The 57,373-nt window shown below is 59.0% G+C and carries 53 protein-coding genes and 1 pseudogene (1 of these 54 cut by a window edge); 23 read left to right on the top strand and 31 right to left on the bottom strand.

What is annotated here, in order from left to right:
- The 12 genes from atpD to mnmG all read right to left on the bottom strand — a co-directional run.
- On the bottom strand, window positions 1-934 hold the 5' portion of the coding sequence (atpD, locus tag SNL23_RS22845; RefSeq protein WP_076013259.1) for a F0F1 ATP synthase subunit beta. Its footprint begins 446 nt before the window's first position; the window shows 934 of its 1,380 coding nt (coding positions 1-934); the start codon lies at window positions 932-934; its stop codon lies beyond the left edge, outside the window.
- 27 nt (window positions 935-961) lie between these two features.
- On the bottom strand, window positions 962-1,822 hold the full coding sequence (gene atpG / locus SNL23_RS22840) for a F0F1 ATP synthase subunit gamma (protein ID WP_076013260.1): 861 nt from the start codon (window positions 1,820-1,822) through the stop codon (window positions 962-964).
- A gap of 50 nt (window positions 1,823-1,872) precedes the next feature.
- Complete coding sequence (atpA, locus tag SNL23_RS22835) at window positions 1,873-3,417, bottom strand: F0F1 ATP synthase subunit alpha (protein WP_076013261.1); 1,545 nt, start codon at window positions 3,415-3,417, stop codon at window positions 1,873-1,875.
- 21 nt (window positions 3,418-3,438) lie between these two features.
- A complete protein-coding gene (locus SNL23_RS22830; protein WP_003213551.1) occupies window positions 3,439-3,975 on the bottom strand; it encodes a F0F1 ATP synthase subunit delta in 537 nt (178 codons plus the stop codon).
- A 12-nt stretch (window positions 3,976-3,987) separates the two neighbouring features.
- Window positions 3,988-4,458 carry a F0F1 ATP synthase subunit B gene (locus tag SNL23_RS22825; protein WP_008439543.1) on the bottom strand — a complete coding sequence of 157 codons (471 nt, stop codon included), beginning with the start codon at window positions 4,456-4,458 and terminating at the stop codon, window positions 3,988-3,990.
- Between the two features lie 56 nt (window positions 4,459-4,514).
- Window positions 4,515-4,772: a F0F1 ATP synthase subunit C gene (atpE, locus tag SNL23_RS22820; RefSeq protein ID WP_002555987.1), complete on the bottom strand. Its 258-nt coding sequence runs from the start codon at window positions 4,770-4,772 to the stop codon at window positions 4,515-4,517.
- Between the two features lie 133 nt (window positions 4,773-4,905).
- Complete coding sequence (gene atpB, locus SNL23_RS22815; protein ID WP_076013262.1) at window positions 4,906-5,775, bottom strand: F0F1 ATP synthase subunit A; 870 nt, start codon at window positions 5,773-5,775, stop codon at window positions 4,906-4,908.
- 16 nt (window positions 5,776-5,791) lie between these two features.
- Window positions 5,792-6,199: a F0F1 ATP synthase subunit I gene (locus SNL23_RS22810; protein ID WP_318303612.1), complete on the bottom strand. Its 408-nt coding sequence runs from the start codon at window positions 6,197-6,199 to the stop codon at window positions 5,792-5,794.
- A gap of 148 nt (window positions 6,200-6,347) precedes the next feature.
- Entirely contained in the window at window positions 6,348-7,220 is an 873-nt protein-coding gene (locus tag SNL23_RS22805; protein ID WP_003213558.1) for a ParB/RepB/Spo0J family partition protein, read from the bottom strand.
- A 9-nt stretch (window positions 7,221-7,229) separates the two neighbouring features.
- On the bottom strand, window positions 7,230-8,027 hold the full coding sequence (locus tag SNL23_RS22800) for a ParA family protein (protein WP_017477894.1): 798 nt from the start codon (window positions 8,025-8,027) through the stop codon (window positions 7,230-7,232).
- Window positions 8,028-8,045: 18 nt separating this feature from the next.
- Window positions 8,046-8,690 carry a 16S rRNA (guanine(527)-N(7))-methyltransferase RsmG gene (gene rsmG / locus SNL23_RS22795; protein ID WP_167664605.1) on the bottom strand — a complete coding sequence of 215 codons (645 nt, stop codon included), beginning with the start codon at window positions 8,688-8,690 and terminating at the stop codon, window positions 8,046-8,048.
- On the bottom strand, window positions 8,687-10,579 hold the full coding sequence (mnmG, locus tag SNL23_RS22790; protein ID WP_076013359.1) for a tRNA uridine-5-carboxymethylaminomethyl(34) synthesis enzyme MnmG: 1,893 nt from the start codon (window positions 10,577-10,579) through the stop codon (window positions 8,687-8,689). Before mnmG ends, rsmG begins: the two co-directional genes overlap by 4 nt.
- A gap of 586 nt (window positions 10,580-11,165) precedes the next feature.
- Between mnmG and SNL23_RS22785 the strand changes: the two genes are divergently transcribed.
- The 3 genes from SNL23_RS22785 to SNL23_RS22775 all read left to right on the top strand — a co-directional run bounded on the left by SNL23_RS22785 (window position 11,166) and on the right by SNL23_RS22775 (window position 15,151).
- Window positions 11,166-11,672: a sigma-70 family RNA polymerase sigma factor gene (locus tag SNL23_RS22785; protein ID WP_076013263.1), complete on the top strand. Its 507-nt coding sequence runs from the start codon at window positions 11,166-11,168 to the stop codon at window positions 11,670-11,672.
- Window positions 11,672-12,616 (top strand): FecR domain-containing protein, encoded by a 945-nt coding sequence (locus SNL23_RS22780; RefSeq protein WP_318303609.1) that lies wholly within the window; start codon window positions 11,672-11,674, stop codon window positions 12,614-12,616. The genes SNL23_RS22785 and SNL23_RS22780 overlap by 1 nt, the downstream gene beginning before the upstream one ends.
- Before the next feature lie 93 nt (window positions 12,617-12,709).
- Window positions 12,710-15,151, top strand: coding sequence for a TonB-dependent siderophore receptor (locus SNL23_RS22775; protein ID WP_318303608.1), 2,442 nt, complete (start codon window positions 12,710-12,712; stop codon window positions 15,149-15,151).
- 23 nt (window positions 15,152-15,174) lie between these two features.
- Here SNL23_RS22775 and mnmE read toward each other — a convergent pair whose 3' ends face one another.
- The 5 genes from mnmE to rpmH form a co-directional block, all read right to left on the bottom strand.
- Window positions 15,175-16,545 (bottom strand): tRNA uridine-5-carboxymethylaminomethyl(34) synthesis GTPase MnmE, encoded by a 1,371-nt coding sequence (gene mnmE, locus SNL23_RS22770; protein WP_318303607.1) that lies wholly within the window; start codon window positions 16,543-16,545, stop codon window positions 15,175-15,177.
- A gap of 80 nt (window positions 16,546-16,625) precedes the next feature.
- Window positions 16,626-18,308 carry a membrane protein insertase YidC gene (gene yidC / locus SNL23_RS22765; protein ID WP_318303605.1) on the bottom strand — a complete coding sequence of 561 codons (1,683 nt, stop codon included), beginning with the start codon at window positions 18,306-18,308 and terminating at the stop codon, window positions 16,626-16,628.
- Between the two features lie 2 nt (window positions 18,309-18,310).
- Entirely contained in the window at window positions 18,311-18,556 is a 246-nt protein-coding gene (gene yidD / locus SNL23_RS22760) for a membrane protein insertion efficiency factor YidD (RefSeq protein ID WP_003213574.1), read from the bottom strand.
- Entirely contained in the window at window positions 18,549-18,953 is a 405-nt protein-coding gene (rnpA, locus tag SNL23_RS22755) for a ribonuclease P protein component (RefSeq protein WP_010168490.1), read from the bottom strand. The genes yidD and rnpA overlap by 8 nt, the downstream gene beginning before the upstream one ends.
- 16 nt (window positions 18,954-18,969) lie before the next feature.
- Complete coding sequence (gene rpmH, locus SNL23_RS22750; RefSeq protein WP_003213577.1) at window positions 18,970-19,104, bottom strand: 50S ribosomal protein L34; 135 nt, start codon at window positions 19,102-19,104, stop codon at window positions 18,970-18,972.
- 585 nt (window positions 19,105-19,689) lie between these two features.
- On the opposite strand from rpmH, the gene dnaA reads away from it, so the two are divergent.
- The 4 genes from dnaA to gyrB are packed head-to-tail and all read left to right on the top strand — an operon-like array spanning window position 19,690 to window position 25,905.
- Entirely contained in the window at window positions 19,690-21,210 is a 1,521-nt protein-coding gene (gene dnaA, locus SNL23_RS22745; protein WP_076013268.1) for a chromosomal replication initiator protein DnaA, read from the top strand.
- A 39-nt stretch (window positions 21,211-21,249) separates the two neighbouring features.
- Window positions 21,250-22,353 (top strand): DNA polymerase III subunit beta, encoded by a 1,104-nt coding sequence (gene dnaN, locus SNL23_RS22740; protein ID WP_318303603.1) that lies wholly within the window; start codon window positions 21,250-21,252, stop codon window positions 22,351-22,353.
- Window positions 22,354-22,373: 20 nt separating this feature from the next.
- Entirely contained in the window at window positions 22,374-23,477 is a 1,104-nt protein-coding gene (gene recF / locus SNL23_RS22735) for a DNA replication/repair protein RecF (protein WP_318303602.1), read from the top strand.
- A gap of 4 nt (window positions 23,478-23,481) precedes the next feature.
- Entirely contained in the window at window positions 23,482-25,905 is a 2,424-nt protein-coding gene (gyrB, locus tag SNL23_RS22730) for a DNA topoisomerase (ATP-hydrolyzing) subunit B (RefSeq protein ID WP_076013269.1), read from the top strand.
- Between the two features lie 96 nt (window positions 25,906-26,001).
- Here gyrB and SNL23_RS22725 read toward each other — a convergent pair whose 3' ends face one another.
- Window positions 26,002-26,724: a response regulator transcription factor gene (locus SNL23_RS22725; RefSeq protein WP_318303600.1), complete on the bottom strand. Its 723-nt coding sequence runs from the start codon at window positions 26,722-26,724 to the stop codon at window positions 26,002-26,004.
- A 170-nt stretch (window positions 26,725-26,894) separates the two neighbouring features.
- Here SNL23_RS22725 and SNL23_RS22720 point away from each other — a divergent pair, with 170 nt between their 5' ends.
- The 3 genes from SNL23_RS22720 to SNL23_RS22710 all read left to right on the top strand — a co-directional run bounded on the left by SNL23_RS22720 (window position 26,895) and on the right by SNL23_RS22710 (window position 30,719).
- Complete coding sequence (locus tag SNL23_RS22720; RefSeq protein WP_318303598.1) at window positions 26,895-27,146, top strand: hypothetical protein; 252 nt, start codon at window positions 26,895-26,897, stop codon at window positions 27,144-27,146.
- 267 nt (window positions 27,147-27,413) lie between these two features.
- Window positions 27,414-28,409, top strand: coding sequence for a FecR family protein (locus SNL23_RS22715; protein WP_256670858.1), 996 nt, complete (start codon window positions 27,414-27,416; stop codon window positions 28,407-28,409).
- Between the two features lie 18 nt (window positions 28,410-28,427).
- Complete coding sequence (locus tag SNL23_RS22710) at window positions 28,428-30,719, top strand: CHASE2 domain-containing protein (RefSeq protein ID WP_318303597.1); 2,292 nt, start codon at window positions 28,428-28,430, stop codon at window positions 30,717-30,719.
- Between the two features lie 180 nt (window positions 30,720-30,899).
- On the opposite strand, the gene SNL23_RS22705 is transcribed toward SNL23_RS22710, so the two are convergent.
- The 4 genes from SNL23_RS22705 to glyQ all read right to left on the bottom strand — a co-directional run bounded on the left by SNL23_RS22705 (window position 30,900) and on the right by glyQ (window position 35,299).
- Window positions 30,900-31,670 (bottom strand): lysophospholipid acyltransferase family protein, encoded by a 771-nt coding sequence (locus SNL23_RS22705; protein ID WP_167664611.1) that lies wholly within the window; start codon window positions 31,668-31,670, stop codon window positions 30,900-30,902.
- 85 nt (window positions 31,671-31,755) lie between these two features.
- Window positions 31,756-32,295, bottom strand: a complete 540-nt coding sequence (gene gmhB / locus SNL23_RS22700; RefSeq protein ID WP_173860314.1) for a D-glycero-beta-D-manno-heptose 1,7-bisphosphate 7-phosphatase — start codon at window positions 32,293-32,295, stop codon at window positions 31,756-31,758.
- Complete coding sequence (glyS, locus tag SNL23_RS22695; protein ID WP_167664613.1) at window positions 32,295-34,349, bottom strand: glycine--tRNA ligase subunit beta; 2,055 nt, start codon at window positions 34,347-34,349, stop codon at window positions 32,295-32,297. The genes gmhB and glyS overlap by 1 nt, the downstream gene beginning before the upstream one ends.
- Window positions 34,346-35,299 carry a glycine--tRNA ligase subunit alpha gene (glyQ, locus tag SNL23_RS22690; protein ID WP_003213601.1) on the bottom strand — a complete coding sequence of 318 codons (954 nt, stop codon included), beginning with the start codon at window positions 35,297-35,299 and terminating at the stop codon, window positions 34,346-34,348. Before glyQ ends, glyS begins: the two co-directional genes overlap by 4 nt.
- Window positions 35,300-35,380: 81 nt before the next feature.
- Here glyQ and SNL23_RS22685 point away from each other — a divergent pair, with 81 nt between their 5' ends.
- Both SNL23_RS22685 and SNL23_RS22680 read left to right on the top strand, forming a co-directional pair.
- Complete coding sequence (locus tag SNL23_RS22685) at window positions 35,381-35,938, top strand: DNA-3-methyladenine glycosylase I (protein ID WP_318303594.1); 558 nt, start codon at window positions 35,381-35,383, stop codon at window positions 35,936-35,938.
- 40 nt (window positions 35,939-35,978) lie between these two features.
- Window positions 35,979-36,866: a lysophospholipid acyltransferase gene (locus SNL23_RS22680; protein ID WP_088421939.1), complete on the top strand. Its 888-nt coding sequence runs from the start codon at window positions 35,979-35,981 to the stop codon at window positions 36,864-36,866.
- Between the two features lie 104 nt (window positions 36,867-36,970).
- Here the strand turns inward: SNL23_RS22680 and SNL23_RS22675 are convergent, their stop codons facing one another.
- From SNL23_RS22675 to def, 5 genes are read right to left on the bottom strand one after another with little or no spacing between them, the layout of a single operon-like run.
- Complete coding sequence (locus SNL23_RS22675) at window positions 36,971-37,282, bottom strand: hypothetical protein (RefSeq protein ID WP_167664615.1); 312 nt, start codon at window positions 37,280-37,282, stop codon at window positions 36,971-36,973.
- Between the two features lie 17 nt (window positions 37,283-37,299).
- Window positions 37,300-38,673 (bottom strand): Trk system potassium transporter TrkA, encoded by a 1,374-nt coding sequence (gene trkA / locus SNL23_RS22670; RefSeq protein ID WP_003213611.1) that lies wholly within the window; start codon window positions 38,671-38,673, stop codon window positions 37,300-37,302.
- 22 nt (window positions 38,674-38,695) lie between these two features.
- On the bottom strand, window positions 38,696-40,006 hold the full coding sequence (gene rsmB, locus SNL23_RS22665; protein WP_318303592.1) for a 16S rRNA (cytosine(967)-C(5))-methyltransferase RsmB: 1,311 nt from the start codon (window positions 40,004-40,006) through the stop codon (window positions 38,696-38,698).
- The gene (gene fmt / locus SNL23_RS22660) at window positions 40,003-40,962 is read right to left on the bottom strand and encodes a methionyl-tRNA formyltransferase (RefSeq protein ID WP_318303590.1); all 960 of its coding nucleotides are present in this window, start codon (window positions 40,960-40,962) and stop codon (window positions 40,003-40,005) included. Before fmt ends, rsmB begins: the two co-directional genes overlap by 4 nt.
- Before the next feature lie 57 nt (window positions 40,963-41,019).
- Window positions 41,020-41,526, bottom strand: a complete 507-nt coding sequence (gene def, locus SNL23_RS22655) for a peptide deformylase (RefSeq protein WP_003213617.1) — start codon at window positions 41,524-41,526, stop codon at window positions 41,020-41,022.
- Window positions 41,527-41,676: 150 nt separating this feature from the next.
- On the opposite strand from def, the gene SNL23_RS22650 reads away from it, so the two are divergent.
- The 3 genes from SNL23_RS22650 to SNL23_RS22640 all read left to right on the top strand — a co-directional run bounded on the left by SNL23_RS22650 (window position 41,677) and on the right by SNL23_RS22640 (window position 44,235).
- The gene (locus SNL23_RS22650) at window positions 41,677-42,456 is read left to right on the top strand and encodes a peptidoglycan-binding protein (protein WP_318303589.1); all 780 of its coding nucleotides are present in this window, start codon (window positions 41,677-41,679) and stop codon (window positions 42,454-42,456) included.
- A 72-nt stretch (window positions 42,457-42,528) separates the two neighbouring features.
- Entirely contained in the window at window positions 42,529-43,623 is a 1,095-nt protein-coding gene (gene dprA, locus SNL23_RS22645; protein WP_076013282.1) for a DNA-processing protein DprA, read from the top strand.
- Window positions 43,624-43,677: 54 nt separating this feature from the next.
- Window positions 43,678-44,235 (top strand): L-threonylcarbamoyladenylate synthase, encoded by a 558-nt coding sequence (locus SNL23_RS22640; RefSeq protein ID WP_003213622.1) that lies wholly within the window; start codon window positions 43,678-43,680, stop codon window positions 44,233-44,235.
- 130 nt (window positions 44,236-44,365) lie between these two features.
- Here the strand turns inward: SNL23_RS22640 and SNL23_RS22635 are convergent, their stop codons facing one another.
- Window positions 44,366-45,343, bottom strand: coding sequence for an NADPH:quinone reductase (locus SNL23_RS22635; RefSeq protein WP_076013283.1), 978 nt, complete (start codon window positions 45,341-45,343; stop codon window positions 44,366-44,368).
- Between the two features lie 159 nt (window positions 45,344-45,502).
- On the opposite strand from SNL23_RS22635, the gene hemF reads away from it, so the two are divergent.
- Together hemF and aroE are read left to right on the top strand one after the other, a co-directional pair.
- A complete protein-coding gene (gene hemF, locus SNL23_RS22630) occupies window positions 45,503-46,432 on the top strand; it encodes an oxygen-dependent coproporphyrinogen oxidase (protein WP_076013284.1) in 930 nt (309 codons plus the stop codon).
- The gene (aroE, locus tag SNL23_RS22625) at window positions 46,432-47,250 is read left to right on the top strand and encodes a shikimate dehydrogenase (RefSeq protein ID WP_318303585.1); all 819 of its coding nucleotides are present in this window, start codon (window positions 46,432-46,434) and stop codon (window positions 47,248-47,250) included. The genes hemF and aroE overlap by 1 nt, the downstream gene beginning before the upstream one ends.
- Window positions 47,251-47,380: 130 nt before the next feature.
- Here the strand turns inward: aroE and SNL23_RS22620 are convergent, their stop codons facing one another.
- From SNL23_RS22620 to betC, 3 genes are all read right to left on the bottom strand, one after another.
- Window positions 47,381-48,949: a SulP family inorganic anion transporter gene (locus SNL23_RS22620; protein ID WP_318303583.1), complete on the bottom strand. Its 1,569-nt coding sequence runs from the start codon at window positions 48,947-48,949 to the stop codon at window positions 47,381-47,383.
- 165 nt (window positions 48,950-49,114) lie between these two features.
- Window positions 49,115-50,035 carry a choline ABC transporter substrate-binding protein gene (gene choX, locus SNL23_RS22615; RefSeq protein WP_167664622.1) on the bottom strand — a complete coding sequence of 307 codons (921 nt, stop codon included), beginning with the start codon at window positions 50,033-50,035 and terminating at the stop codon, window positions 49,115-49,117.
- A gap of 16 nt (window positions 50,036-50,051) precedes the next feature.
- On the bottom strand, window positions 50,052-51,566 hold the full coding sequence (betC, locus tag SNL23_RS22610) for a choline-sulfatase (RefSeq protein WP_318303580.1): 1,515 nt from the start codon (window positions 51,564-51,566) through the stop codon (window positions 50,052-50,054).
- Between the two features lie 103 nt (window positions 51,567-51,669).
- Between betC and SNL23_RS22605 the strand changes: the two genes are divergently transcribed.
- The 6 genes and pseudogenes from SNL23_RS22605 (at window position 51,670) to SNL23_RS22580 (ending at window position 57,350) form a co-directional block, all read left to right on the top strand.
- Window positions 51,670-52,620, top strand: a complete 951-nt coding sequence (locus tag SNL23_RS22605) for a choline sulfate utilization transcriptional regulator (RefSeq protein ID WP_318303578.1) — start codon at window positions 51,670-51,672, stop codon at window positions 52,618-52,620.
- A 31-nt stretch (window positions 52,621-52,651) separates the two neighbouring features.
- Complete coding sequence (locus SNL23_RS22600) at window positions 52,652-52,978, top strand: DOPA 4,5-dioxygenase family protein (RefSeq protein ID WP_318303576.1); 327 nt, start codon at window positions 52,652-52,654, stop codon at window positions 52,976-52,978.
- Window positions 52,979-53,080: 102 nt separating this feature from the next.
- Window positions 53,081-54,049: a 2-dehydro-3-deoxygalactonokinase gene (locus SNL23_RS22595; RefSeq protein WP_318303574.1), complete on the top strand. Its 969-nt coding sequence runs from the start codon at window positions 53,081-53,083 to the stop codon at window positions 54,047-54,049.
- 13 nt (window positions 54,050-54,062) lie between these two features.
- A complete protein-coding gene (locus SNL23_RS22590) occupies window positions 54,063-54,683 on the top strand; it encodes a 2-dehydro-3-deoxy-6-phosphogalactonate aldolase (RefSeq protein ID WP_003213643.1) in 621 nt (206 codons plus the stop codon).
- Window positions 54,684-54,716: 33 nt separating this feature from the next.
- Complete coding sequence (gene dgoD, locus SNL23_RS22585) at window positions 54,717-55,865, top strand: galactonate dehydratase (RefSeq protein ID WP_003213645.1); 1,149 nt, start codon at window positions 54,717-54,719, stop codon at window positions 55,863-55,865.
- 180 nt (window positions 55,866-56,045) lie between these two features.
- Window positions 56,046-57,350: pseudogene (locus SNL23_RS22580) on the top strand (MFS transporter).
- Window positions 57,351-57,373: the final 23 nt, after the last annotated feature.

Genomic DNA, 57,373 nt, shown 5'->3' with positions numbered 1-57,373 from the left:
ACGTGGTCGCTGGCGACGGGTCAGTCAAGTCATCCGCAGGTACGTATACCGCTTGGATCGAGGTGATCGAACCGTTTTTGGTCGAAGTGATACGCTCTTGCAGAGTACCCATCTCTTCGGCCAGGGTCGGCTGGTAACCTACTGCGGAAGGCATACGGCCCAGCAGTGCGGATACTTCAGTACCGGCCAGGGTGTAACGATAGATGTTGTCGACGAACAGCAGAACGTCGTTACCTTCGTCACGGAACTTCTCGGCCATGGTCAGGCCGGTCAGTGCTACGCGCAGACGGTTACCCGGCGGCTCGTTCATCTGACCGTAAACCAGTGCCACTTTGTCCAGAACGTTGGAATCCTTCATCTCGTGGTAGAAGTCGTTACCCTCACGAGTACGCTCACCCACACCGGCGAACACGGAATAACCGCTGTGCTCGATGGCGATGTTACGGATCAGTTCCATCATGTTTACGGTTTTGCCTACACCGGCACCACCGAACAGACCGACTTTACCGCCCTTGGCGAACGGGCAAACCAGGTCGATAACCTTGATGCCGGTTTCCAGCAGGTCGTTGCCGCCCGCCTGTTCCGCGAAGGAAGGCGCAGGACGGTGAATGCCCCAGCGCTCTTCGGTTTCGATTGGACCGGCTTCGTCGATCGGGTTACCGAGGACGTCCATGATCCGGCCCAGGGTCGCTTTACCGACGGGTACGGAGATGGCTGCGCCAGAGTCAGTGACTTCCAGACCGCGCTTCAAGCCTTCGGTGGAACCCATTGCAATGGTACGAACCACGCCGTCGCCCAGCTGCTGCTGAACTTCCAGGGTGGTGCCTGCATCGCTTTTGACTTTCAAAGCGTTGTAGATGCTCGGTACGCTGTCGCGTGGGAATTCCACGTCGATAACGGCGCCGATGATTTGAACGATACGTCCGCTACTCATAGCTGGATCCTCTGAATATTTGAACCGTTAAACCGCGGCAGCGCCGCCGACGATTTCCGAGATCTCTTGGGTGATCGCAGCCTGGCGCGCCTTGTTGTAGATCAGCTGCAAATCGCTGATCAAATCACCGGCGTTGTCGGTAGCGTTCTTCATCGCGATCATCCGCGCAGCTTGTTCAGCCGCGTTGTTCTCGACCACCGCCTGGTACACCTGCGACTCCACGTAGCGCACCATCAAGCCGTCAAGCAGCTCTTTGGCGTCTGGTTCGTAGAGGTAGTCCCAGTGGTGCTTGAGTTCTTGTTCCGGGGTCGCCACCAATGGAATCAACTGCTCCACGGTAGGCTGCTGCGTCATGGTGTTGATGAACTTGTTGGATACCACGGACAGGCGGTCAATCCGGCCTTCCAGGTATGCATCCAGCATCACTTTGACGCTGCCGATCAAATCATTGATCGACGGTTCTTCACCCAGGTGGCTGATAGCTGCAACGACGTTACCGCCGAAGTTGCGGAAAAAGGCCGCACCCTTGCTACCGACCACACACAGATCGATCTCGACGCCGTTTTCGCGGTTTACCGCCATGTCCTTGACCAGGGCCTTGAACAGGTTGGTATTCAAACCACCGCACAAACCACGGTCACTGCTCACCACGACATAACCGACGCGCTTAACTTCACGGTCGAGCATGAACGGGTGGCGATATTCCGGGTTGGCGTTGGCCAGATGACCAATAACCTGGCGGATACGCTCCGCGTAGGGACGGCTAGCAGCCATGCGCATTTGTGCCTTGCGCATTTTGCTGACCGCCACTTTTTCCATGGCGCTGGTGATCTTTTGCGTGCTTTTGATGCTCGCAATCTTACTGCGAATCTCTTTTGCGCCTGCCATGTAACACCTATCAGGTTAGCAAGCGGGAGCCTCGCGGCCCCCGCTGCGGCTTACCAGGTTTGGGTGGCCTTGAACTTCTCGATACCGGCTTTGATGCCAGCGTCGATGTCGTCATTGAAGTCACCCTTCACGTTGATCTTCGCCATCAATTCGGCGTGATCGCGGTTGAAGTAAGCAATCAGCGCTTGTTCGAAGCTGCCGACCTTGGTGATTTCAACGTCGGTCAGGAACCCACGCTCAGCGGCATACAGCGACAGCGCCATGTCAGCGATCGACATTGGTGCGTATTGCTTCTGCTTCATCAGCTCGGTAACGCGCTGACCATGCTCAAGTTGCTTACGGGTCGCTTCGTCCAGGTCAGAAGCGAACTGGGCGAATGCCGCCAGTTCACGGTACTGAGCCAGAGCGGTACGGATACCACCGGAGAGCTTCTTGATGATCTTGGTCTGAGCGGCACCACCCACACGGGATACCGAAACACCGGCGTTCACTGCAGGACGGATCCCGGAGTTGAACATGGCCGATTCCAGGAAGATCTGACCGTCGGTGATGGAAATCACGTTGGTCGGAACGAACGCGGAAACGTCGCCAGCCTGGGTTTCGATGATCGGCAGTGCGGTCAGGGAACCGGTTTTGCCGGTCACTGCGCCGTTGGTGAACTTCTCTACGTATTCTTCCGAAACGCGGGATGCGCGCTCCAGCAGACGGGAGTGGAGATAGAACACGTCGCCTGGGTAAGCTTCACGGCCTGGTGGACGGCGCAGCAGCAGGGAAATCTGGCGGTAAGCCACTGCTTGCTTGGACAGATCGTCATAAACGATCAGCGCGTCTTCACCGCGGTCGCGGAAGTATTCGCCCATGGTGCAACCGGAGTACGGTGCCAGGAACTGAAGTGCAGCGGATTCGGAAGCACTGGCGGCCACGACGATGGTGTTAGCCAAGGCGCCGTTTTCTTCCAGCTTGCGAACCACGTTGGCGATGGTCGATTGTTTCTGACCGATTGCTACGTAGACGCAGAAAATCCCGCTGTCTTTCTGGTTGATGATCGCGTCGATCGCCAGAGCGGTTTTACCGATCTGACGGTCACCGATGATCAGCTCACGCTGGCCACGGCCGACAGGTATCATGGCATCGACAGCCTTGTAGCCAGTCTGTACAGGCTGGTCTACCGACTTACGCCAGATCACGCCTGGAGCAACTTTCTCGACCGCATCGGTCTCGGTGTTGTTCAGCGGACCTTTGCCGTCAACTGGGTTACCCAGTGCGTCGACAACGCGACCCAGCAGTTCCTTACCAACCGGAACCTCCAGGATGCGGCCTGTGCACTTGGCGCTCATGCCTTCAGCCAGAGTCTGGTAGGAGCCCAATACAACGGCACCTACAGAGTCCTGCTCCAGGTTGAGAGCCATACCGAAGACGCCGCCCGGAAACTCGATCATCTCGCCGTACATTACGTCGGCCAGACCGTGAATCCGCACGATGCCGTCAGATACGCTGACGACAGTGCCTTCGTTACGGGCTTGGGAGGTCACATCGAGCTTGTCGATGCGGCCCTTGATAATTTCACTTATTTCGGAAGGATTGAGTTGCTGCATTGCTCTGCTGCCCCTTCAAACTCAAGATTTCAATGCTTCGGCAAGATTCGCGAGTTTGCCGCGAATCGAGCCATCGATAACCAGGTCGCCGGCGCGAATGATGACACCACCAATCAGGGTGGCATCCTCCGCAACTTGCAGGCGCACTTCCCGGTCGAGTCGTGCACTGAGAACCTTGGCGAGTTTGTCTTGCTGTTCTTGGTTCAATGCAAAAGCACTGGTCACTTCAACGTCTACCGATTTCTCTTGTTCGGCCTTGTACAGGTCAAACAGAGCGGCGATCTCCGGCAGAAGCGGGAGACGGTCGTTTTCGGCAACGACGTGGATGAAGTTCTGCACTTTTACATCAAACTTGTCGCCGCACACGTCAATAAACGTGGCGGCCTTGTCTGCGCTCGTCAGTCGCGGGGCCTTGAGCACGCGCTGCATGGTGTCGTCTTGCGACACTGCTGCAGCCAGGCCGAGCATGGCTGACCAAGAGGCCAGCTGCTGGTGGGCCTGGGCGTGCTCGAAGGCTGCCTTAGCGTAAGGTCGGGCCAACGTGGTCAATTCTGCCATGATCGCCCTCGCTTAAATTTCAGCAGCCAGTTTGTTTACCAGCTCCGCGTGCGCGTTTTGATCGATTGTGGCACCCAGGATCTTCTCAGCACCGCCGACGGCCAGAGCACCCAGTTGGGCACGCAGCGCATCTTTGACACCGTTCAGTTCCTGCTCGATCTCGGCTTGAGCCTGAACCTTCACACGGTCAGCGTCGATACGGGCTTTTTCAACAGCCTCTTCAACGATCTGGTTACCGCGTTTCTTGGCTTGCTCAATGATTTCAGCTGCCTGAGCTTTCGCTTCGCGCAGTTGTTGACCCGCTTTATCTTGGGCCAACTCCAGGTCGCGAGCTGCTCGTGCGGCAGCGTCCAGTCCGTCTGCGATCTTCTTCTGACGTTCGTGCAAAGCCGCGATGACCGGAGGCCATACGAACTTCATGCAGAAAACTACAAAAATCAAGAACGCTAAGGACTGACCAATAATGGTTGCATTAATGTTCACGCCAATACCTCGCTCGTTCGTTGCACAACACACCAATCACTCGAAAAAACGAGTGATTAACCGGCGAGTTGACCAACGAAGGGGTTCGCGAAGGTGAAGAACAGAGCGATACCAACACCGATCATGGTCACGGCGTCGAGCAGGCCGGCGACGATGAACATTTTAACTTGCAGCATTGGAACCATTTCTGGCTGACGCGCTGCGCCTTCCAGGAACTTGCCGCCCAGCAGGCCGAAACCAATGGCAGTACCCAGGGCGCCCAGGCCGATCAACAGTGCAACAGCGATAGCGGTTAGACCAACTACAGTTTCCATCTTTCCTCCCGACTTTTACGTCGTATGGTTTAGGTTTTTTAGATTTTAAAGCGGTAAAACAAATCGTTTCATAGCCCTTCAGGGCTACCCTCCCGTTTGACCGGGAGGGACATCAGACTAGTCGAGACTGGTCTTAATGGTTCTCTTCGTGCGCCATCGAAAGGTAGACGATGGTCAGCATCATGAAGATAAACGCCTGCAGGGTGATGATCAGGATGTGGAACACAGCCCACGCCCACTGCAGAACAATGCCCAGGCCGCTAAGCCAGAGCAGACCACTGCCGAACATCACAGCGATCAGAATGAACACCAGCTCGCCGGCATACATGTTGCCGAACAGTCGCAGAGCCAGGGAAATCGGCTTGGCGATCAGGGTCACGAATTCCAGCAGGAAGTTCACCGGGATCAGCAGGGCTTGAAGGAAAATATTCTTGCTGCCGAACGGGTGCAGGGTCAGTTCGCCGATGAAGCCGCCGATGCCCTTGATCTTGATGCTGTAGAAAATGATCAACACGAACACCGACAGGGCCATGCCCAGGGTAGCGTTCGGGTCAGTGGTCGATACGGCACGGAATGGAATGTGCGGATCGCCGGAGATCGCCATGGCCAACTGAGGAATCCAGTCGACCGGAATCAGGTCGACGGCGTTCATCAGGAACACCCAGACGAAAATAGTCAGTGCCAACGGTGCAATCACCGCGCTACGACCATGGAAGCTGTCTTTCACGCTGCCATCGACGAATTCGACCAATACTTCAACGAAGTTCTGCAAAGCACCCGGCTGACCGGAAGTCGCCTTCTTTGCCGCCATGCGGAAAATCAGGACGAAGATCAGACCCAATGCGACAGACCAGCCCAGAGTATCCAGGTGGAATGCCCAGAAGCCCATTTCTTTGGCTTCTGCTGCGGTGTGGGCAAAGCCCCAGCCGCCGTTGGGAAGCTGACCGAAGGTCAGGTTCTGCAAGTGGTGCTGGATATAGCCCGAAGCGGTTGTTTCTGCCATGGTTGCCTCAAACGCCCTAAGGTTTCGAAAGTCTTGTTTTCATTAGCAGGGGAGCGAACCAGCTGACCAGTTGGGTCAACACGAACACGCCGAATACAGCCAGCGGCGCCAATGGCTTCACACCTGCAAAGGTCAGTGCAAACAGCACTGCCGTCAAAATCAATTTCCCCGCCTCGCCGGCATAAAAAGACCGGACGATGGCTTGGGCTGCTCGGGCGCCGGAAAACCGAAAGGCCCTGTGAGCAAAATACATATTGGGCAGCAAGGCTATCAGGCCTCCGCAGAGTCCCGAGTATCCGGCTACGACTCCATGCCAATACCAAAGCGCCAAAGCGGCGATCAGCAGGATGAAAAATTGAGCCAATAAAACCGGGAAAACGGCCAAGCGATGGAACGGCAACGTGTTTGGCGTGCGGGTTTCCATCACTCTTGCTCCTCAATGGTCGGCTGCCGGAAATCAATAACTTGGCATAATTTGTGCCGACAAAATGCGCGCAGAGTATAGGGGCGGTTCTGCCCCTATTCAACTGCCGGGTAGTGATTTCCGACTGCGCGCTACATAAGCAATTGTTTCAACGGATGTGGGCAAGGACGCCCTGAAGCTCATCCAATGAGTTATATCCGATGACCAATTGCCCTTTACCTTTCTTGCCGTGGCGAATTTGCACCGCAGAGCCTAGGCGCTCGGCCAGGCGCTGCTCCAGGCGTGCAATATCCGGATCAGGTTTGGCGGTTTCGACCGGTGCAGGTTTGCCACTGAGCCACTGGCGAACCAGGGCTTCGGTCTGACGAACGGTGAGGCCTCGTGCGACAACGTGTCGCGCCCCTTCAACCTGTTGATTTTCCGGCAAACCGAGCAAGGCACGGGCATGACCCATTTCCAGGTCGCCGTGGGAAAGCATGGTTTTGATTACTTCTGGCAGCGCGATCAGCCGCAGCAGATTGGACACGGTCACGCGGGACTTACCCACTGCATCCGCGACTTCCTGCTGCGTCAGTTTGAATTCCTGCTGCAAACGCTGCAGGGCGATCGCTTCCTCGATCGGATTGAGGTCTTCACGCTGGATGTTCTCGATCAACGCCATGGCGATGGCGGTTTCATCCGGCACATCACGCACCATCGCCGGGATGGTTTCCTTGCCGGCCTGTTGGCTGGCGCGCCAGCGGCGTTCGCCGGCGATGATTTCAAAGCGGCCAGCACCAATCGGGCGCACCACGATTGGCTGCATCACGCCCTGGGCCTTGATCGAATTCGCCAATTCTTCCAGCGCCTGAGGGTCCATGTCCCGGCGCGGCTGGTATTTGCCGCGCTGGATCAGGTCCAGCGGCAGGTGCTGCAGCTCACGCTCGTCGGCCTGCACGGCTTGCTCTTCAAGGGTCGTGACAGTCGGACCACTCAGCAGTGCATCCAGTCCACGTCCGAGACCTCGTTTCTTGACGGCCATGGGGATTCCTTAAGTTGGCTGGGCTGCAGCGGTGCGTGAATTGCGGCGTTGACGACGAACCATCTCGCCGGCCAGAGCCAGGTAGGCAATGGCGCCGCGGGATGATTTGTCGTACGCCAGCGCGGGCATGCCATAGCTTGGCGCTTCGGCCAGGCGAATGTTGCGTGGAATCACGGTGTCGTACAACTGGTCGCCGAAGTGTTCCTTGAGCTGCGCCGACACGTCGTTCATCAGGCTCAGGCGCGGGTCATACATGGTCCGCAGCAGGCCTTCGATTTGCAGGTTCGGGTTGAGCAACTCGGCAATACGCTTGATGTTATCCACAAGGTCGCTCAAGCCTTCGAGCGCGAAGTACTCGCACTGCATGGGGATAATCACCCCGTCGGCGGCAACCAGTGCGTTCAACGTCAGCATCGACAGCGACGGTGGGCAGTCGATCAAAATGTAGTCGTAATTCTCGCGGATTGGCGCCAAGGCGCTGCGCAGACGGCTTTCTTTCATCTGCATTTCCAGCAGCACCACTTCCGCCGCAGTCAAATCGCGGTTGGCCGGCAGCAGTTGATAACCACCGTGCTCGGAATAGTGCATGGCCTGGGCCAGGTCGCACTCGCCAATCAGCAAGTCGTAGACCGAGTTTTCCAGGCCGTGTTTATCCACACCGCTACCCATGGTGGCGTTGCCCTGTGGATCGAGATCGATCAACAGCACCCGACGCTTGGTAGCGACCAGGGATGCTGCGAGGTTGATGCAGGTGGTGGTTTTGCCCACGCCACCTTTCTGGTTCGCTATCGCGAATACCTTAGCCATTCTTGCTTGTGTTCCCAATCATGCCGTGCGGCGCAGTATCAGCAGATGGCGTTGGCCTTGGCAACCGGGTACGGCCAAGGCGTGTTCGCTATCGAGGTGGAAGTCTGCCGGCAATGCTAACAGCTCGTCGCTTGGATGAACGCCCTTCATTGCCAGCCAACGGGTATCGCGGTCGCCGAGGTGGCGGGTCCAGTTACTGAAATTCTCCATGCTGCTGAACGCCCGGGAAACAATTCCGTTGAAAGGCTGTTCAGGCGTGAAGGCTTCGACGCGACTGTGGATAACTTGCAGGTTATCCAGCTTGAGTTCGAGTTTGACCTGGGTCAGGAAGCGGGTTTTCTTGCCGTTGCTGTCCAGGCAGGTCACTTGCGACTCGGGAAACAGGATCGCCAGCGGGATGCCGGGCATGCCGCCGCCGCTGCCAACGTCGAGCCAGCGGCCGTTTTCGATAAACGGCATCACACTCAGACTGTCGAGCAGGTGGCGAGAGACCATTTCGTCTGGATCACGCACCGCAGTGAGGTTGTAAGCCTTGTTCCATTTGATCAACAGGGCCAGATAACCCAGCATCAACTCGTGCTGGGCTTCAGTCAGGTTGACGCCAAGCTGGCGAGCACCTGTGGATAACTCTTCGGCGTGTTGCGAGGTGACCAACGAACTCAAGCGCTTTGCTCCAACTGACGGCCCGCGCCGCGTTTTTTCAAATGAATCATCAACAGCGAAATGGCTGCCGGCGTGACGCCCGGGATACGGGACGCCTGGCCCAGGGTCTCTGGTCGAGTTATCCCCAGCTTGCCTTGGATCTCTTTCGACAGCCCGGAAATGTTTGTGTAATCGATATCCACAGGCAGCTTGGTGTCTTCACTGGCCCGCAGGCGAGCGATTTCATCCTGCTGGCGGTCAATGTAACCAGCGTACTTGGTCTTGATTTCGACCTGTTCGGCGACCTGTGGATCTTCTGCGCCACCGCCGGTGACCGAGATCAGCCCAGCGTAGTCGATTTCCGGACGGGACAGCAGGTTCAGCAAGTTGTATTCGTGGGTCAGCGGCGTGCCGAATTTTTCGGCAATCGCGTCGCCTTGCTCGGTGCCCGGGCGAACCCAGGTACTTTTCAGGCGTTGCTCTTCCAACTCGATGCTTTCGCGTTTTTTGCAGAAGGCTTCCCAACGCACATCGTCGACCAGGCCCAGCTCACGACCTTTTTCGGTCAAGCGCAGGTCGGCGTTGTCTTCCCGCAGGATCAGGCGGTATTCGGCCCGGGACGTAAACATCCGGTACGGTTCCTGGGTGCCGAGGGTAATCAGGTCGTCGACCAACACGCCGATGTACGCCTCATCGCGACGCGGGCACCAGCTGTCTTTGCCCTGGGCACGCAGTGCAGCGTTGGCTCCGGCCAGCAAACCCTGGGCGCCGGCTTCTTCGTAGCCGGTGGTGCCGTTGATTTGGCCAGCGAAGAACAAACCGCCAATAACCTTGGTTTCCAGGCTGTATTTCAGGTCACGCGGGTCGAAGTAGTCGTACTCGATGGCGTAACCAGGCCGCACGATGTGGGCGTTTTCCATACCGCGGATCGACTGCACAATCTGGATTTGCACATCGAACGGCAAGGAAGTGGAAATCCCGTTCGGGTAAAGCTCGTGGGTGGTCAAACCTTCCGGCTCGATAAAGACCTGATGGCTTTCCTTGTCAGCAAAGCGGTGGATCTTGTCTTCGATCGACGGGCAGTAGCGCGGGCCAATACCTTCGATCACCCCGGAATACATCGGCGAACGGTCGAGGTTCGCAGCAATGATTTCATGGGTGCGAGCGTTGGTGTGGGTAATCCAGCAACTGACCTGTTTCGGATGCTGTTCCTTGGAGCCCATGAACGACATCACCGGGATCGGTGTATCGCCGGCTTGCTCGGTCATCACCGAGAAATCCACAGATCGGCCATCAATTCGTGGCGGCGTGCCGGTTTTCAGGCGACCAACACGCAGTGGCAGTTCGCGAAGGCGCTGAGCCAGGGCGATTGACGGCGGATCACCGGCGCGACCACCGGAATAGTTCTGCATGCCGATGTGGATAAGTCCGCCGAGGAACGTACCGGTGGTCAACACCACGGATTCTGCGAAGAAACGCAGGCCCATTTGCGTGACAACACCGCGTACCTGGTCTTGCTCGACGATCAGGTCATCGGCTGCCTGTTGAAATATCCACAGGTTCGGCTGGTTTTCCAGGGTTTCGCGGACAGCGGCCTTGTACAGGATCCGGTCGGCTTGGGCACGCGTGGCTCGCACGGCCGGGCCTTTGCGGCTGTTCAATACGCGAAATTGAATACCACCTTTGTCGGTAGCCATGGCCATCGCACCGCCCAGGGCATCGATTTCCTTGACCAGATGGCTTTTGCCAATCCCGCCAATTGCGGGGTTGCAGCTCATGGCGCCGAGGGTTTCCACGTTATGCGTCAGCAACAGGGTTTTTGCCCCCATGCGTGCTGACGCCAGTGCTGCCTCGGTACCGGCATGACCGCCGCCGATGACGATCACTTCAAAACGGGAAGGGAAATCCACCACGCACCTCGTGCCTGCTTCTGTAGGTAATTAGGAATGAGCGTTCGAGATCAGGTTTTCGAACGAGTCGGCAAGTATAGGGACTTCGCCCTTCCTAAAGAACCCTTTGCACAAAATTTAACCAGCTGTGGATGAATCACGAACAATAGAAATTAAAAGAGAGAAATTTATTAAATCTTTGTTTTTATGTTTATTTCTACTGAGGCATGTTTCTGTGGATAGATCTCTACAGGCTTTTATTTACGGCATGTACAGAGATTTAAAAGTCTGTGGTTAGGTGCCAAGGAGGCCCTTGGATAAGTGCTTTAAGCCTGTGGATTAAACAGGTGGTTATCCACAGAGGGGTTTTTGCTCAGGTTTTAGGCCTTGTTATCAACCGGGTACAGGAGCGGTTATTCACAGGGCTTAATCCAAAGAAAATTCGGATTTCGATAAGTTTCAGGCACACGGCGGCCTTCAAGAATCTTCGGGTAGGCAGGAAACGCTTCGTTTGCATTTGTGAAACGGGTTGATGGCAGGCCTATTGTGAGAAAGCGTCACGGCAGTTAATAATAGTTATTATCATTAACCTACCTCGTCACCTCTCATGTCCCTTCCCCCGCATACCCTTGCAGTCCAGCACATCTATGAGCAGCACCATTCGTGGTTGCACAGCTGGCTCAAGGGAAAGTTGCATAACGCCTGCGATGCAGCCGATGTGGCACACGATACGTTCGTGCGGATTCTGGGTGGCCGCAATGCGGCGCAGATCCTTGAGCCCAGGGACTATCTGGCCACTGTTGCCAGGGGACTGGTGATTGACCGCTATCGCCGCCGCGCCATTGAACAAGCCTATCTGCAAACCCTCGCAGACCGGCCAGAAGCAACCGCAATCAGTGAAGAAGACAAGGCGATCATCATTGAAACCCTCGTGGCTGTGGATAAAGCCTTGTATGGGCTGGGTGAGCGGGCTCGGCGAATTTTCATGCTGTCCCAGGTCGAAGGCCTGACTTATCAACAGATCGCCAATCAGCTGCGGGTCTCGCTGACCACCGTCAAGAAACATATGGTCCGCGCCCTGACAGAATGTGCCCTGATCATGGCGGGCGCGTAATGGCCGCCCCGGATCGCAAGACGTTCGAAGCCGCCGCCAGTTGGTACGTGCGATTTCAATCGCAACCACCGACACCTGCGCAACACAGTGCCTGGCAGCAATGGCTCAACGGCGATCCTTCCCATCAGGCAGCCTGGAACCAGATGGAACAGTTGCAACGTGGCCTCGGTGCGCTACCCAAGGATTTCACCCGTCGCGCGCTCTCGACCAGTCAACAGCGGCGCCAAGTGCTCAAGCTGATGTTGATGCTCGGCGCCGCCGGGTACTTGGGGTGGAACGTTCAACAACACACTTCCCTGGGCAACCTTTGGGCTGACTATCGAACCAAGGTCGGCGAACGACGGCGAATCGAACTGGCCGACGGCACTCAAATTGACCTCAATACCCATACCGCGATCGACGTACTTTTCGATGGGCAGCAGCGACTGGTCCGTTTGCGTGAGGGGGAAGTACTTATCCACACCGGCAAGTCGGGGCGGCACACACCGTTTTATGTCGAAACCCGTGAAGGTCGTGTTCAAGCGTTAGGCACGCGGTTCACTGTTCGCCAATTGCAGGGGTCAACCCGGGTTGGCGTGTTGGATGACCGGGTCAGCGTGCAACCCGTCGACCAACCGGGTCATGGCCGACTGCTCGGCCCCGGTGAGACTGCCGATTTCGGCACGCTGGACGTAGGCCCCAGCCATATCTATCGCAGGAACCAAGCCGCATGGGTCGACGGCCAACTGATCGTTCTGGACGCGCGACTGGGGGATGTCATCGACGAACTCGCGCGCTATCGGCCGGGCGTCATGCAGTGCGACGCTGCATCAGCCCGGCTGCGGGTGTCCGGCACCTTCCGCCTGGATTCCACCGACGCCGTACTGGCCAACCTGCAGGTCACATTGCCGATCCAGGTGAAGTATTTCACCCGCTACTGGGTCGCCGTCACGCTTACAGGTTGATAGCGAAAAAATACTCTCAGCAGGGGTTATCTTTTTTTTACCTGGCGCGGCCCTACAGGTAATCACGATGCTACCTTCAGGGCTTACTCACACATGCGCCTTCCTACAAAATTTCGCCAGCGTCTCTCCTGTCACGGCATCACATATAGCTTACTGCTGACCACGGCAGCGACTGCCAGCACCTTGTTATGCACCCAGGCGATTGCTGCCAGCTCGGTGCAACATTACGTGATCGCCCCCGGGCCACTCGACAATGCCTTGAGCCAGTTCGCGGCGAAGGCCAATGTGATTTTGTCATTCTCGCCGCAGCAGACGGCGCGCTTGCAAAGTCCTGGGCTGGAAGGTGACTACTCGGTGGAACAAGGGTTTGCGTTATTGCTGCAGAACTCGGGATTGCAGGCGGCGGCTCAAGGCCCCGGCAGCTACGCGCTGCAGCCGGCCACGAGCGGGGAACAACTCATGTTGGCCCCGACTACTGTCAGCACTTACCAACAGGCCGGTTTCAATCAGGAGATTGCCGGGGACGTCGGTTACAAGGCGCAAAACAGCCGAATCGGTACCAAGACCAGCACACCGTTGTCGGAAACTCCGCGCTCGGTGTCAGTGGTGACCGGCCAGCGCATCAAGGATCAAAAATCCCAGACGCTCACCGAAGTGCTGGGCTATGTGCCGGGAATCTTTGCCCCTCCCTTCGCTGCGGGCGACGGCCTGGCCGGTGACCTGTTCTTCATTCGCGGCTTCAACGCCACGGATTATGGCTACGGCCTGCTGCGCGATGGCTTGCGAGTACAAGGCAACCGGTACGACACCACCAGCGAACCTTATGGGCTGGAACGGGTAGAAATATTCCGTGGCCCTTCTTCCCTGCTCTACGGCGAAAATGCACCCGGTGGTCTGGTCAACCTGGTGAGTAAACACCCGACAGCTACACCACAAGGCGAAGTTCAGCTGACCTACGGTTCGAATAATCGCCGCCAGGTGGGTGTGGATATCTCCGGTCCGTTGAACGACAACGACAATATTCTTGGACGCGTGGTGATGCTCGGCAGAAAGTCCGACACCCAGACTGATCACGTTCCCGATGACCGCCTGTATATCGCACCGTCCCTTACCCTCAATTTCGACGACTACAACACCCTGACGCTGCTGGCCAACTACCAGAAAGACCACACTAATCTTGAACTTGGCCTACCTGTCGCCGGCACGTTACTGACCAACCCCAACGGGAAGCTCTCCAAGCACACCATGCTCGGCGACCCGGACTGGAACACCTTCGAACGGGAAACCTGGAGCACCGGCTACGAGTTCAGCCACAGCTTCAACGATGACTGGCAGTTTCGGCAGAACTCTCGTTACATGCAGTCGCGAATCACCCGCCATGAAACCTGGCCAGGCAACCTGAATAATGCGGGGTTCGGCACCCAGCTGAACATGAATGCCTACGACCGCTACAACAAATCGATGGTCTACTCGCTGGATAACCAGTTGGAAGGCAAATTCCAGGTGGGAGGCCTGGAAAATACCGTGCTGTTTGGTGCCAGCTATGACCGTACCTCGTTCAGCCAGGATTGGAATGCCGGATTTGCAGGCACGATCAATGTGTATAACCCGGTATACCTGAAAGACCCATTGACGCCTCTCGCGGTGCAAAACACCTTGCTCGAACAGCAGATGAAAGGTGTTTATGCACAGGTCCAGAGCAAGTATGACCACTGGTTATTCTTGCTCGGCGGACGCCAGGACTGGGTCGACAGTGATTTTCGCGACAAGGTGGCCAAGGCCGGTAATATCAGCTCTGAAGACCGCAAATTCACCTATCAGGGCGGGATCATGTACCAGTTTGACAACGGCCTGACGCCGTATGTCAGCTACTCGACCGCGTTCGTCCCGGTACAGCAGATCTCCAATGCCGGCACACCGCTGGACCCGATCACCAGCAGTCAATACGAAGTAGGCCTCAAGTACGAGCCGATAGGCTGGGACACGGCGATGACGTTGTCGGTATATGACTTGCGCAAGCAGGACGACACGTACCTCGACGCCACTACCAATACCTACCGCCAGGTGGGCGAAAGCCGGGCCAAGGGCGTGGAAGTGGAGGTCAACAGCAACCTCACACCCAATTTGAACGTGACTGCGGCCTACACTTACACCGATGCTCGGATTACCAAGGATTCGGCAACGTCGCTCGTGGAAGGTCACCAAATGACCGGTGTCCCACGTAATCAGGCTTCGGTCTGGGGCAAGTACCGCTTTCTTGATGGCCAACTCAAGGGCTTGTCCGTGGGCGGCGGCATGCGCTACTTCGACAGCACTTTCGCTTACACCGCGCCTTCCCTTTACGGGAAGCTGGATGCTGGAAGCGTAACGTTGGTGGATGCCGCCATCGGTTACCAGATTGACAAGCACTGGTCGGTGGACGTGAACGCGAAGAACCTGTTCGACAAGGAGTATGTGTCCGGCTGCAACGATGCGGGCCGCTGCTATTGGGGTGAAAGCCGGACGCTACTCGGAACAGTTTCCTACAACTGGTGACGTGCCAGCTGTGGATAACCCGGCTATTTCCCGATACAGAAGCTTGAAAAAATCCGCCCCAACAAATCATCGGAGCTGAATGCGCCGGTGATCTCACCCAACAGCTGCTGCGCTTGACGTAAATCTTCAGCCAGCAGCTCACCGGCTCCTGCCAGCGTCAGCTGCGCGCGACCATGCTCGAGGGCGGCGCTGGCATGCCGTAGCGCCTCCAGGTGCCTGCGACGAGCGCTGAAGCTGCTTTCCGAGGTCTGCTCGTAGCCCATGCACGCTTTTAGATGATCGCGCAGCAGTTCCAGTCCCTCTCCCGCAGACTTTGCACTTAAGCTGATCGTCACGTGGCCGTCCTCACTGACTTCCAGGGCGATCGCCTCGCCCGTCAGGTCGGCCTTGTTTCGAATCAGCGTGACCTTGGCCGGGTCTGGCCGTTGTTCGAGAAATTCCGGCCACAGCGCAAACGGATCTGCTGCCTCTGGCGCGGTGGCATCCACTACCAGCAGCACACGATCGGCCTCTGTGATCGCCTTCAAAGCGCGTTCCACACCGATCTTTTCCACCTGGTCATCGGTGTCACGCAGCCCGGCCGTGTCTACCACATGCAGTGGCATGCCATCGATGTGGATATGTTCGCGCAAGATATCCCGGGTGGTGCCGGCGATCTCGGTAACGATGGCCGCTTCTCGCCCTGCCAGAGCGTTGAGCAGGCTCGACTTGCCGGCGTTGGGTCGGCCGGCAATCACCACCGTCATACCGTCACGCAGCAAGGCACCTTGCCCGGCTTCGCGCAGGACTGTGGATAACTCGTCACGGACTTTATCCAGCATCGCCAGGACATGGCCATCGGCAAGGAAGTCGATTTCTTCCTCCGGGAAATCAATTGCGGCCTCCACGTAGATACGCAGGCTGATCAATTGCTCGGTGAGGTTATGCACACGCAGGGAAAATGCGCCCTGCAACGAGCGCAATGCATTGCGCGCGGCTTGTGCAGAACTGGCTTCGATCAGGTCGGCAATCGCCTCGGCCTGGGCCAGGTCGAGTTTATCGTTGAGGAACGCGCGTTCGCTGAATTCACCCGGGCGTGCCAGGCGGCAACCCAACTGCAGGCAACGTTGCAGCAGCATGTCCAGAACGATCGGGCCACCGTGGCCTTGCAGTTCCAGGACGTCTTCGCCGGTAAAGGAGTTCGGCCCCGGAAAATAAAGGGCAATACCTTCATCCAGCACCTCTTCATCAGCACCTAAAAACGGCCCGTAATGCGCATACCGCGGCTTCAGCTCCCGTCCACTGATGGCCAGGGCCGCCACGCCGGCGAGTGGCCCGGAAATACGAACGATACCGACGCCACCACGACCTTGAGCGGTGGCGACAGCGGCGATGGTTTCACGAGAAGCGCTCATGGCGAGTACCCGGATAAAAGTGACGGAAAGCAAAACGCCCCACTAGGGGGCGTCTTGAGTGGTGTTATCCACAGAGTAAATTACGCCTCGGCTTTTTTGGTAGCCGCTTCGATTTTACGTGTGATGTACCACTGTTGGGAGATCGACAGGCAGTTGTTGACCACCCAGTACAGCACCAGACCAGCCGGGAACCACAGGAAGAAGAAGGTGAAGATGATTGGCATCATTTTCATTACCTTGGCCTGCATCGGGTCCGGCGGAGTCGGGTTCAGACGCTGCTGGATGAACATGGTCGCGCCCATGATGATCGGCAGGATAAAGAACGGGTCTTTGATCGACAGGTCAGTTATCCACAGCATGAACGGAGCCTGGCGCATTTCCACGCTTTCCAGGAGCACCCAGTACAGCGACAGGAACACCGGCATCTGCACCAGAATCGGCAAGCATCCACCCAGCGGGTTGATCTTCTCTTTCTTGTACAGCTCCATCATGGCCTGCGACATTTTCTGCCGGTCATCGCCATGTTGTTCTTTCAGCGCGGCCAGTTTCGGGGCCACGGCACGCATACGTGCCATCGACTTGTAGCTGGCAGCCGACAGTGGGAAGAAGATCCCCTTGATCAACATGGTCAGCAGGATGATCGAGAAGCCCCAGTTGCCGACGATGCTGTGGATATGTTGCAGCAGCCAGAAGATAGGCTGGGCAATGAACCACAGAATGCCGTAATCCACAGTCAGTTCCAGACCTGGGGATAACTCTTTCAGCACAGCCTGGCTTTTCGGACCGGCGTACAACGTAGCGCTGGCTTCAGCCTTGGCACCCGGAGCGACGGTCAACGTCGGGCCAGTAAAGCCAATGATGTAGTTGCCTTGACTGTCTTTGCGGGTTTGAACCAGGTTGGCATCACCCTTGTTCGGGATCCATGCGGTCACGAAGTAGTGTTGCAACCAGGCGACCCAGCCACCTTGAACGGTTTCTTTCAGCGCGCCCTTGTCGATATCTTTCATCGACACTTTTTTGTACGGCTCGTTACTTGTCCACAGGGCGGCGCCCAGGTAAGTCGCGGTGCCGGTGGCAGTGCTGGAAGAAGGATCGGCGCTGTTGTCACGCTTGAGCTGGGCAAACAAGTTGCCAGTCCACGGCTTGGCGCTTTCGTTGTCGATCAGATAAGTGACTTTCAGATCGTACAAACCGCGGGTGAAGCTGAAGCGCTTGATGTAGTTGACGCCGTCGTGACTGAATTTCAGGTCAACGTTCAACTGGTTCTGGCCATCAGTCAGTTGATAAGTCTTCTGTTCGGTCGAATAAACCGGACGACCGGTAGCACGAGCATCCGGACCGTCAGTACCGGTCAGGCCACTTTGTGCCAGATATACACGTTCGCCGCCGTTATCGAACAGCTGGAACGGAACATCCGGGTGGTCTTGGCGACGTGGATACAGAGGCAATTTCAGCTGGGCGATATCACCACCCTGTGGATCGATTGCCAAGTCCAGTACATCCGTTTTTACATGGATGAGATCTTTATTGGTGACGACCGGGGTTTCTATCGGGGTGCTGGTATCGGCATTCGCGCTGGGTACATCGGCACTGGCGGCAGCATTGTTACCCAGTGGCGTATCCGGAATAGCCGGCGCCGACTGATTGGTAGCAACATTCTGAGTCGGCAGGGCAGCTTGGCCATAATCCTGGTTCCACTTAAGAACCATAGAGTAGGACACGATTGCCAGGGCGACGATCAGGATCGTGCGTTTAATATCCATGATTACTCGGCCATCGAAGAAGAACGGGAGGTAGGGATAGGCGGAACCGGGTCATAACCACCGGGATTCCACGGATGACAGCGACCTAAACGACGAAAGGTCAGCCAGCCACCGCGCAGAAGGCCATGATTTTCTATGGCTTCCAACGCGTAGCAGGAACAACTGGGGTAGAAACGACAGTGGTTTGCCATCAGGGGACTAATGGCATAGCGGTAAAACTGGATCGGAACGAGCGCCAGTTTACGCATCAGTACTGTCTACCCCTACAGTTTCGGTGCTGACAGCTGGTGCTGGCTTGTTGGTACGAGCCAAACGTTTCCAGAGCTTGCCGAAATGCTGAATCAATTCGGGGTTTTCTACGTCCCCCAAGCCTTTGCGCGCGACGATAACAATATCCCAACCAACCAGAGTCTCCTGGTGGAGGCGAAACGATTCGCGCATCAGACGCTTGAGGCGATTGCGCTCAACGGAGAGCTTTACGCTCTTCTTGCCGATCACCAACCCGAGACGGGGGTGATCCAGATCGTTGTTACGCGCAAGGAGCAGGAGATTTTTCCCCGGAACCTTGCCGGTGGGGGAGTCAAAGACTGCCTTGAAATGCCGGGGGGTTAGCAGACGCTTTTCCCGACTGAAGTCCTGACTCACCACCAGTACCGGATTATCAAACTGCCAGACGCGCACGACCTTTGGCGCGGCGACGCGACAGGACAGCACGGCCGTTCTTGGTGGCCATGCGAGCACGGAAGCCGTGAGTACGGGCGCGTTTGATGGTGCTTGGTTGGAAAGTACGTTTCATGGCGTGTTACCTGGTTCGTCCACAACGGGCCGGAATGGCCCCCGTTTTAAGAGACCGGCGATTCTAGAGAAAGCAAGCCTCTAGGTCAATTTCCAACCAGCTTTTCCTTTAATTAGATATCTGGAGGCCTCTGGACCGAATCCGGGCGATTCGTCTTTCACGAGCAATGCCATAGATATAAAAATAAAGAAGGATGTTATTTAAAGCTTTTCTGTAAAGCTTATAAAAGCTAGGGAGGCGATCTTCTGTGGATAACTGCCTTAAGGCCATATTCCACGTGGTGTACAGAGAATGACAACATGGGGGAGAAACGGTGCTCTGCCTGTGCTGCGCCATCGGATAAGCTGTGTGTGGAATGGCTACTTATCCACAGGCCAGTTACCCACAGACTTTCGACCCCACTTGTACAACGGGCTTAGGGGCGCTTATCCACAGAGCTTATGCACAGACCATTTGTCGCCTTTTTTACGGTTAAGGCGTTGATTCTTGGCGCCCTGTGAGCAAGCTACATGTGGATAAGTGGACGGCTGGCCGCTACAATGGCGGCTGTTTTTGCCTCACCGGCTTTCAACTTAGGGGATATCCGTGTCAGTGGAACTTTGGCAGCAGTGCGTGGAGCTTTTGCGCGATGAGCTGCCTGCCCAGCAATTCAACACCTGGATCCGTCCGCTACAGGTCGAAGCCGAAGGCGACGAGTTGCGTGTCTACGCACCTAATCGTTTTGTTCTCGACTGGGTCAACGAGAAATACCTGAGCCGCGTTCTCGAATTGCTCGATGAACATGGCAACGGGCTTGCTCCGGTGCTCTCCTTATTAATAGGCAGCAAACGCAGCTCGGTACCTCGTGCTGCGCCGAATGCACCGTTGGCAGCAAGCGCCTCGCAGGCTCAGGCCGCAGCGGCACCTGTTAATAACTCGCCTGCATCGGTTGCCCAGACGCCTTCGAAATCCTCGTCGCAGAAAAACGCGCCTATAAATGAAGAGCCGTCCCGCGACAGCTTTGACCCAATGGCCGGCGCCAGCTCACAACAGGCTCCGGTTCGTGCTGAACAGCGCACCGTTCAGGTCGAAGGTGCGCTCAAGCACACCAGCTATCTGAACCGCACGTTCACCTTTGAGAACTTTGTCGAAGGTAAATCCAACCAGCTGGCCCGCGCGGCTGCCTGGCAGGTCGCCGACAACCCCAAGCACGGTTACAACCCGCTCTTCCTTTATGGTGGCGTTGGCTTGGGTAAAACTCACTTGATGCACGCCGTGGGTAACCACCTATTAAAGAAGAACCCGAATGCCAAGGTCGTGTACCTGCACTCGGAGCGCTTCGTGGCCGACATGGTCAAGGCGCTGCAGCTCAATGCAATCAACGAGTTCAAACGGTTCTACCGTTCCGTTGATGCCTTGCTGATCGATGACATTCAATTCTTCGCCCGCAAGGAACGTTCCCAGGAAGAGTTTTTCCACACGTTCAATGCGTTGCTCGAAGGTGGCCAACAGGTCATCTTGACCAGTGACCGTTATCCGAAGGAAATCGAAGGCCTGGAAGAGCGCCTGAAGTCGCGCTTCGGCTGGGGCCTGACCGTTGCGGTAGAGCCGCCGGAACTGGAAACCCGCGTCGCGATCCTGATGAAAAAGGCCGACCAGGCTAAAGTCGACCTGCCTCACGACGCCGCGTTCTTCATCGCCCAGCGCATTCGTTCCAACGTGCGTGAGCTGGAAGGCGCACTCAAGCGTGTCATCGCTCACTCGCACTTCATGGGCCGCGACATCACCATCGAGTTGATCCGCGAATCCCTGAAAGATCTGCTGGCGTTGCAAGACAAGCTGGTGAGTGTGGATAACATCCAGCGTACTGTGGCCGAGTACTACAAGATCAAGATTTCCGATCTGCTGTCCAAGCGCCGTTCGCGCTCGGTGGCACGTCCCCGTCAGGTAGCGATGGCGCTCTCCAAAGAGCTGACCAACCACAGCCTGCCGGAAATTGGTGATGTGTTTGGCGGTCGCGACCACACTACGGTTTTGCACGCGTGCCGCAAGATCAACGAACTTAAGGAATCCGACGCGGATATTCGCGAGGACTACAAGAACCTGCTGCGTACACTGACTACTTGATGAACACCAGCGCAGCTTATTAAGGCAAGGGACTAGACCATGCATTTCACCGTTCAACGCGAAGCCCTGTTGAAACCCCTGCAACTGGTCGCAGGCGTCGTCGAGCGCCGACAGACCTTGCCGGTGCTTTCCAACGTATTGCTGGTTGTGGAAGGCCAGCAATTGTCCTTGACCGGTACCGACCTCGAAGTCGAACTGGTTGGTCGTGTCCAGCTCGAAGAACCTGCCGAACCTGGCGAGATCACCGTGCCGGCGCGCAAGCTGATGGACATCTGCAAGAGCCTGCCCAACGACGCGCTGATCGACATCAAGGTTGATGAGCAGAAGCTGGTGGTCAAGGCCGGTCGCAGCCGTTTCACCCTGTCGACCTTGCCAGCCAACGACTTCCCGACCGTGGAAGAAGGTCCTGGCTCGCTGACCTGCAGCCTGGAGCAAAGCCGGCTGCGCCGCTTGATCGAGCGCACCAGCTTCGCCATGGCCCAGCAGGACGTGCGTTATTACCTGAACGGCATGTTGCTGGAAGTCTCAGAAGGCATCATCCGCGCCGTTGCCACTGACGGTCACCGTCTGGCCATGTGCTCGATGAAAGCCGATATCGGTCAGCCGGATCGCCACCAGGTGATCGTGCCGCGTAAAGGTATTCTGGAGCTCGCGCGCCTGCTGACCGAGCCGGATGGCAATGTCAGCATCGTCCTGGGCCAGCACCACATCCGTGCGACCACTGGCGAGTTCACCTTCACATCCAAGCTGGTTGACGGCAAGTTCCCGGATTACGAGCGTGTCCTGCCTAAAGGCGGCGACAAGCTGGTGATCGGTGATCGTCAGGCCCTGCGTGAAGCGTTCAGCCGTACCGCCATTCTTTCCAACGAGAAGTACCGCGGTATTCGCCTGCAATTGGCCAACGGCCAGCTGAAAATTCAGGCGAATAACCCTGAGCAGGAAGAAGCGGAAGAAGAAGTGGGCGTCGACTACAACGGCGGCAACCTGGAAATCGGCTTCAACGTCAGCTACTTGCTGGATGTGCTGGGTGTGATGACCACCGAACAGGTTCGCCTGATCCTGTCCGACTCCAACAGTAGCGCCCTGGTGCAAGAATCCGACAACGATGACTCGGCTTACGTTGTCATGCCGATGCGCCTGTAATCATGTTCAGCAGAAGCTAGATGTCCCTCAGTCGCGTCTCGGTCACCGCGGTGCGCAATTTGCACCCGGTGACCTTCTCCCCCTCTCCCCGCATCAATATCCTCCACGGCGCCAACGGCAGTGGCAAAACCAGCGTGCTGGAAGCCATTCATTTGCTGGGGCTTGCCCGTTCCTTCCGCAGTGCCCGCTTGTTACCGGTGATCCAGTACGAGCAACTGGCGTGCACGGTATTTGGCCAAGTCGAATTGGCGGAAGGCGGTCATAGCAGCCTGGGGATTTCTCGTGATCGTCAGGGGGAGTTTCAAATACGCATCGACGGGCAGAATGCTCGCAGTGCTGCGCAATTGGCGGAAATCCTGCCACTGCAACTGATCAACCCGGACAGCTTTCGTTTGCTGGAAGGCGCGCCAAAAATCCGCAGGCAATTCCTCGATTGGGGAGTGTTCCACGTGGAACCGCGTTTTATGGCCACTTGGCAGCGCCTGCAGAAGGCCCTGCGGCAGCGGAACTCGTGGCTGCGGCATGGTACACTTGACGCCGCTTCGCAAGCTGCTTGGGACCGGGAACTGTGCCTGGCCAGCGCTGAAATAGATGAATACCGCCGCGCCTATATCAAAGCCTTGAAACCAGTCTTTGAGCAGACCTTGAGCGAGTTGCTTGAACTCGAGGGGCTGACGTTGAGCTACTACCGTGGTTGGGACAAAGACCGGGAACTGAGTGCAGTGCTCGCGACGTCCTTACAGCGGGATCAGCAAATTGGTCACACCCAGGCCGGACCACAACGGGCTGATTTGCGCCTTAGATTGGGCGCACATAATGCCGCGGAAATCTTGTCCCGCGGTCAGCAGAAGTTGGTGGTCTGTGCCCTGCGTATCGCCCAAGGGCATCTGGTTAGCCAGGCCCGGCGCGGGCAATGTATTTATCTGGTGGATGACTTGCCGTCCGAACTGGACGAGCAGCACCGCCGCGCGTTATGCCGCTTGTTGGAAGACTTACGCTGCCAGGTGTTTATCACCTGTGTAGACCACGAATTATTGAGGGAAGGCTGGCAGACGGAAACGCCAGTCGCTTTGTTCCACGTGGAACAAGGCCGTATCACCCAGACCCACGACCATCGGGAGTGAAGGCATGAGCGAACAAAATACGAATACGTACGACTCGACCAGCATTAAAGTGCTTAAAGGTTTGGATGCCGTACGCAAACGTCCCGGTATGTACATCGGTGATACCGATGATGGCAGCGGTCTGCACCACATGGTGTTCGAGGTGGTCGATAACTCGATCGACGAAGCTTTGGCCGGTCACTGCGACGACATCAGCATCATCATCCACCCGGACGAATCTATCACCGTGCGCGACAACGGTCGCGGCATCCCGGTAGATGTGCATAAAGAAGAAGGCGTTTCGGCAGCAGAGGTCATCATGACCGTGCTCCACGCCGGCGGTAAGTTCGATGACAACTCCTACAAAGTATCCGGCGGTTTGCACGGTGTAGGTGTTTCCGTGGTGAACGCCCTCTCCGAACTGCTGGTGCTGACCGTGCGTCGCAGCGGCAAGATCTGGGAGCAGACCTACGTTCACGGCGTTCCGCAAGAACCGATGAAAATCGTCGGTGAAAGCGAAACCACCGGTACCCAGATTCATTTCCGTCCTTCCGACGAAACCTTCAAGAACATCCACTTCAGCTGGGACATCCTGGCCAAGCGGATTCGTGAACTGTCCTTCCTCAACTCCGGTGTGGGTATCGTCCTCAAAGACGAACGCAGCGGCAAGGAAGAGCTGTTCAAATACGAAGGTGGCCTGCGGGCGTTCGTTGAATACCTGAACACCAACAAGACTGCGGTCAACCAGGTGTTCCACTTCAACATCCAGCGTGAAGACGGCATCGGCGTGGAAATCGCCCTGCAGTGGAACGACAGCTTCAACGAGAACCTGTTGTGCTTCACCAACAACATTCCTCAGCGCGATGGCGGTACTCACCTGGTGGGTTTCCGTTCGGCACTGACGCGTAACCTGAACACCTACATCGAAGCAGAAGGTCTGGCGAAGAAGCATAAAGTCGCCACCACCGGTGACGATGCCCGTGAAGGCCTGACCGCGATTATTTCGGTCAAGGTTCCGGATCCGAAGTTCAGCTCCCAGACCAAAGACAAGCTGGTGTCTTCCGAAGTGAAGACCGCCGTTGAACAGGAAATGGGTAAGTACTTCTCCGACTTCCTGCTGGAAAACCCGAACGAAGCCAAATTGGTTGTCGGCAAGATGATCGACGCGGCGCGGGCTCGTGAAGCGGCGCGTAAAGCCCGTGAGATGACCCGTCGTAAAGGCGCGCTGGATATCGCTGGGCTACCGGGCAAACTGGCTGACTGCCAAGAGAAAGACCCTGCCCTGTCCGAACTGTACCTGGTGGAAGGTGACTCTGCTGGCGGTTCCGCCAAGCAGGGTCGTAACCGTCGCACCCAGGCCATCCTGCCGTTGAAGGGTAAGATCCTCAACGTCGAGAAGGCGCGCTTCGACAAGATGATTTCCTCGCAGGAAGTCGGCACCTTGATCACCGCCCTGGGCTGTGGCATCGGCCGCGACGAGTACAACATCGACAAGCTGCGCTACCACAACATCATCATCATGACCGATGCTGACGTCGACGGTTCGCACATCCGCACCCTGCTGCTGACGTTCTTCTTCCGTCAGTTGCCTGAGCTGATCGAGCGTGGCTACATCTACATCGCCCAGCCGCCGCTGTACAAAGTGAAAAAGGGCAAGCAAGAGCAATACATCAAAGACGACGACGCCATGGAAGAGTACATGACGCAGTCGGCCCTGGAAGATGCGAGCCTGCACTTGAACGACGAAGCCCCGGGGATCTCCGGTGAAGCGTTGGAGCGTCTCGTAAACGATTTCCGCATGGTGATGAAGACCCTCAAGCGTTTGTCGCGCCTGTACCCTCAGGAGCTGACCGAGCACTTCATCTACCTGCCAGCCGTCAGCCTTGAGCAATTGGGCGACCACGCTCACATGCAGAATTGGCTGGCCCAGTACGAAGTCCGTCTGCGTACCGTCGAAAAATCCGGCCTGGTTTACAAAGCGAGCCTGCGTGAAGACCGTGAACGTAACGTCTGGCTGCCAGAGGTCGAACTGATCTCCCACGGCCTGTCGAACTATGTCACCTTCAACCGCGACTTCTTCGGCAGCAACGACTACAAGACGGTTGTCACCCTTGGCGCGCAACTGAGTACCCTGCTGGACGATGGTGCTTACATTCAGCGTGGCGAGCGTAAGAAAGCGGTCAAAGAGTTCAAGGAAGCCTTGGACTGGTTGATGGCTGAAAGCACCAAGCGTCACACCATTCAGCGATACAAAGGTCTGGGCGAAATGAACCCGGATCAGCTGTGGGAAACCACCATGGACCCAGCTCAGCGTCGCATGCTGCGTGTGACCATCGAAGACGCCATTGGCGCCGATCAGATCTTCAACACCCTGATGGGTGATGCGGTCGAGCCTCGTCGTGACTTCATCGAGAGCAACGCCTTGGCGGTGTCCAACCTGGACTTCTGATCAGGTTGCAGCGCAAACAAAAAGGCCAACGCTAAGCGTTGGCCTTTTTTATTGGGTGGGATTTGGGCATTTTACAAATGCTCCACGTGGAACATCTCACTCGTCGGAGGCAGCCGTCACACTCTCCAAGCGATACCCGTACCCATAAATCGTGAGCAGCTGCCACCCCCGCTCCGCCGTCAGCCCGAGCTTATTCCGTAGCCGATAAATATGCGTATCCAGGGGCCGCGACGAGACCATTTCCTCATGGGTCCAGAACCGCTCATACAGATATTCCCGAGACAGTGGCCGCGCCAGGTTCTCAAACAGGCACCGAGCCAGGCGGTATTCGCGTTCTGTCAGGTTGATAGGTTTCCCCGCCCTGCTCACCGTGAGTTCAGCATCATCGAACGTCAGGTCGTTGAAGGTCAGCACTTCGCTGGCTGCAGACTTTTGCAGTCCGTGGCGCCGCAGCACCGCATTGACCCGTGCCTTAAGCTCGTTAGGGCGAAATGGCTTACTGACGTAATCATCGGCGCCACTGTTCAACGCCTGGACGATATCGCTCTCGGCATCTCGGCTGGTGAGCATGATGGCGGCGGGTGGCGCTTCCATGTGCTCGCGGGTCCAGCGCAATAATGCCAGGCCGCTGAGGTCAGGCAGTTGCCAATCCAGGATCAGCAGGTCAAAGGTTTCCCGGCGCAGTTGGCGCAGCAGGTCTTCTCCACGCTCGAAGCAGTGCAGGCTCCAAGGCTGATCCGCGGCGCTGGGGATTTGTCGCAGTGTCTGTTCCACCCGCCGCAGTTCTGCATGTTCGTCATCCAGTATTGCGACACGCATGGCAGGGTCCTTTCTGATTAAGAATGCAGGCATGAATCTGAACAATTATGGCCAGATTCTCAGGCCCTTTGAATCTCTCGGTACGCTGATATCAAATGGCCGTAAGCCATTGGAAATCGTAATACCCAAGCTGGGAAGATACCGGCTCGGGACCTTCAGGAAAAGGATCAATGGCAATCTGGCTTTATGCTGTTTCGGGACGTGCGGCGGTTCTGGAGAAGATTAATGTATGGGGGCGAATGGTATTGGTGGTAATGGCGGCAACCTTGGGGACGGAAACGGTAGGGGCATCCAAACCGGTAATACCTGCTTCGTTCGATGAACGTCAAACCCTGAGCGAACCGGGTAACGGTATGGGCTTCGCCAGCTCGCCGCTTCAGCAACTCGGTGAACAACAGCAGAATCAACGCTGGGTGTTTTAAGCACCGCCAAATCTGAACAATTTTTGCGATTCGGTCCGGCACACCTGTCTTGTAGGTAAATTCGCTCTCGCTGGATGACACACGGATTGGAGCGAGGGAATTGCTCCGGCACAGGGATGTGTCATCTTCTGCCATAGATCCCACGCCCCAGACATTTTGGCTATCGACTGGATACCTCATCGAGTATCGTAGTCGGTATTCAAGGTCTTCCCGCGCAAGACGCTTCCTGAACGTGCTTTCTGATGCCCCATTAGAACTAGAATCTTGATGAGCGCCATGACCTTTTTCACCTGCCGACTTCGCTTTGCCATTTCTACGCTGTTGGGCTCAGGCTTGATTGTTACGCTTGGCGTATTGAGCTTGCCGGCCTTGGCACGTCCCGCCCCTCCCCGCGCCCCCTACATTGACGACAACCAGATGTGCCGCGCGCAGCCTCTGCCGGCGGTGGTGCAGCACCTGACAGGCGAAGCCTGGAAGCTGGATGCCAAGGGCGTTTCCACGGCCTTGGCAGAAGGCATGGTCATTGATGAACAAGAGAGTGTGAAAACCTCACCGGACGCGTTCGTCAGCCTTTTGCTGGGAGACGGTACGCGGGTTGTCTTGCCGTCCAGCTCCCAGGTTCGACTGCACCTGGTCGAGGAGCAATCTATTCCGCAGGTCATTCTTGAAGAAGGTCAGGTTGAGGCTTATGTCATCAAGCGTGCCAGTGACTACGACCGTTTCCAGATCGTGACCCCGGTGGGCGTGCTCGGTGTGCGCGGCACACATTTCCGCGTGCGCAACGACGGCGAACAATCGCTGGTGGAAGTGCTCAATGGGCAGGTTGCGGTCAATCGGGATGACGCTCCACCGACTCTACGACCCATCAAGAAGAAGCCCATTACCGGGCCGGTTGCGGGTGAAGTAAAGGTCGGTGCGAGGCAGGGTTTGGCATTCAAGAAACAAGGTGAACTCAAGCCCGTGGAACTGCTGGATGCTCCACGTCTGGTGGGCCAGGATGGGCAGAAAGGCGATGCGCCGATATGGACGCTTTTTCTGCGTCCGTTAGCCGGCGCCCAGCGTTACAGGGCTCAGGTCGCGACCGATAAGGAGTTTCTGAACATCAAGCAGGAAAACTTCTCCGACAAGCCGCAAATGCGCTTCACTGGGCTGAAAGCATCGTTCTATCACGTTCGTTTGTCAGCCTATGATGAACACGGGCTTGAGGGAGAAACCGGGGTCTATGACATCTTCTATTACCCGCCCGCGAACCGCGTGCAATAGCGCCCCGGACGCTCGCCGGTGAGGCTTTGGCGCCGGGCTGAAAAGCGCCAACCGACCCAGGCTCAGCGGCTGTTCAATGGCTTGGTGCGCGAGTGGCTCTGGGTCAGCCTGTTGCTGTTACCCATCACGGCATTCCTGTCCCTGAGCCCGGGCTTTTCCCTCAACAACCTGCTGTACGACAGTCTTCGCCGCCTGGCCCCGTTGCCGGTGGATCCACGCATCTTGCTGGTGACCATTGATGACCGAAGCCTGAAGGAACTCGGCCAATGGCCTTGGTCCCGGCGCGTACACGCCGACCTGCTTGATCGGCTGAGCGTTGCCAAACCCGCAGGCATTCTGTTCGATGTGATCTTCAGCGAACCCGCCCGAGAGCCGGCCAATGACCTGCGCCTGGCCGAGGCTATGTGCAACGCCGGCACTGTTCTGTTGCCCCTGATTCGTGAAGGCTCGCCCCGCTTTGACCAACCTGTGGCGCAAATCCTGCCGGTGCTGCCCCTGCGCGATTGCGCCAGGGGCGTCGGCCATATCAACGTTGAAGCGGACAGCGACGGTATCGTTCGAAGCCTGTATTTGCGTGAAGGCCCGCCAGGGAACATGACGCCCCAACTGGCCTGGTTGGCGTTTGAACTGAGCGGCCAGCAGGCCGTTATGCCGGGCGCGCTTGGCCCGGTGGACAGCAACCATTGGCAGCGGGAAAACTCCATTCGAATTCCGTTCATTGCCAGCCATGCCGGCTTTCCCAGCGTGCCGTATATCAGCGTTTTACGCGGTGAGGTGCCGCCTGAGTTGCTGCGAGACCGTTTGATCCTGATCGGTGCCACTGCGCCGGGCATGGGCGACCGGTATGTCACGCCGCTGTCGGCCAGCGTTGGCACTACACCAGGCGTGGAGATCCAGGCCAACATTCTTAATGGCTTGCTGCAAGGGCGCAGCATTGTTGACCTGCCAGCCTGGATGGCAACGCTGCTGGCCACCGCCATGGTCGCGCTGCTATTGGGCTTGCTGTTGTTTCGCCCGCGTTATGCGCTGTGGTTGACCGTCGGTTGCATGGGGGCCGCGCTTCTCGGTTCTTGGGGCCTGTTGCGCCTGGGCCATTGGTGGTCACCGGCGGCGTGCCTGATCGGCATGCTGCTCAGCTACCTGATCTGGAACTGGCGGCGCCTGAGCGTGATCCTGGCCTATTTCGGTTGGGAACTGGCACGCCTGGACGACGAACCCAAAGTGCTCCCTGAGCGGCGTAGAGCGCCCGCCAGCCAGGGTGATGTATTACAGGGACGGATCTTCGCCCTGGAACAAGCAGTCAGCCGCACCCGGGACACGCGCCGCTTTATGGCCGATGGCCTGGAATGTTTGCCGGTAGCGACCTTGATTACTGATCCCAAGGGCAATGTCCTGCTGGCCAATCGGATTGCTCGTGATGTATTCGGCAATGAATTGGTGGCTGAAAACCTGTTGGAGCAGCTCGCTGCGTTGGGTTATCCACCGCTGCAGGACGGCATTCGCCCTGCCCTGTCGGCGCTGGAGATCGTCGAATTTCGCGACACCCTTGATCGCAGCCTGCGCCTCGACCTGGCCCCGTTGCTGCCCGCAGACGGGGATGTGGCCCTGGGCTGGCTGTTGAGCCTCACAGACCTGAGTATCGAGCGCGACGCCCAGCAGCAGCGGGAAACCTTGTTGCGCTTTCTGTCCCATGACCTGCGTGCTCCGCACTCGGCGATCCTGGCCCTGTTGGATGTTCAGGACACCGCTGCGCCGATATTTGCCCAGATCGAGCAGCAAGTCCGCCGCGCCCTGAACCTGACCGAATCCTTCGTGCAACTGGCGAAAGCCGAATCTGACGGATACCAATTCCAGCCCAGTCTGTTCGCCATGCTGGTGCTCGACGCGTTTGATCAAGTCGCTGTGCATGCCCAGCTGAAAGGTATCCACCTGGCTCGCAACCTGGATGACGACGGCGAGGAGATGGTCTGGGCGGATCAATCGCTGCTGACCCGCGCCTTGTTTAATCTGTTGGAGAACGCGGTCAAATACAGCCCTTCAGGCACCACCGTCACATTAAGCCTGACCAGCAGTGAAGATCGCCTGGAATGCCGTATCAGCGATCAGGGGCGAGGAATCGCTGAACAGGATTTACCCGAATTGTTTGGCCAATACCGGCGCTTCGCCTCTGCTCAAGGCAGTGAAGGATTGGGGTTGGGCCTGACCATGGTCAAGGCCGTCGTGGATCGCCATGGTGGGCGAATCGGCTGCGAAAGTGTGGTGGATAAAGGTACGACCTTCATCCTTCAACTGCCGTTATGGAAGGAGTGAACTGCTGCTTTTTACCTGTGCATAAAAAACCGGTCTCAAGGACCGGTTTTTTAATGCGGAAAAAACTTATGCACCTTTTTCGCTGTTTTATGAGCTTAGGAAATATGTAAGCAAATCAGCAGCCTATAATCGAAAAAGCACGATTCGCCAACAAACCGTACACAGGTTATCCACAGAAACTCAAATCACCGGAGTGTCGACGACGACCGGCTCCGGCGGCAGCGAACCCATGGCTCTTTGTTGCGCTTCATTCCATGCCTGGGCACGGTCGTTCAGCGCAGCGATAGCGCGTGGGCCTACACCCTCGGCATACATCGGTTCGCCAATGATCACTGTGATGGTGCCTTCACGCTTGGCCCAGCCGGTCTTTGGCCAGAACTTGCCGGCGTTGTGGGCAATTGGCAGCACCGGCAGGCCGGCGTTTACCGCCAAAGCCGTACCGCCGCGTGAGAACTTGCCCACAGTGCCGTAGGGCACGCGTGTACCTTCGGGGAAGATCAGCACCCAAACGCCGTCCTTGAGCAGCTCGTCGCCCTTCTTCGCCACATGCTTTAGCGCTGCCTTGGGGTTGTCGCGGTCGATGGCGATCGGACGCAGCATGGCCATGGCCCAGCCGAAGAACGGCACGTACAGCAGCTCACGCTTGAGCACCTGGCTCAGGGGCGAGAAGTACGCAGACAGGAAGAAGGTTTCCCAGGTGCTCTGGTGGTTCGACAGAATCACGCAGGGCTGGTCCGGGACGTTTTCGGCGCCCTTGATCTCGAAACGAATGTTCAGGAACACCTTGGTCAACCACAACGCGCAGTTGCACCAAAAGACGTTGATGAAACGATAGCGCGCCTTGAACGGCAAAAACGGCGCGATAAAAAAGCTCAGGGTGCACCAGAGGAGGGAACTGGTGCCCAGCAGCAGGTAAAAGAAGAAGGTTCTGATGGCCTGCAAAATCGACATGGCGGCATTTACCGTTGCGGGACAAGGCCCGCCTGTTAAAAGCGCGCTCCCGAACAGTCCTTGGTCAGGAAGTCGAGAAGTGCTGCTAGTTGTTGATAAGTTCTGCGGCAACCGCCGCCAGATCGTCAAAAATCAAGGTGCCTACCGGCAGGGTTTTAGCCTGGGTCTTTTCGCCTTTCCCGGTTTTTACCAAAACTGGCTGAGAGTCGACGGCCTTGGCGGCTTCCAGGTCACCGAGGCTATCCCCGACAAACCAAAGCCCAGCCAATGGCACGTTGTAATGTTCAGCAATAGTTTTAAGCATACCCGGTTTGGGCTTGCGGCAATCGCAACCTTCATCCGGGCCATGTGGGCAATACACCACCAGCCCTACTTCACCGCCCTGCTCGGCCACCAGCATGCGCAGGCGCGCGTGCATGGCGTCGAGGGTGGCGATGTCGTAGTAGCCGCGGGCGATGCCGGACTGGTTGGTGGCGATGGCCACCGTCCAGCCCGCTTTGCTCAACTGCGCGATGGCCTCGATCGAGCCGGGCAGTGGAATCCATTCCGCCACCGATTTGATGTAAGCGTCGGAGTCGTAATTGATCACTCCGTCCCGGTCGAGAATCAGCAGTTTCAACATGATCAGCTCAGGGTCGAAATGTCAGCAATGTTGACGAACAAACCACGCAGACGCGCCAGCATGGCGTAGCGGTTTTTCCGCACGCCCGCGTCTTCGGCATTGATCATCACCGCTTCAAAGAACGCATCCACCGGCTCACGCAAGGTGGCCAGGCGCGCCAGTGCTTCGGCGTAGTTGCGTTCGGCGATCAGCGGCTTCACTGCGTTTTCTGCCTTGGCGATGGCCGAGTTCAGCGAGAACTCCTTGGCATCGGCAAACAGGCCCGGGTCGACTTCGGCATTGCCGAGGTTGTCGGCCTTGCTCAGCAGGTTCGATACACGCTTGTTCACAGCGGCCAGGGCACCGGCTTCCGGCAATTTGCGGAAGGCCTGAACGGCTTGTACACGTTGGTCGAAGTCCAGCGCCGAACCCGGTTGCAGGGCACGTACCGACAGGTACACCGAAACGTCAACGCCTTCGTCTTCGTAACGCGCACGCAGACGATCGAACACGAACTCCAGCACTTGCTCGGCCAGGCCCGCTTGCTTGACCTTGGCACCGAACTGGCCGACAGCGAATACCACGGCCTGGGTCAGGTCGAGGTCGAGCTGCTTGTCGATCAGGATCCGCAGCACACCCAGGGCCGCACGGCGCAGGGCATACGGGTCTTTGCTGCCGGTAGGCAACATGCCGATACCGAAGATACCGACGAGGGTATCCAGCTTGTCAGCGATGGCTACGGCCGCACCGGTGAGGGTGGTTGGCAGCTCGGCGCCAGCACCGCGCGGCATGTACTGCTCGTTCAGCGCCAGGGCGACGTCTTCCGGCTCGCCATCATTGAGGGCGTAGTAGTAACCGGCAACACCTTGCATTTCCGGGAACTCGCCGACCATCTCGGTGGCCAGGTCGCACTTGGACAGCAGGCCGGCACGCGCAGCCCAGGCAGCATCGCCACCAATGCGTGGCGCGATGTAGGCCGCCAGCTTGGAGACGCGCACGGCCTTGTCGTAGACGCTGCCGAGTTTTTCCTGGAACACCACGTTTTGCAGGCGCAGGTTGAAGTCTTCGAGCTTCTGCTTTTTGTCTTGCTTGAAGAAGAACTCGGCGTCGGTCAGGCGCGGGCGAACGACTTTCTCGTTACCGGCGATGATCTGCTGCGGGTCCTTGCTTTCGATGTTGGCCACGGTGATGAACCGCGGCAGCAACTTGCCGTCCACGTCCAGCAGGCAGAAATACTTCTGGTTGTCCTGCATGGTGGTGATCAGCGCTTCCTGCGGCACGTCGAGGAAACGTTCTTCGAACGAGCACACCAGCGGCACTGGCCACTCAACCAAAGCGGTCACTTCCTCCAGCAGGCTTGGCGGCACAATGGCGGTGCCTTCCTGCAGGCGGGCCAGCTCTTCGGTGCGCTTGCTGATCAGCTCGCGACGTTCATTGGCATCGGCCAGTACGTAGGCCGCACGCAGGTCAGTGGCGTAGTTGGCCGGCGAGGTGATGCGTACGGCTTCAGGATGGTGGAAGCGGTGACCACGGGAATCACGACCGGCCTTCTGGGCGAGGATGGTGCAATCGATGACTTGGTCACCGAGCAGCATCACTAGCCATTGGGTTGGACGCACGAACTCTTCCTTGCGGGCACCCCAGCGCATGCGCTTCGGGATAGGCAGGTCGTTCAGCGAGTCTTCAACGATGGTCGGCAACAGGCTGGCGGTCGGCTTACCGGTGATGACCTGGCTGAAACGCAGTTTCGGGCCACTCTGGTCGATCTCGCTCAGCTCGACGCCACACTTCTTGGCAAAACCAAGGGCGGCTTGAGTCGGGTTGCCTTCAGCATCGAAGGCGGCCTGGCGTGGCGGGCCGTCGAGGTTGATGCTGCGGTCCGGCTGCTGGGTTTCCAGCGCGGTGAGCAACACCGCCAGGCGACGCGGCGCGGCGTAGACCTTCTTCGCGGCGAACTTCAGGCCAGCGGTTTGCAGGCCTTTTTCGATACCGGCCAGAAACGCATCGGCCAGCGTGTTGAGTGCCTTGGGTGGCAGCTCTTCGGTGCCCAGTTCAACCAGGAAATCTTGAGCACTCATTGTGCAGCCTCCAGCTTAGCCAACACTTCATCACGCAGGTCCGGGGTTGCCATCGGGAAGCCCAGCTTGGCGCGAGCCAGCAGGTAGGCTTGGGCGACGGAACGTGCCAGGGTGCGTACACGCAGGATGTATTGCTGGCGCGCGGTGACCGAGATGGCACGGCGAGCATCCAGCAGGTTGAAGGTGTGGGATGCCTTCAGAACCATTTCATAGCTTGGCAACGGCAACGGCTGATCCAGTTCGATCAGGCGCTTGGCTTCGCTTTCATAGAAGTCGAACAGCTCGAACAGTTTCTCGACGTTGGCGTGTTCGAAGTTGTAGGTCGACTGCTCCACTTCGTTCTGGTGGAACACATCGCCATAGGTGACCTTGCCGAACGGGCCGTCAGCCCACACCAGGTCGTAGACCGAATCCACGCCTTGCAGGTACATGGCCAGACGCTCGAGACCGTAGGTGATCTCGCCGGTCACCGGGTAGCACTCGATGCCACCGGCTTGCTGGAAGTAAGTGAATTGCGTCACTTCCATGCCGTTGAGCCAGACTTCCCAGCCCAGGCCCCAGGCGCCCAGGGTTGGCGATTCCCAGTTGTCTTCGACGAAACGGATGTCGTGGACCAGCGGGTCCAGGCCGACATGTTTCAGCGAGCCCAGGTACAGCTCCTGGAAGTTGTCCGGGTTCGGCTTCAGCACCACCTGGAACTGGTAGTAGTGCTGCAGGCGGTTCGGGTTTTCGCCGTAGCGGCCGTCAGTCGGGCGACGACTGGGCTGCACATAAGCGGCGTTCCAGGTTTCCGGGCCGATGGCCCGCAGGAAGGTAGCGGTGTGGAAAGTGCCGGCGCCTACTTCCATATCGTAGGGCTGAAGTACCACACAACCTTGCTCGGCCCAGTATTGCTGGAGGGCGAGGATCAAGTCTTGGAAGGTACGCACGGCTGGCGTAGGCTGGCTCACGAAATTCACCTGTTACTTGGGCTGCGATTTAAAGAGCGGGAGTATACCCGATTCGGCCGCGCCACCATCCCCTGGAGCCTTATGCCACGCTGCTTTTGGTGTTCTGAAGATCCGCTGTACATGGCTTATCACGATCAGGAGTGGGGAACGCCGCTGCGCGATGCGCAGGGACTGTTCGAGTTGCTTTTGCTCGAAGGGTTCCAGGCGGGCCTGTCCTGGATCACCGTTTTACGCAAACGCGAGCACTATCGAAAGGTCTTGTTTGGATTTGATGCACAGCGTTTGGCCCAACTGAGCGATGCCGAGATTGAAGCGCTGATGCTCGATCCGGGCATCGTGCGTAACCGCCTGAAACTCAATGCCACCCGGCGCAATGCCGCCGCCTGGCTGGCGCTGGAGGACCCAGTGGAGTTTCTGTGGTCGTTTGTGGGCGGCGTGCCGAAGGTCAATCATTTCAAGGATCGCAGCCAGGTTCCGGCGATTACGCCTGAAGCGGAAGCCATGAGCAAAGCCCTGAAAAAAGCCGGCTTTACGTTCGTCGGACCGACCATCTGCTACGCGTTCATGCAGGCCTCGGGCATGGTCATGGACCACACCTTGGACTGCGACCGTTACGCGAACCTGGCCAACGCCGGTTAGAATGGCGGCTTTGCGCACCACACACGATCAGGAGTGACCTGTGGAAAAGTTTAAAGGCGCCTTGCTGGTAGGCGCTCTTCGGTTGTTTGCCCTGCTGCCTTGGCGCGCGGTGCAAGCGGTCGGTTCGGCGATTGGCTGGATCATGTGGAAAACCCCTAACCGCTCCCGCGAGACGGTGCGGATCAACCTGTCCAAATGCTTCCCCGACATGGACCCGGCCGAGCGCGAGCGCTTGGTGGGCCAGAGCCTCAAGGACATCGGCAAGTCCCTGACCGAAAGCGCTTGCGCCTGGATCTGGCCGGCCCAGCGCTCCATTGACCTGGTGCGTGAAGTCGAAGGCCTGGAAGTGCTGCACGAAGCCCTGGCCTCGGGCAAAGGCGTGGTGGGCATCACCAGCCACTTGGGCAATTGGGAAGTGTTGAACCACTTCTATTGCAGCCAGTGCAAACCGATCATTTTCTACCGTCCGCCGAAGCTCAAAGCCGTGGATGACTTGCTGCGCAAACAGCGGGTGCAACTGGGCAACCGTGTGGCGGCGTCCACCAAGGAAGGCATCCTCAGTGTGATCAAGGAAGTGCGTAAAGGTGGCCAGGTGGGCATTCCTGCCGACCCGGAGCCGGCGGAATCCGCCGGGATCTTTGTACCGTTCTTCGCCACCCAGGCGCTGACCAGCAAGTTCGTGCCAAACATGTTGGCGGGGCACAAGGCGGTCGGCGTGTTCCTGCATGCCCTGCGGCTGCCGGATGGCTCGGGCTACAAAGTGATCCTGGAAGCGGCACCGGAAGACATGTACAGCACGGACACTGCGACGTCGTGCGCGGCGATGAGCAAGGTGGTGGAGCGGTATGTGGCCGCTTATCCGAGCCAGTACATGTGGAGCATGAAGCGCTTCAAGAAACGCCCGCCGGGTGAGGCGCGGTGGTATTGACCCGCTTCCTGTAGGAGCGAGCTTGCTCGCGAAGGTCGTTAACGATTATGCGGTCTTTCTGATTTGACGCGGCGCTCTCGGGTTTTTCGCGAGCAAGCTCGCTCCTACAGGTGTTTATCGAGTTTCTTCAGGAACACCGTCATTTCTTTTTCGGCCTGCTTGTCGCCATGGGCCTGGGCCGCTGTAATCCCCTGCTCCCACGCCAACCGCGCCGCAGCACTATCACCCTGCCCCACTTGCGCCTTGCCCAACAGCTTCCACGCCGCCGAATACTTAGGATCGAACTCGACGCATTTCTGCAGATGCTCCGCCGCCTTGGCGTTGTCCTTCAGATCCAGATAACCCTTGCCCAACCCAAACCGCAGCAGTGAGTTATCCACACCCTTGGCGAGCATTTTTTCCAGGGATTCGAGCATGTCGGTCACTCCATTGATCAGAAAAAGCTCAGGCCCACGTGGAACAGTTTCTCCACATCGCGGATATGTTTTTTATCCACAAGGAACAGAATCACATGGTCGCCGGTGGCGATCACCGTGTCGTCGTGGGCGATGATCACTTCTTCATCGCGAATGATTGCGCCGATGGTAGTACCCGGTGGCAGGCCGATATCGCGGATCGCCTTGCCAATCACCTTGCTCGACTTCGAGTCGCCGTGGGCAATCGCCTCGATGGCTTCCGCCGCGCCTCGGCGCAACGAGTGCACGCTCACAATATCGCCGCGCCGCACGTGGGCCAGCAAGGTACCGATGGTTGCCAGTTGCGGGCTGATGGCGATGTCGATATCGCCACCCTGGATCAGGTCGACATAGGCCGGGTTGTTGATGATGGTCATCACCTTCTTCGCCCCCAGCCGCTTGGCCAGCAACGACGACATGATGTTGGCTTCATCATCGTTGGTCAGGGCCAGGAAGATGTCGGCGTCGGCAATATTTTCTTCGAGCAGCAGGTCACGGTCCGAGGCACTGCCTTGCAGGACCACGGTGCTGTCGAGGGTGTCGGACAAGTACCGGCAGCGTGCCGGATTCATCTCGATGATCTTCACCTGATAGCGGCTTTCGATGGCCTCGGCCAAGCGCTCGCCGATCTGCCCGCCGCCGGCGATGACGATGCGTTTGTAGGTTTCATCCAGCCGGCGCATTTCGCTCATCACCGCGCGAATATTCGCCTTGGCCGCGATGAAAAATACTTCGTCGTCGGCTTCGATCACCGTATCGCCCTGCGGCAGGATCGGCCGGTCGCGACGGAAGATTGCCGCCACTCGCGTCTCGACGTTGGGCATGTGCTCGCGCAGCTGGCGCAGTTGCTGGCCCACCAACGGCCCGCCGTAGTAGGCCTTTACCGCCACCAGTTGCGCCTTGCCTTCGGCAAAGTCGATAACCTGCAAGGCGCCCGGGTGTTCGATCAGGCGCTTGATGTAGTGGGTCACCACCTGCTCCGGGCTGATCAGCACGTCCACCGGGATCGCGTCGTTGTCGAACAGTCCGGCGCGGGTCAGGTACGCGGCTTCACGCACCCGGGCGATTTTGGTCGGGGTGTGGAACAGGGTGTGGGCGACCTGGCAGGCGACCATGTTGGTCTCGTCACTGTTGGTGACCGCCACCAGCATGTCGGCATCGTCGGCACCGGCCTGGCGCAGCACCGTAGGAAACGAGGCACGGCCTTGTACGGTACGGATATCCAGGCGGTCGCCCAAATCCCGCAGGCGCTCCGCGTCGGTGTCGACCACGGTGATGTCGTTGGCTTCGCTGGCCAAATGCTCGGCCAGCGTACCGCCGACCTGCCCTGCGCCGAGGATGATGATTTTCATCCGGTCACTCCCTTAAAACCATTCAGCCGCGAGCGGCGGCAATCTTGATCAGCTTGGCGTAATAGAACCCGTCGTGGCCGCCTTCCTGGGCCAGCAACTGGCGGCCATGAGGCTGCTTGATCCCGGCCTGGATGTCGAGGTCCAGTTCCCGTGCGCCGCTGGTGCGGGCCAGGAAGGCTTCGATGACTTCGGTGTTTTCGGTGGGCAGCGTCGAGCAGGTGGCGTATAGCAGGATGCCGCCGACTTCGAGGGTCGGCCACAACGCGTCCAGCAATTCACCTTGCAGCACGGCCAGGGCGGTGATGTCGTCGGGTTGGCGGGTCAGCTTGATGTCCGGGTGGCGGCGTATCACGCCGGTGGCGGAACACGGCGCGTCCAGCAGGATGCGCTGGAAGGGCTTGCCGTCCCACCAGGTGGCGGTGTCGCGGCCATCGGCGGCGATCAGTTCGGCGCTCAGGCCCAGGCGCGCGAGGTTTTCCCGCACGCGCACCAAGCGCTTGGCTTCCAGGTCGACGGCGACGACGCCGGCCAAGTCTGCTTGCACTTCCATGATGTGGCAGGTTTTGCCGCCGGGGGCGCAGCAGGCGTCCAGCACCCGTTGGCCAGGCGCCAGGTCCAGCAGATCAGCGGCCAGTTGTGCGGCTTCGTCCTGCACGCTGATCCAGCCTTCGGCGAACCCGGGCAGGTTACGGACATCGCCCGGCTCTGTAAGAACGATGCCGTCCTGGCTGTAGACACAGGCCGTAGCTGCTACGCCGGCTTCGCCAAGCAGCGCGAGATACGCATCGCGAGTGTGATGACGGCGATTGACCCGCAGGATCATCGGCGGGTGCGCGTTGTTGGCGGCGCAGATGGCTTCCCATTGCTCGGGCCAGAATGCCTTCAGGGATTTTTGCAGCCAGCGCGGGTGGGCGGTGCGCACCACCGGGTCATGTTCCAGTTCGGCCAGCAGCGCTTCGCTTTCACGCTGGGCGCGGCGTAGCACGGCGTTGAGTAAGGCCTTGGCCCAGGGCTTTTTCAGTTTGTCGGCGCAACCGACGGTTTCGCCGATGGCGGCGTGGGCCGGCACGCGGGTATAGAGCAGTTGATACAGGCCCACCAGCAACAGCGCCTCGACATCGGCATCTGCCGCCTTGAATGGCTTTTGCAGCAGCTTGGCCGCCAGAGCTGACAACCGCGGCTGCCAGCGGGCGGTGCCGAAAGCCAGGTCCTGGGTGAAGCCGCGATCGCGGTCTTCGACTTTATCCAGCTGGGTCGGCAACGAACTGTTGAGGGAAGCCTTGCCGTTGAGTACGGCGGCCAGGGCCTTGGCGGCGGCCAGACGTGGGTTCATTGGGTGTCTACCACTTGGCCGAGGACGATGCCGACGGCAAATTTCTCACGACGGCTGTTGAACAAATCGCTGAAGTTCAGCGCCTTGCCGCCGGGCAGTTGCAGACGGGTCAGGCACAGCGCCTGTTCACCGCACGCTACTAACAGGCCGTCCTTGCTGGCGCCGATGATCTCGCCGGGGGCGCCCTCGCCTTCGGCCAGGGTGGCGGCCAGTACTTTCAAGGCCTCGCCATTGAGGGTGCTGTGGCAGATTGGCCACGGGTTGAAGGCGCGCACCAGGCGCTCCAGCTCAACGGCCGGGCGGCTCCAGTCGATACGGGCTTCGTCCTTGTTCAACTTGTGGGCGTAGGTGGCGAGGCTGTCGTCCTGCACTTCGCCTTGCAGAGTGCTGGCGGCGAGGCCGGCGATGGCCTGGACTACCGCCGGCGGGCCCATTTCGGCGAGGCGATCGTGCAGGCTGCCGCCCGTGTCTTGACCTGTGATCGGGGTGGTGACTTTCAGCAGCATCGGGCCGGTGTCCAGGCCTGCTTCCATGCGCATTACGGTCACACCGCTTTCGGCATCACCGGCTTCAACGGCCCGTTGGATCGGCGCCGCGCCACGCCAGCGAGGCAGCAGCGAGGCGTGGCTGTTGATGCAGCCCAGGCGCGGGATATCCAGCACGGCCTGAGGCAGGATCAAACCATAAGCCACCACCACCAGCAGGTCCGGCTTCAGCGCAGCCAGTTCGGCCTGGGCATCGGCGTTGCGCAGGGTTGGCGGCTGCAACACGACAATGTTGTTTTCCAGCGCCAACTGCTTGACCGGACTCGGCATCAGCTTTTGCCCACGACCGGCCGGGCGATCGGGCTGGGTGTAGACCGCCACGATTTCATACGGGCTGGCGAGCAGGGCCTTGAGGTGTTCGGCGGCGAATTCGGGGGTGCCGGCAAAAACGATGCGCAGTGGCTCGGTCATGGGAAACGTCTCACAAAAGAAAAAGGCTTGCCGGAGCAAGCCTTTGAAAGAAGGGAATCAAGCTTGCTGGCGATGCTTCTTTTCCAGCTTCTTCTTGATCCGGTCGCGTTTAAGCGTGGACAGGTAATCGACAAACAGCTTGCCGTTGAGGTGGTCGCATTCGTGTTGGATGCACACCGCCAGCAGGCCTTCGGCAATCATCTCGAACGGCTTGCCGTCACGGTCCAGGGCCTTGATCTTGACGCGCTGGGGACGGTCGACGTTCTCGTAGAAGTCGGGTACCGACAGGCAGCCTTCCTGATACTGGCCCATTTCGTCGGTCAGGGTTTCGAACTCAGGGTTGATAAACACCAGGGGCTCGCTGCGGTCTTCGGAAAGGTCCATGACCACGACGCGCTGATGCACGTCGACCTGGGTCGCGGCGAGGCCGATACCCGGGGCTTCATACATTGTTTCAAACATGTCATCGACCAACTGACGAACCTTGGCGTCCACTACGGCCACTGGCTTGGCAATGGTGCGCAGGCGTGAGTCCGGAAATTCGAGGATGTTCAAAATAGCCATAAGCGTAATTGCTGCACATGTGAGGTAAAGGCAAGTCGGCGCCGGGGATGGACCCCTGCTGTACCGGTGTAAGTGCCGTGGGAGAACGTCCGAGAGCCGCGAAGGCCAAGGCGTTTCACGCGAATGCACATAATAAAGGAGATTCACCCCATGAGGAAATCGCTACTCGTCTTGCTGCTGTGGGCCCAGGCCGTTGTTGGCCAGGTTCCTGCGAGCTTTCCACAGGCGGGTCAACCGCTGCCGCTTCATACGCAGCAAGCCATCCAGCGCTTTTTACTGCACAACCGCATTCTCGATACGCCCCAGGAACTGGACCACGCTCCCTATATTGTTGCAGCAGATGCCGGCCGAGTATTGGGCGCCAATGGCGAACGTGTTTATGCGCGTGGGGCCCTGGACCCTGCCGTCCAAAGTTACGGGATTTTCCGCCGGGGCCAGGCTTATACCGACCCCGATAGCCAGGAATTGCTGGGCATCAACGCCGACGACATAGGCACCGCACGTTTTGTGACAGCGGGCGACGTCAGCACATTGGGTGTGCAGCGGGTGACCCAGGAGGTGCGTCCCGGGGACCGGTTGCTCGGCCAGCAAGCACCCACGGACCTGGCCAGCCTGGTGGTTCAGTGGCCTGCCCGCGCCATTGCCGGGCACATCATCGACATACCCCGGGGCGTGACGCAGATCGGTGTGCTGGATGCGGTGACGTTGAACAAGGGCCGCCGTGACGGGCTGATGGAAGGTCATTTGCTGGCGGTGGTGAAAGCCGGTGAAACCATTCGGGACAGAGTGACCGGCGCGCCGGTGAAGATGCCTGACGAGCCAGCCGGAACGCTGGTGGTGTTTCGCACCTACGAAAAGCTCAGTTACGGCCTGGTGCTCAGCGCGTCCCGTTCCCTCGCGGTAATGGACCGTTTTGAGGTGCCTGATTGAAGGCAATAATTAGGTTGCTAAATAAGTTACCAACAGAGTTATCCACAGCTTGTTCCGATCAAGGACGATCAAATGTTACCGACGAATAACCGCGAAATTTCCCCGGCAGAGCTGGAAGCCCGACTACGCTTGCACAGGCTGCCGGAACTGGGTCCCAAAGGTTTTCAAAAGCTCATCGAGGCGTTTGGTTCTGCGTCAAAAGCCATCAGCGCGCCGGCGAGTGCCTGGCGTTCACTGGGACTCAAGGTGGCCAGCGCCGACGCCCGGCGCAGTGAGGAAGTACGTGATGGTGCCAGTGCGGCACTGGCCTGGCTGGAGCGTCCGGCCCAGCATTTGCTGATGTGGGACCAGCCCGACTACCCGGCGCTGCTGGCAGAATTGGATGACGCACCCCCGCTATTATTCGTCGCCGGCAACCCGGCGATTCTGGAAAAACCGCAACTGGCGATGGTCGGTAGCCGTCGTGCCTCCAGGCCAGGAATGGACACCGCCGCCGCGTTTTCCCGCAGCCTGGCCAGTGCCGGTTTTGTCATCACCAGCGGCCTTGCCCTGGGTATCGATGGCGCTGCTCACCAGGCGGCTTTGGATGTTGGTGGACATACAATCGGCGTGCTGGGCACCGGGCTCGAAAACTTTTATCCACAGCGCCACCGACGCTTGGCCGAAGCGATGATTGCCCAAGGCAGCGCCGTGGTTTCCGAGTTTCCGTTGGACGCCCCGCCCCAGGCCGGCAACTTCCCGCGGCGTAACCGCATAATCAGCGGCCTGTCCCTTGGAGTGCTGGTAGTGGAAGCCAGCATGGCCAGCGGTTCGCTGATCACCGCACGCCTGGCGGCGGAACAAGGCCGCGAGGTATACGCCATCCCCGGCTCGATCCATCACCCCGGAGCCAAAGGTTGCCATCAACTGATCCGCGATGGGGCGGTGCTGGTGGAAACCATTGAACACATCCTCGAAAACCTGCGCGGCTGGCAGGCACTTTCCCGGCCGGCGCCGATTGCGGTCACTCACCCGCTGGTGGCGCTGTTGCACGCGGCGCCCCACACCAGTGAAGCCTTGGCGATCGCCAGCGGAAGGGCCTTGTCCGAGGTGCTGGCCAGCCTGACGGAACTCGAGCTGGAAGGCCGGGTAATCTGCGAAAGTGGGCGCTGGTTTGCGCGCGGCTAGGTTTTGTAACGAAGATCGGTAAACTGCGCAGAGCTTTAGTCCGGAGAGTGAGCAATGGTCAACAGGTGGCGTGTGCGAGAAGCCGCACGAGAAATTCGCGCAGGCGCGGTGATTGCCTATCCAACCGAGGCGGTCTGGGGCCTGGGCTGTGACCCTTGGAACGAAGAGGCTGTGGATCGGTTGCTGGCGATCAAGGGCCGGTCTGTGGATAAGGGGCTGATCCTGATTGCTGACAACATCCGTCAGTTCGATTTTCTCTTCGAAGACTTTCCTGATGAGTGGATGGACCGCATGGCCAGTACCTGGCCTGGCCCGAATACGTGGCTGGTGCCCCATCAGGATTTGTTGCCCGAGTGGATTACCGGTGTGCATGACACGGTGGCGCTACGGGTGACTGATCATCCGCAGGTGCGGGATCTGTGCTCGCTGGTCGGGCCGCTGATTTCCACCTCGGCCAACCCACAGGGCCGCCCGGCGGCGCGCACGCGGATTCGTGTGGAGCAGTATTTCCGTGGGCAGGTGGATCTGGTGTTGGGCGGGAATCTGGGTGGGCGCAAGAACCCGAGTTTGATTCGGGATCTGGCGACGGGCGAGGTTGTGCGGCCTTCCTGAGACCGAGTCGCCTTCATTCGCGAGCAAGCCCGCTCCCACATTTGACCGAGTCCAATTTTTGGAACGCGGACAAATGTGGGAGCGGGCTTGCTCGCGAAGAGGCCCTCAAAGCCGCTGAAAATCCAACGCCCTAAGGCAGCAGAATGGTCGACCCAGTCGTCCGCCGCGCCGACAACTCAATCTGCGCCTTCGCCGCATCTCCCAACGAAAACCGCTGATTAATATCAATCTGCAACTTGCCACTGATGATCATCGAAAACAGATCATCCGCCATCGCCTGCAGGTTTTCCGGGTTGTTGGCATAGGTCGCCAAAGTCGGCCGGGTGACATACAGCGAGCCCTTGGCCGCCAGAATCCCCAGGTTAACCCCATCCACAGCGCCCGACGCATTCCCAAAACTCACCACCAACCCGCGGGGTGCCACGCTGTCCAGCGAGGTAAGCCAAGTGTCCTTGCCTACGCCGTCGTACACCACCGGGCATTTCTTGCCGTCAGTCAGTTCCAGCACGCGCTGTGCGACGTTTTCCTTGCTGTAGTCGATGGTTTCCCAGGCACCGAGGGATTTTGCCAGCGCTGCCTTTTCCGGCGAACTGACGGTACCGATCAGCTTAACGCCCAAGGCCTTGGCCCATTGGCACGCCAGCGAGCCCACACCACCGGCAGCGGCGTGAAACAGGATGGTTTCGCCGCCCTTCAACTCATAGGTCTGACGCAGCAGGTACTGCACGGTCAGGCCCTTGAGCATCGCGCCAGCGGCCTGTTCGAAGCTGATGTCGTCTGGCAGGTGCACCAGGTTGGCAGCCGGCAACACATGCAATTCGCTGTAGGCACCCAGCGGGCCGCTGCCGTAGGCCACGCGATCACCAACCTTGAACTGAGTGACTTCGCTGCCCACCGCATCAACCACGCCAGCGCCTTCCGCGCCCAGACCCGACGGCAAGGCCGGTGGCGCATACAGGCCGCTGCGGAAATAGGTGTCGATGAAGTTCAGGCCTATGGCCTTGTTCTGCACACGAACCTGCTGCGGGCCGGGTTCTGCCGGGGTGTAGTCCACATACTCAAGTACTTCGGGGCCGCCATGGGCACGGAACTGGATACGTTTGGCCATCTGCACTCTCCTCAAGTCAATTTCGCGTAGCCCCCTATCGGACTCCTAAGCTTGATCTTCGTCAACTGCGGCAATACGGGGTGCAGTGGTATCCTGTGCGCCCATTTGCCGCCGACGCCCAATGGCCTCGCGTAGCTTTGCCCGATTCAAGGTGATGTCATGACTACCCGCACCGAGGCTGTCAAAGCCTACCTGCTCGACCTGCAAGACCGTATTTGCAGCGCCCTGGAAACCTTTGAGACGGACACTCGCTTTATCGAAGACGCCTGGACCCGGCCGGCCGGCGGCGGTGGTCGCACCCGTGTGATCGAAAACGGTTCGGTGATCGAGAAAGGCGGCGTTAACTTTTCCCACGTGTTTGGCAGCGGCCTCCCACCTTCCGCCAGTGCCCATCGCCCGGAATTGGCCGGTCGCGGTTTTGAAGCCCTCGGCGTGTCGCTGGTGATCCACCCGCACAACCCGCATGTGCCGACTTCCCACGCCAACGTACGGTTTTTCATCGCTGAAAAAGAAGGCGAAGAGCCGGTGTGGTGGTTCGGTGGCGGTTTCGACCTGACGCCCTACTACGGCAACGAAGAAGACTGCATCCACTGGCACCGCGTCGCCGAACAGGCCTGCGCGCCGTTTGGCCCGGACGTGTACTCGCGCTACAAGGCCTGGTGCGACACCTACTTCCACATCAAGCACCGCAACGAACCCCGGGGCATCGGCGGTTTGTTCTTCGATGATTTGAACGAGTGGGACTTCGACACCAGCTTCGCCTTCATGCGCGCCATCGGCGACGCCTACATCGACGCCTACCTGCCGATCGTCCAGCGCCGCAAGGCCATGGCCTATACCGAGCAGCAGCGCGAGTTCCAGGAATTCCGCCGTGGCCGCTACGTCGAGTTCAACCTGGTCTACGACCGTGGCACCCTGTTTGGCCTGCAATCCGGCGGGCGCACCGAGTCGATCCTGATGTCGCTGCCACCGCAAGTGCGTTGGAGCTACGACTGGAAGGCCGCGCCTGAAAGCGAAGAAGCACGTCTTACCGATTACTTCCTGCAAGACCGCGACTGGCTGGGCGTGCTGCCCAAGGCGGCGGTCTGATGGATCGTTATGTCGTCTTCGGCAACCCCATTGGCCACAGCAAGTCGCCGCTGATTCACCGCCTGTTCGCCGAACAAACCGGTGAGCAACTGGACTACAGCACCTTGCTCGCGCCGCTGGAGGATTTCACTGGCTGTGCCCGCGAGTTTTTCCAGCAAGGCCGTGGTGCCAACGTCACCGTGCCGTTCAAGGAAGAGGCCTATCGCCTGGCCAACACCCTCACCGAGCGCGCGCAATGTGCCGGCGCGGTGAATACCCTGAGCAAACTCGCCGATGGCAGCTTGTTGGGAGACAACACCGACGGCGCCGGCCTGGTGCGGGATTTGACGGTGAATGCCGGGTTCAGCCTGCAAGGTAAACGCATCCTGCTGCTGGGTGCTGGCGGTGCCGTGCGCGGTGCGCTGGAACCATTACTGGCAGAGCAACCGGCGTCGCTGATCATCGCCAACCGCACCGTAGAAAAAGCCGAACTGCTCGCCGAACTGTTCGACGACCTCGGCCCGGTGTCCGCCAGCGGTTTCGACTGGCTGCGTGAGCCGGTGGACCTGATCATCAACGCCACGTCCGCTAGCCTGTCAGGCGATGTACCGCCGATTGCCGGCAGCCTCGTTGAGCCGGGCAAGACCTTTTGCTACGACATGATGTACGCCAAGGAGCCAACGGCGTTTTGCCGTTGGGCCAATGATCAGGGCGCCGCGGTAGCGATGGATGGCCTGGGGATGCTGGTGGAACAGGCCGCGGAAGCGTTCTTCCTGTGGCGCGGTGTACGCCCGGATTCGGCCCCGGTTTTAGCTGAACTGCGTCGGCAACTGGCCTGATGCAAATCTAAATGTGGGAGCGGGCTTGCTCGCGAATGCGGTGTGACAGTCGCCGTATGTATCGACTGGTCCACCGCATTGGCGAGCAAGTCGAATCGTCGCACCGCCGCTCCCACAGTTTTAACCGTGTTCAGTCTTCAAACTGGATGGGACATTTATCGGCCCCTTCCAGTTTCTTCAACTCTTCCACCACCTGCGGCCGGGCCTTGCGCAACGCCAGGCTGCGCCCCAATCCATTCAATCGGCGCGCCTCCTGGTGCAGCATCTCCACCCCGGAATAGTCGATAAAGTTAATCTGCTGCGCCTCGATCACCACCCGCTGGCCGTGCAGGCTTTGCAGCCGAACCTGCAGGTAATGGCTGGCGCCGAAAAAGATCGAGCCGCCGACCCGCAGCACATCGTCCTCACCGTCACGCCATTGTTGGACTCGCGGCTGCGAGGTGCGCTTGAGATAGAAAAACAGCGACGCCAGCACACCCGCATAAATCGCCGTCTGCAATTCCAGCAGCAGCGTGGCGATGCAGGTCAGGCTCATCACCACGAACTCTGCGCGGCTGACCCGGAACAGCGCCCGAATACCGCGATGGTCCACTAACCCCCAGCAAATCAGCAGGATGCTCGCGGCCATGCTCGGGATCGGGATATGGGCGATCAGTGCCGCGCCGAACAGCGCAAACAGCGCCACCCACAGCGCAGAAAACACCCCTGCCAGCGGCGAACAGGCGCCTGCTTCATAGCTCAGGCCCGAACGGGTGAAGGAACCTGCCGACAAGTACCCGGAGAAAAATCCGCCGACGATGTTGGATAAACCCTGCGCACGCACTTCCTGATTCGCATCGAGCAATTGCTGGGAGCGGGCCGACAGCGAGCGCGCAATCGACAGGCTGGTCACCAGCCCGAGCATGCCCACCGCCACGGCACTCGGCAGGAGGCGCAGAACCATGTCCAAGTCCATCGGCAGCGGGCTGAAGGGCGGCAGTTTGCCGACAAATGAACTGACCAACGCCACCTGCCCGAACATCGCCGGCCATAGCCATGGGATGAGGCTGCCCAAGGCCAACGCGATCAACAGTGTGGGCCAGCGCGGCACCCACAGTTTCAGCAGCGCCCCCACCAGCAAGGTGCCGAGCCCGAGCATCAGTGAAGGATGATTCCATTCCCCTGCATGGTTGATCAGCGCCAGCAGGCTGTTGATCGCCGTGGCCTGGCTGGGCAGGTCAAGCCCCAGTAGATTGGGCAGTTGCCCCAGGGCGATCACCACCGCCGCACCGAGGGTGAAGCCGAGTACCACTGAGTGCGAGACGAAATTCACCAGGGCACCGAAGCGCAGCATGCCCAGCAGCCATTGGAAGACGCCGGCCAGGAAGGTCAGCAACAGGATGAGCGTGATGTAGTCCTGGGAACCGGGCACGGCCAGCGGGCTGACGCTGGCGTACAGCACGATGGAAATCGCGGCCGTAGGACCGCAGATCAGGTGCCAGGAAGAGCCCCACAAGCAGGCGATCAATACCGGAAGGATTGCGGCGTACAGGCCGTATTCCGGTGGGAGACCGGCGATCAGTGCGTAGGCAATGGATTGCGGTAATGCCAGGACTGCACCGCTCAGGCCGACGATCGCATCTCGCCCGACGCTGGCGCGGGTTTGGCGCGGTAGCCAGCTGAGGAAGGGGAAGAGTGTATGGCGGTTGGGCCAGGGCATTGGAAACTCGGTTGAAAAGGTTTGAATCAGAGTATCAGGCTCATGATGATCGTTCCCACGCTCTGCGTGGGAATGCCGTCTTGGACGCTCTGCGTCCGCTCCTGAGTCGTGACGCGGAGCGTCACCGGATGCGTTCCCACGCAGAGCGTGGGAACGATCAGTGCATCAGAGTTTGGCTTTTACGGCAGCCAGCGCATCCTGGCCATCGACGGTTTTAACCCCGTCCAGCCACTTGTCCAGCACCGCCGGATTTGCCTTGATCCAGGCCTTCGCCGCATCAGCGTTGCTCACCTTCTTGTTCACCACCTCTGCCATGATGGCGTTCTCCATCTCCTGGGTGAAACTCAGGTTGGTCAGCAATTTCCCGACATTCGGGCAGGCCTGCGCATAACCCTTGCGGGTCAACGTATACACGCTGCCGGTGTCACCAAAGTACTTCTCCCCACCCTTGAGGTAATGCATCTTCAGTTGCACGTTCATCGGGTGCGGCGTCCAGCCGAGGAAGGTCACGAACTTCTGCTTCTTCACCGCCCGGGACACTTCGGCCAGCATCGCCTGTTCACTGGACTCGATCAGCTTCCACTGGCCCAGGTCGAAGTCGTTTTTCTTGATGATTTCCTGCAACGAGATGTTCGCCGGCGCACCCGAACCGATGCCATAGATCTTCTTGTCGAACTTGTCGGCAAACTTGTTCAGGTCGGCAAAATCATGCACCCCGGCGTCCCACACGTAGTCCGGCACGGCGAGGGTGAACTCGGTGCCGTCGAGGTTCTTCGCCAGTTGCACCACATCGCCATTGGCCACGAACTTGTCGTAGAAGCCCTGCTGCGCCGGCATCCAGTTACCCAGGAACACATCCACCTGGCCGTCCTTGAGCCCGCCAAAGGTGATCGGCACCGCAAGGGTGTCGACCTTGGCCTTGTAGCCCATGCCGTTCAACAGGAAACCGGTAATGGCATTGGTGGCGGCGATATCGCTCCAGCCCGGATCGGCCATCTTCACGGTGTCGCAGCTTGAGTCCGCGTAGGCACCGGCACTGCTCAATGCCAGCAGCGCAACGCTCAACACGGTGGATAACTTTTGCATGGCCTTCCCCTCAGTTTTATTGGTTTTGGCAGGGTTGTGGAAAACGTGCCTTGCGCTCCAGATCGTCGAGGTCGATATGGTTGCGCATGTATTGCTGACTGGCGTCTACCAGTGGCTGGTGGTCCCAGCTCTTCAGCTTGCCCTGGGTCAGCGCCTCGAATACCAGGCGGCGACGGCGTTGGCTGGCGAGCACCTGCTGGTGGATCGCCGGGATGTCCCATTTGGCCCGCGCCTCACTCAAAAACGCCTCGAACAGTGGCCGGTGTTCCGGTGACTGGCTGAGTTCTTCCCGCTCGTGCGGGTCGTTGTGCACATCGAACAATAGGCAAGGATCGTCCTCGCTGTAGATGAACTTGTAAGCGCCACGGCGAATCATCATCAGCGGGCTGATGGTGCCCTCGGCCATGTATTCGCCGAACACTTCGTCGTGCCCGCCCTGCCCTTGCAAGTGCGAGACCAGCGAGCGGCCGTCCAGTGGCAGGTTGGCGTCGAGTTGGCCGCCTGCCAGTTCCACCAGGGTCGGCAGCAGGTCGGCGGTGGACACGGCAGCCGTCACGCGGCTCGCCGCAAACTGCCCCGGCGCGCTGATCAGCAGCGGCACCCGGGCGGCCATTTCAAACCAGTGCATTTTGTACCAGAGCCCGCGCTCGCCGAGCATGTCGCCGTGGTCGCCGGAGAAGATGATGATGGTGTCGTCGGCCAGGCCCGTGTCTTCCAGGGTTTGCAGCAGCTTGCCGACGTTGCTGTCGATGTAGCTGCACGCACCGAAGTAGGCCCTGCGCGCATCGCGGATCTTGTTCACCGGCAGCGGCTTGTCCCACAGGTCATAGACCTTGAGCAGGCGTTGGGAGTGAGGGTCGAGATCTGCTTGTGGCGGCGTTGTAGGCAACGGGATGTCGTTGTCGTCGTACAGGTCCCAGAACGGTTTGGGAATGGTGTACGGGTCGTGTGGGTGCGTCATCGACACGGTCAGGCAGAACGGCTGGTCGCCATCCTCGCGGATATGGTCGAACAGGTACTGCTGGGCCTTGAACACCACCTCTTCGTCGAAATCCAGCTGGTTGGTGCGCACGCACGGCCCGGCTTGCAGCACCGACGCCATGTTGTGGTACCAGGTGGGACGCACGTCCGGCTCATCCCAGTTCACCGCCCAGCCATAGTCGGCGGGGTAGATGTCACTGGTCAGGCGTTCTTCATAACCGTGGAGCTGGTCGGGGCCGCAAAAATGCATCTTGCCCGACAGCGCCGTGCGGTAGCCGAGGCGACGCAGGTAGTGGGCATAGGTCGGCACGTCGGCGGGGAAATCGGCTGCGTTGTCGTAGGCGCCGATCTTGCTCGGCAACTGGCCACTCACCAGGGTAAAGCGCGATGGCGCACACAGCGGGCTGTTGCAGTAAGCGGCGTCGAACACCACGCCCTCAGCGGCGAGGCGGCTCAAGTTCGGCAGTTTGATAGGCGAAGGACCGTAGAACGGAAGCATCGGCGCGGCCATTTGATCGGCCATGATAAAAAGAATGTTCTTGCGCTTCATGGTTTCGCGGCATTCCATAGTCAACGTTTATGCGAATGAGCATGCAGGCCATGGAAATCGTGGTAAAGCCCATGAGAAGCAATGTCTAGGATAAGCACAGCTTATGTATGAATCCCTCGGTCACCTGTCACTCGACCTGCTGCGCGCGTTTGAAGCGGCGGCTCGCCAACGCAGCTTTACGGCGGCGGCGATGGAGTTGGGCACCACCCAGCCGGCCATCAGCCAGCAGATCAAGCGCCTGGAAGAACAGCTGAAGGTGCGCCTGTTTGATCGCATTTACCGTGGCATTGAACTGACCGACGCGGGCGGCCTGTTGTTCGAGCAGGTGCAGGCCGGTTTGCAGAGCATCAACCAGGGGCTGAGTGAGATTGCCGAGCAGGACCAGCACGAAGTCCTGCAGGTGGCGACCGACTTTGCGTTCGCCGCTTATTGGCTGATGCCGCGCCTGCATCGTTTCCACGAGGCGAACCCGCAGGTGGACGTGAGCCTGGTCACCAGCGAGCGCAATCACGCCGCGTTGCGCAGCGATATCGATGTGGCGGTGTTATTCGGCGACGGCCGTTTCAAACAGGGCGACAGCCTGTGGCTGTTCAACGAGGAAGTGTTCCCGGTGTGCAGCCCGCAGTTGCTTCAGGACCGCACCGCGCCGCTGCCGGTGCAGAGCCTGCTGGAGTTTCCCTTGCTGCACCTGCGCCAGCAAAACAACAACCAGTGGTTCGACTGGAGCGGCGTGTTTCGCGAGCTGGGCATCAACACGGCGCCCACCCCGGGCCAACTGCGTTTCGACAATTACACGCTGTTGATCCAGGCCGCGATCGCCGGCCAGGGCGTGGCCATCGGCTGGCGCCACCTTGTGGATAACTTGCTCGAGCAAAAGTGGCTGTGCCGGCCGATTGGCGACACCGTGATCTCACGCTTCGGCTATTACGTGGTGCTGCCCCAGCGCAAACGTCGCAGCCAATTGATCGAACGTTTCGTCGACTGGCTGATGGCCGAACAAGCCAGCAGCGCACAATCACTGACCGGTCTGGCCCTGCCGTCCATTGCGGTCTAGGATTTGCCGATCATTGAGCCCGGAGCCTGTCATGCAACGTATCAAGGGCTACCACGCCCACATTTACTTCGACGCCAACACCATCGACCAGGCGCGCAGACTCTGCGAGGACGCCGCGCAAATGTTCCCGCTGCGCATGGGACGGGTGCATGAGCGCCCGGTAGGCCCGCACCCGGACTGGAGCTGCCAGCTGGCGTTCGAGCCTGAATACATCGGCGTCGTGCTGCCGTGGCTGGCCCTTAACCGCAACGGCCTGGTGGTGTTCCTGCACCCCACCACCGGCGATGACCTCAAGGACCACACCGAACACGCTATCTGGATGGGGGCGATGCGCGCGTTGGACCTGTCGATATTCTAAGTTTGCATATTCCCTATATATGGGACTGATATTTATATATTGAGACTTTGCCGGTCTTGGGTTTATATTCGCCTCATCCGCTCAGAACACTCAGGTGAAGCGATGCAGGCGCAATTGATCGCGCTCGATTGGGGAACCAGTTCCCTTCGTGCTTACAAGCTCGGCCCGGCAGGCGTCGTAATCGAACGACGCGCCCTGGCGTCGGGGATCATGCACTTGCCCACCGAACCCCGGGACATTGCCGGTGTTCGCTGCAGCAATGGCTTCGAGCTGGCATTCGATGCGGCCTGCGGTGACTGGCTCGATGCCCAGCCCGGCCTTCCGGTCATCGCCTGCGGCATGGTCGGCAGCGCCCAGGGCTGGAGCGAAGCGGCTTACCGCGATACCCCGGCGGATGTATCCACCCTTGGCCAGGCGCTGCATGTCGTGCGCAGCCTGCGGGGCACAGCGGTGCACATCGTGCCCGGCGTGATTCAACGCGGCGCGTTGCCCAATGTGATGCGCGGCGAAGAAACCCAGGTGCTTGGCGTGCTGCAAAGCGTGTCCGCCACTACCGGGAGCGACGTACTGATCGGCCTGCCGGGCAGCCATTCCAAGTGGGTGGAGGTGGTGGAAGGCTGCATCACCCACTTCGACACCTTCATGACCGGCGAGCTGTTCGCCGTGCTCAGCCAACACAGTATTTTGGGGCGCACCCAGCGCCCTTCCGAAGCGTTCCAGGCGGCGGCTTTTGATCGCGGCGTGCAGGTGGCGCTGTCGGTAGACGGCCAAGCCGGGCTGCTGTCGAACTTGTTCAGCGCCCGCACCTTGGGATTGACCGGTGAGCTGGCGCCCGACGAGCAGCCCGACTATTTGTCCGGCCTGATGATCGGCCACGAACTCAAGGGCCTGCGCACCCGCCAGCCTGCCCAGCAGCGCGACATCGTTCTGGTGGGCGCTCCCCAACTCTGCACCCGCTACCAGCGTGCACTCCAACTCTGTGGCTTCCCCCGCGTGACCCTGGCACAGGAGGCTACCGAGCGTGGCCTTTGGCAGCTGGCCATGGCGGCGGGGCTGCTGCCTGCAACCTGACGAGAGGCTCGACATGCTCAAGCAAGCACTGACACACAACGGTTTGATCGCGATCCTGCGCGGCCTGCGACCGGAGGAGGCGTTGGCGATCGGCGAGGTGTTGTACACCGCAGGCTTCAGGGTGATCGAAGTGCCGCTCAACTCACCGGACCCTTATTCCAGCATCCGCATTCTGCGGGACAGCCTGCCCGCCGATTGCCTGATCGGCGCCGGCACCGTGCTGACCCCGGAACAGGTTGATCAAGTAAAAGCTGCCGGCGGCCAAGTGATCGTCATGCCCCACAGCGATGCCAAGGTGTTGCGTGCCGCCAAGGCCGCGGGCCTGTATCTGTCGCCAGGTGTGGCCACGCCCACCGAAGCCTTTGCCGCGCTGGCCGAAGGCGCCGACGTGCTGAAGCTTTTCCCCGCCGAGCAAATGGGCCCGGCCGTGGTCAAGGCCTGGCTCGCGGTACTGCCCGCGGGCACGGTGTTGCTGCCGGTGGGCGGCATTACTCCGGACAACATGCAGGTATTTTTCGACGCGGGCGTCAAAGGCTTCGGCCTGGGTTCCGGGTTGTTCAAGCCGGGCATGAGCGTCGCCCAAGTGGCGAGCAACGCCCAGGCCTACGTCGCGGCCTGGCACGCCTTGGGCTGATCAGCGTTCTCCATCTACAAGAGAGATAAGAAGATGAAAATCACCAAACTGACCACCTTCATCGTCCCGCCGCGCTGGTGCTTCCTCAAGGTTGAAACCGACCAGGGTGTGACCGGTTGGGGCGAACCTGTGGTTGAGGGCCGAGCCCACACCGTGGCTGCCGCCGTCGAAGAACTGTCCGACTACTTGATCGGCAAAGACCCACGCAATATCGAAGACATCTGGACGGTGCTCTACCGCGGCGGTTTCTACCGTGGCGGCGCGATCCATATGAGCGCCCTCGCCGGTATCGACCAGGCGCTGTGGGACATCAAGGGCAAGGCGCTCGGCGTATCGGTCAGCGACTTGCTGGGTGGCCAGGTGCGCGACAAGATCCGCGTGTATTCGTGGATTGGTGGCGACCGCCCGGCCGACACTGCCCGCGCCGCCAAGGAAGCCGTGGCCCGTGGTTTTACCGCGGTAAAAATGAACGGCACCGAAGAGCTGCAATTTCTCGACAGCTTCGAAAAAGTCGACCAGGCCCTGGCCAATGTCGCCGCCGTGCGGGATGCGGTCGGCCCGAACGTCGGCATCGGCGTCGACTTCCATGGCCGGGTGCACAAGCCCATGGCCAAGGTGCTGATGAAGGAGCTCGATCCCTACAAACTGATGTTCATCGAAGAGCCGGTGCTCAGCGAAAACTACGAAGCGCTGAAAGAGCTGGCGCCGCTCACCAGCACCCCGATTGCCCTTGGCGAGCGCCTGTTCTCGCGCTGGGACTTCAAGCGCGTGCTCAGCGAAGGTTACGTCGACATCATCCAGCCGGATGCTTCCCACGCCGGCGGTATCACCGAAACCCGCAAGATCGCCAACATGGCCGAAGCCTACGACGTGGCCCTTGCCCTGCACTGCCCGCTCGGCCCGATTGCCCTGGCGGCGTGCCTGCAACTGGATGCGGTTTGCTACAACGCGTTCATCCAGGAACAGAGCCTGGGCATTCACTACAACGAGAGCAACGACCTGCTGGATTACGTGCGCGATCCGGGGGTTTTCGACTACGACCAGGGCTTTGTGAAAATCCCCAATGGGCCAGGCCTGGGCATCGAGATCAACGAGGAATACGTGATTGAGCGCGCGGCCATCGGGCATCGCTGGCGCAACCCGATCTGGCGTCATGCCGATGGCAGTTTTGCGGAGTGGTAAACACCGCGAATTTGAGGTGAAAACCCGATCAATGTGGGAGCGGGCTTGCTCGCGAAGGCGGAGTGTCAGTCAACACATCCGCTGCTGGTAGACCGCTTTCGCGAGCAAGCCCGCTCCCACATTTGATCCGGTTCATTCAGTAAGACCTGTCCTCAATAACCATAAGAAGAGGCAACCCCCATGCAATCCGAGTCCTTCACCGGGCAGGCTTCTTTAGTCACGCCCAGCCGAAAGCGCTACTTCATCATGGTGCTGCTGTTCATCACGGTAGTGATCAATTACCTGGACCGCAGCAACCTGTCGATTGCCGCCCCGGCCCTGACCAGCGAGTTGGGGATCGACCCGGTGCATGTCGGGCTGATTTTCTCCGCGTTCGGCTGAACCTACGCTGCCATGCAAATCCCCGGCGGCTGGCTGGTGGACCGGGTGCCGCCGCGCATTCTCTACAGTGTCGCCCTGCTGCTGTGGTCGATCGCCACCGTGATGCTCGGCTTTGCCGCCAGCTTCATCGCGCTGTTCGTGTTGCGCATGGCGGTCGGTGCCCTGGAAGCCCCGGCCTACCCGATCAACAGCCGTGTGGTCACCACCTGGTTTCCCGAGCGTGAGCGGGCCACGGCGATTGGCTTTTACACCTCCGGGCAGTTTGTCGGGTTGGCGTTTCTCACGCCGGTGCTGGCTTGGCTGCAACACGCTTTTGGCTGGCACATGGTGTTTGTCGCCACCGGCGGCGTGGGCATTCTGTGGGCGTTGATCTGGTACGCGGTGTACCGCGAACCACGGGATTTCAAGGGCGCGAATGCGGCGGAAATCGAGCTGATCCGCAAAGGCGGCGGGTTGGTGGATATCCAGGCACAAGCGGCCAAGGCGCCGTTCAGTTGGGTCGACCTTGGCATCGTACTGAGCAAGCAAAAGTTGTGGGGTATCTACCTGGGGCAGTTCTGCCTGAACTCCACGCTGTGGTTTTTCCTGACGTGGTTTCCGACCTACCTGGTGAAATATCGCGGCATGGACTTCATCAAGTCCGGCCTGCTGGCTTCACTGCCGTTTCTGGCGGCGTTTGTCGGGGTGCTGTGTTCGGGGTTGTTTTCCGACTGGCTGATTCGACGGGGGACGTCGGTAGGGTTCGCGCGCAAGTTGCCGATCATTGGCGGGCTGTTGATTTCCACAGCGATCATCGGCGCCAACTTTGTTGACTCCACGGCATGGGTGATTGCGTTTCTGGCGGTGGCGTTTTTCGGCAATGGCCTGGCGTCGATCACCTGGTCATTGGTGTCGACCCTGGCGCCGTCAAGGCTGTTGGGGCTGACGGGCGGGGTGTTCAATTTCATCGGCAATCTGTCGGCGATTACCACGCCGATTGTGATTGGCTTTCTGGCCACCGGGGATTCGTTTGCACCGGCGATTACGTATATCGCGGTGTTGGCGTTGCTGGGGGCGTTGTCCTACATCTTGTTGGTCGGCAAGGTCGAGCGCATAGAACTGTAGGAGCGAGCTTGCTCGCGAAAAAC

The sequence above is a fragment of the Pseudomonas sp. SED1 genome, from assembly GCF_034044025.1.
Lineage (GTDB): Bacteria > Pseudomonadota > Gammaproteobacteria > Pseudomonadales > Pseudomonadaceae > Aquipseudomonas.
This window is presented reverse-complemented; position numbering and strand designations above follow the sequence as displayed.

Bases quoted from the DNA above. Each gene is read 5' to 3' on its own strand.
- atpG (WP_076013260.1), bottom strand. From the start codon at position 1,822: ATGGCAGGCGCAAAAGAGATTCGCAGTAAGATTGCGAGCATCAAAAGC.
- atpA (WP_076013261.1), bottom strand. From the start codon at position 3,417: ATGCAGCAACTCAATCCTTCCGAAATAAGTGAAATTATCAAGGGCCGC.
- SNL23_RS22830 (WP_003213551.1), bottom strand. From the start codon at position 3,975: ATGGCAGAATTGACCACGTTGGCCCGACCTTACGCTAAGGCAGCCTTC.
- atpE (WP_002555987.1), bottom strand. From the start codon at position 4,772: ATGGAAACTGTAGTTGGTCTAACCGCTATCGCTGTTGCACTGTTGATC.
- atpB (WP_076013262.1), bottom strand. From the start codon at position 5,775: ATGGCAGAAACAACCGCTTCGGGCTATATCCAGCACCACTTGCAGAAC.
- SNL23_RS22810 (WP_318303612.1), bottom strand. From the start codon at position 6,199: ATGGAAACCCGCACGCCAAACACGTTGCCGTTCCATCGCTTGGCCGTT.
- SNL23_RS22805 (WP_003213558.1), bottom strand. From the start codon at position 7,220: ATGGCCGTCAAGAAACGAGGTCTCGGACGTGGACTGGATGCACTGCTG.
- SNL23_RS22800 (WP_017477894.1), bottom strand. From the start codon at position 8,027: ATGGCTAAGGTATTCGCGATAGCGAACCAGAAAGGTGGCGTGGGCAAA.
- SNL23_RS22785 (WP_076013263.1), top strand. From the start codon at position 11,166: ATGTCCCTTCCCCCGCATACCCTTGCAGTCCAGCACATCTATGAGCAG.
- SNL23_RS22780 (WP_318303609.1), top strand. From the start codon at position 11,672: ATGGCCGCCCCGGATCGCAAGACGTTCGAAGCCGCCGCCAGTTGGTAC.
- SNL23_RS22775 (WP_318303608.1), top strand. From the start codon at position 12,710: ATGCGCCTTCCTACAAAATTTCGCCAGCGTCTCTCCTGTCACGGCATC.
- mnmE (WP_318303607.1), bottom strand. From the start codon at position 16,545: ATGAGCGCTTCTCGTGAAACCATCGCCGCTGTCGCCACCGCTCAAGGT.
- yidC (WP_318303605.1), bottom strand. From the start codon at position 18,308: ATGGATATTAAACGCACGATCCTGATCGTCGCCCTGGCAATCGTGTCC.
- yidD (WP_003213574.1), bottom strand. From the start codon at position 18,556: ATGCGTAAACTGGCGCTCGTTCCGATCCAGTTTTACCGCTATGCCATT.
- rpmH (WP_003213577.1), bottom strand. From the start codon at position 19,104: ATGAAACGTACTTTCCAACCAAGCACCATCAAACGCGCCCGTACTCAC.
- dnaN (WP_318303603.1), top strand. From the start codon at position 21,250: ATGCATTTCACCGTTCAACGCGAAGCCCTGTTGAAACCCCTGCAACTG.
- recF (WP_318303602.1), top strand. From the start codon at position 22,374: ATGTCCCTCAGTCGCGTCTCGGTCACCGCGGTGCGCAATTTGCACCCG.
- gyrB (WP_076013269.1), top strand. From the start codon at position 23,482: ATGAGCGAACAAAATACGAATACGTACGACTCGACCAGCATTAAAGTG.
- SNL23_RS22725 (WP_318303600.1), bottom strand. From the start codon at position 26,724: ATGCGTGTCGCAATACTGGATGACGAACATGCAGAACTGCGGCGGGTG.
- SNL23_RS22720 (WP_318303598.1), top strand. From the start codon at position 26,895: ATGGCAATCTGGCTTTATGCTGTTTCGGGACGTGCGGCGGTTCTGGAG.
- SNL23_RS22715 (WP_256670858.1), top strand. From the start codon at position 27,414: ATGAGCGCCATGACCTTTTTCACCTGCCGACTTCGCTTTGCCATTTCT.
- SNL23_RS22705 (WP_167664611.1), bottom strand. From the start codon at position 31,670: ATGTCGATTTTGCAGGCCATCAGAACCTTCTTCTTTTACCTGCTGCTG.
- glyS (WP_167664613.1), bottom strand. From the start codon at position 34,349: ATGAGTGCTCAAGATTTCCTGGTTGAACTGGGCACCGAAGAGCTGCCA.
- SNL23_RS22685 (WP_318303594.1), top strand. From the start codon at position 35,381: ATGCCACGCTGCTTTTGGTGTTCTGAAGATCCGCTGTACATGGCTTAT.
- SNL23_RS22675 (WP_167664615.1), bottom strand. From the start codon at position 37,282: ATGCTCGAATCCCTGGAAAAAATGCTCGCCAAGGGTGTGGATAACTCA.
- trkA (WP_003213611.1), bottom strand. From the start codon at position 38,673: ATGAAAATCATCATCCTCGGCGCAGGGCAGGTCGGCGGTACGCTGGCC.
- rsmB (WP_318303592.1), bottom strand. From the start codon at position 40,006: ATGAACCCACGTCTGGCCGCCGCCAAGGCCCTGGCCGCCGTACTCAAC.
- fmt (WP_318303590.1), bottom strand. From the start codon at position 40,962: ATGACCGAGCCACTGCGCATCGTTTTTGCCGGCACCCCCGAATTCGCC.
- def (WP_003213617.1), bottom strand. From the start codon at position 41,526: ATGGCTATTTTGAACATCCTCGAATTTCCGGACTCACGCCTGCGCACC.
- SNL23_RS22650 (WP_318303589.1), top strand. From the start codon at position 41,677: ATGAGGAAATCGCTACTCGTCTTGCTGCTGTGGGCCCAGGCCGTTGTT.
- dprA (WP_076013282.1), top strand. From the start codon at position 42,529: ATGTTACCGACGAATAACCGCGAAATTTCCCCGGCAGAGCTGGAAGCC.
- SNL23_RS22640 (WP_003213622.1), top strand. From the start codon at position 43,678: ATGGTCAACAGGTGGCGTGTGCGAGAAGCCGCACGAGAAATTCGCGCA.
- SNL23_RS22635 (WP_076013283.1), bottom strand. From the start codon at position 45,343: ATGGCCAAACGTATCCAGTTCCGTGCCCATGGCGGCCCCGAAGTACTT.
- hemF (WP_076013284.1), top strand. From the start codon at position 45,503: ATGACTACCCGCACCGAGGCTGTCAAAGCCTACCTGCTCGACCTGCAA.
- aroE (WP_318303585.1), top strand. From the start codon at position 46,432: ATGGATCGTTATGTCGTCTTCGGCAACCCCATTGGCCACAGCAAGTCG.
- SNL23_RS22620 (WP_318303583.1), bottom strand. From the start codon at position 48,949: ATGCCCTGGCCCAACCGCCATACACTCTTCCCCTTCCTCAGCTGGCTA.
- choX (WP_167664622.1), bottom strand. From the start codon at position 50,035: ATGCAAAAGTTATCCACCGTGTTGAGCGTTGCGCTGCTGGCATTGAGC.
- betC (WP_318303580.1), bottom strand. From the start codon at position 51,566: ATGAAGCGCAAGAACATTCTTTTTATCATGGCCGATCAAATGGCCGCG.
- SNL23_RS22605 (WP_318303578.1), top strand. From the start codon at position 51,670: ATGTATGAATCCCTCGGTCACCTGTCACTCGACCTGCTGCGCGCGTTT.
- SNL23_RS22600 (WP_318303576.1), top strand. From the start codon at position 52,652: ATGCAACGTATCAAGGGCTACCACGCCCACATTTACTTCGACGCCAAC.
- SNL23_RS22595 (WP_318303574.1), top strand. From the start codon at position 53,081: ATGCAGGCGCAATTGATCGCGCTCGATTGGGGAACCAGTTCCCTTCGT.
- SNL23_RS22590 (WP_003213643.1), top strand. From the start codon at position 54,063: ATGCTCAAGCAAGCACTGACACACAACGGTTTGATCGCGATCCTGCGC.
- dgoD (WP_003213645.1), top strand. From the start codon at position 54,717: ATGAAAATCACCAAACTGACCACCTTCATCGTCCCGCCGCGCTGGTGC.